The organism is Pseudoalteromonas sp. SR45-1 (genome assembly GCF_014163655.1).
GTDB classification, from domain to species: domain Bacteria; phylum Pseudomonadota; class Gammaproteobacteria; order Enterobacterales; family Alteromonadaceae; genus Pseudoalteromonas; species Pseudoalteromonas distincta.
On record NZ_JACJDR010000003.1, the window covers coordinates 173,015 to 230,685 of the forward strand.

Consider the following 57,671-nt stretch of genomic DNA (forward strand, 5'->3'; position numbering starts at 1 on the left):
AGCAGTCGTTATATACCATTAACGAAGAACTTGATGAGCTGTTAACTGATTTATCGGGCTTTTTTGTAAGTAAATTAATGTGGTTTTTATTACCAGAGCAAAAGGGCGTAGCAGTTACATTTAAAAGCCCAATTCAATTTGATGATAAGAGCATAACGTGTGAAAAGTCAGTGTGTTATTTTGCAGTTGAAGATAGCTGGGAAGATGATAGCGCAGTGCTTGGCGATATATCGAACGTTATTAAAGTAACGCCTTGGATTGTTAAGTAGCTCACATACAAAAAGCGGCATTTAGCCGCTTTTTTTGTACCAAAATCAGTACTCTTTTTTAGTCTTTGGTTTTTATTTAATAAGTGGTGCTGATGAATCGCGCTGCATTAAAGTAGGTTCAAAAAAGCGATTTATAACGAGGTTTTTATTTTGATATACGTCTTTAAGCACTAATTTAGCTGCCATTTCGCCCATTTTCCCGACCGGATTATCTATGGTCGTGAGTGTAGGGTATAGGTAGTTTGCAAAAATAACGTTATCAAATCCAACAATCGATAAATCAATTGGTAAGTTATAACCGTGCTCTCGTGCATACTTCATGGCACCGGAAGCCATTTCGTCATTGGCGCATACCAGTGCAGTAAAGCTAAGTTTTTCATCAATAAAATGTTTTAAGCCTTTACTACCGCCAGTTTCGTTAAAGTCGCCAATATAATAAAGCGTAGGATCAAATTTAACACCAGCCTCTGTGAGTGCTTGTTTGTGACCTTCAAGTCTATTAAATGCATCGGCTTTAAACTGCGGGCCTGCAATATACGCTATTTGTGTATGGCCTTGATTTAATATCGATTTAGTGGCTAGGTAACCACCTAATTGATTATCTAGGCTGATACAGTTGTCTTTTAGTTGCTCTACGTAACGGCTCATTAAATAAACGGGTGTAGAGCCTTGGCTTAATTTTATTAGGTAGTCGTCTGAGACGGCTTCAACGTGCAAAATAATGGCATCGCAGCGTCTGCTAATTAAAAACTCAATGCCTTCTTGTTCTTTGTCTTCTTCACTGTGCCCGGTGGTAATAATAACGTGTTTACCCGCAGCACGAAGCTCCGACTCAATACCTGCCATCATTTGGGCAAAGAAAGGACCATGTAACTCAGACACTAAAATACCGACACTGTTAGTACAGTTAGAGGCTAAAGATTGCGCAATTGAGTTAGGCTTGTAGCCAAGCTGCTCCATGGCATCAAGCACTTTTTGTTTGGTTTTATCGCTTACACGGGTATTTTTGTTCATCACGCGAGAAACGGTGGCTAACGATACGCCCGCAAGCTCTGAGACTTGATAAATTGTTGCCATGTTATTTGTTCACTCGCTTATCCTTAACTACTTCGGCTAAATAATACCTTAGAGTATATATCTTAACTAGCTGTTAGTTTAGATTGAATATTTTCAACAACCTGATTAGTCAGTGTATATTTTTTCATTATGTAGGCAACAAATAAAGATCCAAAAGCAGGTAACACAGTAAATGAAAGTAAAATACCGTGTTGAGTATCAAGTGTTTGTACTACATCGGCCTGATAACTGTAAAAAGATAACAACCAGCCTGCAATTGCGCCGCCTACCGCCACGCCCATTTTAATAAAAAATATGACGCCTGAATAAACTAAACCCGTAATGCGTACACCTGTTTTTTCATGCCCGTAATCTATGGTGTCGGCCATTTTTGCCCACAACAAAGGGGTTGCCATATCTAAAAAGAATTTCCATAAAATAAAGGCAGTAAATGCGAGTACTAATTGATCTTTACTAATAAAGTAACTAAAACCACAAATAGCGGCGGCAATAACTTGTAAGCTTATATAGGCTTTTATTTTACAAAAGCGCTTTGCAAGCGGTTGAGCTAAAGCACACCCTAGCATGCTTGCTGCAACGCCTAGTGTCATAAATAAGGTGATTAAATCGTCTCGACCTAAATAGTATTTTACGTAGTAAACAGCAAGCGTAAGCCTTAATACTTGACCGGTAAGTAAAAAAAACGCAGCTAAGCAAAGTGTTCGCCATTGATCGTTTTTAATTAATGCTTTAATACTTTGGGCAAAAGGAATGTTTTGCTCTTTTGGCTGTTGTATACGCTCTTTTGTGCCTAAAAAACAAAGTAAAAAAAGTACAAAGCCTAAAATGCTCATTGCAGTCATGGTGTATTGATAGCCCTTAGCAGCATCGCCTTGGCCAAAGTACTCAACCATTGGCATAGTACAACCCGCTACTATTACGCCGCCTAACATACCAAATACAAACCGGTAAGACTGAATAGTCACGCGCTCTTTTACATCTGCAGTAAGTACACCGCCCAATGCACAATAAGGAATATTGATAGCGGTGTAAGCCACCATAAGTAGTGTGTAAGTAGTAAAGGCATAAATTATTTTATCGGTGCCTTCTAAATCAGGCGTAGTAAACGCTAAAATACTAATAATGGCAAAAGGAAGTGAAAGCCAAAGTAGGTAGGGGCGAAAGTGCCCCCAGCGCGTATGTGTTTTGTCAGCAAGGTTGCCCATTAATGGGTCGGTTACGGCATCAAAAATACGTACTGCTAAAAACATAGTACCGACAACAGCGGGTGATAAACCCACTACGTCTGTGTAGTACAGCATTAAAAACATCATAACTGTTTGAAAAATGATATTACTGGCGGTGTCGCCTAAGCCATACGCTATTTTTTCTTTTACACTGACCATGATTATTTATCCCGCTTTATACTTGTTTTTAGTTATGGGTATGCTCTTATCTTTTAGAGATGAGTTCTTTATAAGCTAAGCCACTTTTTTTAATAGTGCGTTGCTGGGTTTTATAATCTACATACACAATACCAAAACGTTTTAAATAGCCTTCAGCCCATTCAAAGTTATCCATTAGACTCCAAGCAAAGTAGCCATGTATAACAACACCTTGTTCAATTGCATTATGAACCGCGTTTAAATGAGTATTATAATAACTTAAACGGTCTAAGTCGTTAACTGCACCATTATTATACGTATCGGGCATTGCTGCACCATTTTCGGTTATATAAATAGGCGGTAAGGTGTATGTTTTATTAAGCGATACGAGCAAGTCGGTGAACGATTGCGGGTAAATTTCCCACCCCATATCAGTTAGCGGGCCCGTAGGTGAAATAGGCTCATAAATGTCAGCAGGGTGCGCTTTATAAACTTGGCGGGTATAAAAGTTAATACCTAAGTAATCAATAGATTGAGAAATTAGTTCCAAATCGCCCTCAAGAATTTCAGGCTGATGGTTTAATGGTAATTGATTAATTATATCAGGATATTGGGCATCAATTATTGGTTTTATATACCACTGATTAAGATAGTCGTCTGCAAATGCAGTGGCTTTTAAGTCTTCGTCACTTTGAGTAAGGCTATAACACGGCGTAAAGTTAAGCACTATGCCATTTAATGTATTAGGCGAGTTTTGCTTTAATACGCTCATAGCGAGTCCGTGGGCTAATAATAAATGGTGCGCTGCTTTACGGCCATATTCTTTACCCACTTTACCTGGGGCATGAATACCAATTTCGTAACCTAAAAACGCACTACAAAATGGTTCATTCAATGTGGCATAAGAGTGAACGCGATCGCCAAAGGCTTTGGTAATTAAATTTACGTAATGTTCAAAAGCGTAAGCTGTTTGTCTGTTAAGCCAACCGCCTTCATCTTCAAGGTGTTGCGGTAAATCCCAGTGGTACAAAGTAACAAAGGCTTTAATATTGCGACGTTTTAGCTCATCTAAAATATCAGTATAAAACTTAACGCCTACAGGATTTAACTTTCCGTCTTGAGTCATAACGCGAGGCCATGAAATAGAAAGCCTGTAAGCATCAACACCTAGAGACTCTATTAAATCTATGTCTTGTTGCCAATTGTTGTAATGATCGCAGGCAATATGACCATGTGAATTATCAGCAATTTTACCTGCAGTACTACAAAAGGTATCCCAAATACACGGTAAGCGATGCTCATACCCGCCCTCTATCTGAAATGATGCTGTTGCTACACCATAAACAAAGTCTTTTGTTAATAGAGGTGAATTAAATGGTAATGATATTTTTGTCATTGGTTACAAACCTTTTTGAGAACTTAATTGCACGCTTAGCGCCTATTTTTACTGACTTTCAGCGGTTACAAAACATTATTAAAAATAAAAGTTGTTGAAATATGTAACATGTTCGTATTTAATTAGCCGTGAAAGCGCTTACATTTTTAGATTAATGTTAATTAATCTTCAGGTCAACTCTTTAATACTGCGCCTTAGCGGGGTTTGTATTAATTACTTACTGAAGATCAATTTATAATAATAAATTGCGGAGAGCACATGGCTAGTTCAGCACCACTGACATCACACACACAGTCGCAAAACCACCAAGATAAAAACTATGGTTTTGCACTTACATCTTTAACTTCACTATTTTTTATGTGGGGTTTTATTACCTGCTTAAATGATATTTTGATTCCGCATTTAAAAGCGGTTTTCGATTTAACTTATGTTCAAGCAATGCTTGTGCAGTTTTGCTTTTTTGGCGCTTACTTTTTAATGTCACTCCCTAGTGGATACATTGTTAAAAAGCTTGGTTATAAAAAAGGAATCGTGGTTGGGCTTTTAATTGCGGCAGTAGGGTGTATCTTATTTTACCCAGCAGCGTCTTTACATAGTTACTCTGTATTTTTATTCGCTTTATTTGTACTTGCCAGCGGCATAACGTTATTGCAAGTATCTGCTAATCCTTACGTAAGTTTGTTGGGCTCACCAAAAACTGCGTCATCTCGACTTACGCTTACCCAAGCTTTTAATGCATTAGGTACCACTGTTGCGCCATCATTTGGTGCTCTGTTAATTCTAGACTCAGCGTCAGAAGCCTTTTTAACACCGGCTCAAAATGCAGAGTCAGTTCAACTTCCTTACCTCCTTTTAGCTGCAATGCTTATTTTACTAGCCGGTATTTTTGCTTGGCTTAAATTACCAGACATTATGAGCGAGCAAAAAGCAGAAGCCGAAAAATCAGAGGCAATTGAAGGCAGTGCTTGGCAGTACCGCCATCTTGTATTAGGTGCTGTGGGTATATTTATGTATGTAGGCGCCGAAGTGGCAATTGGTAGCTTTTTAGTAAGCTTTTTAGCACAAGAAAATATAGCAGGGCTAAAAGAGAATGTTGCAGCTCATTACATCACTTATTATTTTGGTGGTGCTATGGTTGGGCGTTTTATTGGTGCTGCTGTAATGCAAAAACTACCCGCAGGTAAAGTACTTGGCTTTAACGCAACCATGGCTATTATTTTAGTCATTATTGCCATGAGCACGTCGGGTCAATTAGCAATGTGGTCAATACTATTGGTTGGTTTATTCAATTCGATTATGTTCCCAACTATTTTTAGTTTAGCGTTAAATGGACTTGGTAAGCATACCGCTCAAGGCTCTGGTATTTTGTGTTTGGCGATTGTAGGTGGTGCAATAGTGCCACTTTTACAAGGTGCGCTTGCTGATAGTGTGGGTGTTCAACTTTCGTATGTTTTACCTATTTTATGTTACATATTTATTGTTTTTTACGGCCTACGAGGCAGCAAACCAGTATTAGTGAAGGAGCCATCATAATGAAAACGACTTTTAAACTTAATGCATTAGCAATTGCAACGTTAGTAGGAAGTGTTACTGCACTAAGCGGATGTACTAACGAAAGCAATGTTGAAAAAGTAAATGTTGAAGCGCAATCAAAGCTTGAGAAAATTTGGCCAAAGCTTTCAATTGCAGTGAAAAAAGACCCTGCTATTGAAGCTCAAATTGTCACGTTTTTAGAAAATATGACGCTTGAGCAAAAAGTAGCGCAAATGATTCAACCAGAAATTCGTGATATTACCGTTGAAGACATGCGTAAATATGGTTTTGGCTCTTACCTCAATGGCGGTGGTGCTTTTCCTAATGGCGATAAGCATGCAACGCCAGAGGATTGGGTTGCACTTGCAGAAAAAATGTATCAAGCATCTATTGATGACTCAGTGGACGGCAGCAAAATTCCGACTATGTGGGGCACCGATGCAGTACATGGTCATAATAACGTAATTGGCGCGACACTTTTTCCACATAACATTGGTTTAGGCGCGGCTAATAACCCAGATTTAATAGAGCAAATAGCGTCTATTACCGCAGTAGAAGTAATGGCTACGGGGATAGATTGGGTATTTGCACCCACTGTAGCAGTAGTACGAGACGACCGTTGGGGCAGAACGTACGAAGGCTATTCTGAAGATCCAAAAATTGTTCACGATTACTCAGCAGCGATTGTAAATGGATTGCAAGGTAAAGCCGATGGCGACTTTTTAAGTGATAAGCGCGTTATTAGCACGGTTAAGCACTTTATTGGCGATGGCGGCACCGTTGATGGAGATGATCAGGGAAATAATATAGACAGCGAGCAATCGCTATTTGATATTCATGCCCAAGGTTACGTAGGTGGTTTGTCGGCGGGTAGTCAATCTGTTATGGCATCTTTTAATAGCTGGAATGGCGTTAAAAATCACGGCAATAAATACTTACTTACAGATGTATTAAAAACACGTATGGGTTTTGATGGTTTTGTAGTGGGTGATTGGAACGGCCATGGGCAAATTAAAGGCTGTACTAACGAAAGCTGCCCAGAAGCGGTAAATGCTGGCCTTGATATTTTTATGGTACCAACAGGTGCGTGGAAGCCGCTATATGAAAATACAATTGCACAAGTAAAAGCAGGTAAAATAAGTATGAGCCGCATTGATGATGCGGTTGCACGTATTTTACGCGTTAAGTTACGCGCTGGGTTATTTGATAAACCAAGTCCGGCTAAGCGTCTTTACTCGGGTAAAACAGAGCTTATTGGCGCGCAAGCTCATCGCGAAGTAGCACGTCAAGCTGTGCGCGAATCGCTTGTATTACTTAAAAATAAAAATAACCTATTACCTATTGCAGCTAATCAACGCGTACTTGTTGCAGGTGATGGTGCCAATAACATAGGCAAACAGTCGGGTGGTTGGAGTATTACGTGGCAAGGGACTAATAATAAAAATGCAGACTTCCCTGGAGCAACGTCAATTTACAAAGGGCTTGAAGAGCAAATATCTGCAGCAGGTGGAAGTGTTACTTTAAGTGCTGATGGTACGTTTGAACAACGTCCTGATGTTGCCATTGTTGTATTTGGTGAAGAACCTTACGCAGAAGGGCACGGCGATAAAGATAATCTAGAGTTTGAGCGCGGAAATAAAAAGTCATTAGCACTTTTAAGCTCGCTAAAAGAGCAAGGCATTCCTGTTGTATCTGTGTTTATTTCAGGTCGACCTATGTGGGTGAACAGCGAACTTAACGCATCTGATGCGTTTGTGGCTGCATGGCTACCTGGTACAGAAGGTGCGGGTATTGCTGATGTGTTATTAAAAGCGGCAGACGGCACCATCCAAAATAACTTTAAAGGTAAGCTATCGTTTTCTTGGCCTAAATCGGCGGTACAAACTGCGGTTAATAAAGGCGATGAAAATTACGATCCATTACTTCCTTATGGTTTTGGTTTAACGTATGGCGATAAAAATGTGCTAGCTGACGACCTTGATGAAGACTCTAAACTTGATAACTCAGGGCTTACGAGTATGGATATACTTGTTGGTGCACCTGTAGCGCCATGGCGCTTATTGTTAAAATCGGGCGATGAGCTTTTAGATGTATCGAGTAGTACGCATGAATTTGGTGCAATTAAATACCGTACTGAGGACAAAACAGTACAAGAAGACGCGCGCCAATTTAACTTCAGCGGTGCAGAAAAAGCCAGTGCTGAAATAGTAACGAGCTTTGCAGAAGATACCATTGCCTACGTTGAAGCAAACAGTGTGATTAGCTTTGATATTAAATTAAACGAAGCACTAACGAGCGATGTAGCCCTTGCTATGACTTGTTCTGGTGAGTGTGGTGCAAGCATTGATTTAGCAAACGTAGTTGATAAAACTATTGAAAATAAATGGCAGTCAGTATCAATCTATTTAGGTTGTTTTGCTGATAAGGGTGTTAATTTTGCAAGCCTAACAAGCCCATTTAGCTTACACAGCAATGGTAAAGCATCAATTTCTGTAGCTAATATTCAGTTTGTACCAAATAAAGCGGACGAGGCTACGCTGTCTTGTAAGTAGTTTATTAACTCTATTGTGTGTATACCAAAGCCCTTCTAATGAAGGGCTTTTTTTATGGATAGATGTTAGCTAGATAAAATATGGTAGTTTAAATATAGTTGTTTTTAATGCGCTTATAAGTCACTTAAAAGCAATTAACTTTTCGTGAGTAAGTTTTTTTCATCAAAGGTTACTACTTTGTCTCGGCCAGTTTCTTTAGCTAAGTAAAGGCGTTTATCGGCATAAGCGAGCAGTTCTTTTATAGTTGCATTCCCATTAATTGCATTACTTACCCCAGCGCTTACGGAAAGTTTTATATGCTGATTTTCATGATAAAAAGCTTGAGTGCTTATATTCTTTCTTAATAGCTCAGCATCACTTTTTGCTGCACCAAGGGTGTAATCAGGTAGTAAAATGGCAAATTCTTCTCCGCCAATTCTGGCACTAATACCTACATTTAAAAATTGCTCTTTAATAAAGTGAGATATCCACTTAATTGCGTGGTCGCCCGCTTCGTGACCAAACTGATCGTTTACACGTTTAAAAAAATCAATATCGAGCAAAATAACAGACACATTTTTGTCTATATTTTTAGGATCACTTAGTGCTTCTTTACTTTTTGTAAAAAAGCCACGGCGATTAAGTAATTGGCTTAAAGTATCGGTGTTAGCAAGGCTTGAAAGTGTATGCTCTGTATTAGAAGCCAGCAGGTATGGCAATATTAGTGCGCTACAAGTGGCCAAAATTAAATGACTACTTAAGATAAGTTGCAGTGGCTCTATGTAGTTTGGCGAATTAATACTAAAAATAGATATTGCCAATAGTGTTGTTTGTATGAGCATTAAAATGCTGTGAATTGAAAAACAAACTATCAGCGCTTTTTTTTGCAAAGTGGCTACAAAGTTCATCTGCTTAATAATATATGCGGAATATAGGTATAAAACCGAAATAATTAAGCTTGTCAGCATTTGCCCTGCAGGGTCTGAATATATGGGTAATAAAGCAACCCCAGTTAATCCAAGGAGACAATAAAGAGGTTTTAAGTTTAGTGCCTTACTGTGCTTATATTTATTTAACCCAATAATAATTAATAATGGACTTAGTAATATAAAAATATCAGCCAAATAGTGTGTAATAAAAGGCGCGTCTATTACTAACTTTAAACAGGCAAGTAACTCGGCAAATGCAAAGGTAATGCATGCTAGGCCAAATAATAAAAATGATGTTTGTTTTTTAAAGTTATGTACGGATAAAAAAAACAAGCCTATTAATACGTTAAGAATAAAAGAGAGACTGATCACAGTAGGCAGGTGTAGCATTTAAGATTCTCTTTTATTAAAGATAGGCGTGGTTGGTGTGGAAAACTTGCTGATTATTATGTATTAATGTTTAAAGGTCAATATGGGTAAAAAGTAGTAATTTACCCATATATCTAATTTGAAAGGGATTTTAACTGAACGAATATTAACGCCCGCTAAACCAAGCTCTCTAAAGCCGATTTTATATCAGGATGATGAAAACGATAATTGTTAACGAGTGCCTTTTTAGGGACTACAAATTGCCCCATTGTTAGTAAGTCTGACATTTCACCCATCAATAGTTTAAGTACTGGGGTTGGCATAGTGATAAATGCAGGTCGAGAGAGCGCCTCGCCTAAGCTTTTACTAAATTGAGCATTGCTTACAGGGTTGGGTGCTGTTGCGTTAACAGGGCCTGATATTTCTGGGTGTTTAATAATAAAGAGTATTAGCTGAATCATATCGTCGATGTGTATCCACGACATGCCTTGCTCGCCATTACCAATCGGGCCACCTAAACATAATTTAAAAGCAGGTAACATTTTTCCAAGTGCACCTCCTTTTTTAGCTAAAACAATACCCGTTCGCAAAAGGCATACTCTGGTTTGTTCTGATTGGGCGAGTAGTGCTGCATTTTCCCAGTCTTTACAAAGCTGGTGGCTAAATTCATCGTGTGGGCGTTCAAAAGTTTCATCAATAGGATTACTATTTTGTCGACCATAAAAACCAATTGCACTGCCAGATATAAAAGTATGCGGGGGTATACTACAGGCTTTAATAGCTTCACTAATTTGCTGTGTAATATCAATACGACTGTTTCGTATTATTTGCTTTTGTTTGTCGCTCCAGCGTTTATTTACAATCGGCTCGCCAGCGAGATTAATAACGATATCAACAGTGTTAAAGTCAACATCACTAATGTCACTTACGGCTTTAACTTTGTGGCCTAATAATACGTTTGCTTTAGTTGGATTGCGGCTAAGTACAGTAACAGTATTATGATGAAGTAAAAAAGGGCATAAGTGCTTACCAATTAATCCGGTCGCGCCAGTTATAAATATATGCATTATTCATCCTTACAATAAAATAGAAGCAAGTGATTAAAAAACATACTCGCTAGCAAACAGCTTTGCAAATTTATACGTAAAACAGGCTTTTATGATCACTTCGTAATTATTTCATTTAATTACCTTTTGCCTTACACTGGGACGATATAGTTAATAAAAGGATTAATAAATTGGCAAGTTTAACTGGAGTAAATAAAAGCTTAATAGTTTTTGCTTCCTTAGTAGTGGTCCTCGCTGGAATAAAAGCCGCGAGTGTAATTATTATTCCGTTTATTTTGGCGGCATTTATTGCCATTATTTGTAACCCGCTTATCAAGTTTTTTGCGCGCTACAAAATTCCTAAAGGCATTGCAGTTATGTTGGTCGTGCTGATTATAGTTGGCTTAGGGGTAAGCCTTGGCGGGCTTGTAGGGCAATCTATCAACGACTTTTCTCAGCAGCTTCCTGAGTATAAAACACAACTTAAAGAAGAGTTTGTATGGCTGGTCGATTTAGCATCTCAATACAACATACTGATCAATAAAGATCAGTTAATTAATATGTTCGACCCTGGCAAAATGGTTGATGTGGCCACTAATATGCTCACTGGGTTAGGTGGCGTAATGGCAAACATGTTTTTAATTATTTTAACGGTTGTTTTTATGCTGTTTGAAGGGCCAATGCTGAGCAAGAAAATACATATGGCACTTGAAGACCCTGATAGTAAAATGAAGCAAATTGACCGCTTTTTAGAATCTATTAATTCATACTTGGCAATTAAAACGCTAGTAAGTTTAGGGACGGGTATTATTGCTGCGTTTTACTTATGGATTTTAGACGTTGACTACTTTGTGCTTTGGGGCGTGTTGGCATTTATGTTCAATTACATTCCAAATATAGGTTCAATTATTGCGGCTGTACCAGCTGTATTACTTGCCCTTATTACTCAAGGCCCATTAGTGGCAGGACTTGTTGCTGCAGGATATTTAACAATAAATACGGTAATGGGTAATATTGTAGAGCCTAAATTTTTGGGTAAAGGGCTGGGTCTTTCAACGTTAGTGGTGTTTTTATCATTAATATTTTGGGGCTGGTTATTAGGTACTGTGGGTATGCTTTTATCTGTACCATTAACAATGATTGTAAAAATAGCCCTAGAAGCCAGTGCAGAAGGCAAGTGGGTTGCCACTTTATTGGGCAGTGGTGAAGACGTTACTAAAAATAACTAACATTTATAACCATCAAGGGCTGTAAAATTAAAACCCTTGATGGTTAAGTTATCAATAAATACAGGGCTATTAATTAATAAACGATTTAATAGCGTCATCCACTGCGTATATTGCGCCTTCTAAATATCCTGCTTCTTGTTTTGCAAACTCACTCGCTACAAAATGAATATTGAGGTTACTTAATTGCTCTTCCAAGTTTGAAAAATCAAATTCTGGGTGCTGTGAAGGCTGAGTTTGATCGTCTTTATTAGCTACAAATTTATCCTCTGCCCAGTCTTTAATAAAGTATCCGGTTGCCTTTTCAGCATCCTTACCATAAAAGTAGCTGAGCTGTTGGGCACAGGCTTAAATTAATTGCTCTTGAGTTACTTGGTTTCGTGATAAGTAGGGCACACCTATAAAGCCAAATAATGCGGCGTAATTACTATCCTCAGCACTGGCATCGTGAATCTCGACCATAGGGCCTACGCGGCTAAAGCTTTGCCCAGATAAGTTTTTATCACGCCAAAATGCATGTTCAAAAGTAGCTATAAACTTGGCTTGTCCTGCCATCCATGTAGGTACGCTGCTAAGGCGGTTTATGAGTGTTGGAGTCGCCCATAGTTCAGGTGTTAAATGCGTTGTAACCATACGAGGAGGAATTGCTGAAATTAATTTGCCAGTAGTAAAGTGCTTTATATTGCCTAAGTGATTAACCGTAATTAGCCAGTTATTATCACCTTTTTTAAGCTCAGTGACATTATGTTCTAATAATATTGAATCAGGATTAAGCTGCTCATATAAGGCAGTTATTAAGGTATTCATGCTGTGTTTGAGTCTAAATAGTTGCATATCTCCAGCACCTGCAATTTGTTGAGGTTGTTTGAAGTTAGGTGCTTGATATAACACATCACCTTTATGGTATTGCTCAAATATACTTAAGTTGAGTGACTTTATTAGCGCTTGAATTTTTGGTTGGTGGGGAAATATCCACGTAGGACCCAAATCAAAACTAACATCGTTATTTATTGGTGATTGCGCGGCAAAAATTCGGCCACCTAATTGCGATTTAGCTTCTAATAATAAGTACTCAATATTAAGTAGTTGTAATTTATACGCACTGTATAAACCAGCAAGTCCGCCACCTATAATAATTACTGGTTTGGTCATCTGTTTATCTATTAGTTTTTAGCAATCTACTAGTAGGTAGTTTGTTTTGGTATGAATAAATTGTCAAGTAAGCTATAGGGAGTGAGTAAAGAAACGTAACTAGTTTAGTGTGCTTAAGTTACGTCAAAATGGGTGTTTTAGTGATTCTGTAAATTGATTTATAAGCTCAATTTCACACAGTTTATAGCTAATGGTTGCGGTTGTCGCATTAGGAAGTTTTATTAAGTAACGCCATTGGCAGGCGCTCTCAAGGTACTTTTCGTTATTTTTAATGCTGCGCATGAATAACGGCAGTACTTGCGTATTGCCTGTGCTTTCTTGTGACTTAGTTAGCTCATATTTACGCTTTTGTATCCAACTGCCTTGTGCTTGTTTTGCTTTATCAATTTGGCTATCTAGGCATTGAATATATCGCTTAGCTTCATCGGTTGTTGCTTTGGCGGCTAAAGTACATGTCTCATCTGCAAAGCTGTATTGGCTTGAAGCTAATAACACAATGGCAGTTAGTTGTAATAAATGGTTACTTTTTGTCATTGTAATTAAACTCTAAAATAAATTGAGCGCCGCCTAAGTTATCAGCTTCTGTAATGGTAAGTGTACCGCGATAGGACTTAACCAAGTCAGATACAATTGCCATCCCTACGCCGTGTCCACTTTCGTATGTATCCAGACGAGTACCCCGTGTAAGTAGAGATTCACGTTTGTCCTCTGGTACGCCAGGGCCATCATCGCTAATTCCAATACACAAAGTTTTGCTTTGAATAACTTGTATTGCTACTTGTGAGCGACACGCTTTACAGGCGTTATCAATCAGGTTGCCAAGTAATTCCATTAAATCTGTTTGGTCACCTAAAAAGTAATCTTTTTCGGTTACGGTGCAGGTAAAAATAATATCTTTATCACGGTACACTTTTGCCATAGCACTGAGTATTGAATCGAGTACTGGCTTAATAGGTGTTTGTTTTTTCCAGGTGTCTGATGCACCGGTTGCAGCACGCTTTAATTGGTGCTCGATCATCACATTAATTCGGTCGAGTTGTTCTTGTGCATCGGCATCGTTTGCCAATGGACTTGATTTAAGTACCGCAAGCGGTGTTTTAAGTGCATGAGCAAGGTCGCTTAATGAGGCTCTGTAGCGCTCTTTTTGGCGTTGTTGCGACTCAAGTAGCAAATTTAGGTCTGCTTTTATTGTTTGCAGTTCTACAGGGTAGAGGCCTTTAATTTCTTGAATATCACCCGATTCAATTGCTTTTATTTCTTTATCGAGTCTTTGGAGTGGGCGAGCGCTCCAAATAAAACCAATCGCCATCAGGCCTGCAATTGCAATGCCCATTATAAACATCCAATCTACAAGGGTTTGCTTAAAGCCATCCATTAAACGAAGTAGAGCGTCATTACGTTTAACTAATATAAAGCGAGCTTGTTCTGATTGATCTATGTTATTTAAAATTACAGTCAGGCTAAGTTGCCAGTACGCGGTGTTATTATACTCCACGCGCCTGAAATCGGCAGCACCGGCTTTGGTTTCTATTTGTTGAGGTACATAGCTTAAGTTTACAGCCGATTCTGAGTTCCAAACAGGATCATCATCTCGGTAAATCATTGCGTAGGTATCTGAATTTAATCTGTTTAACTCAGGCGCTAAAATAGTGCTGGGCATAATAATACCATGCTCAGTAAAGTCGACTTCAGATATTAGCGAGTAAAGCTGTGCTTCGAGAGTTTTTTCAGTCGCATCAACAAGTGAAGCGTAATACGCTTTGCCAATTGAATAAAATAAGATAGGGAGTGCGACTAATAAAACAAAGACAAGGATAAATCCTTGCCTTATTTTTAACGATATTTGCGGTATTACCACTGGCTTTTAAGCCTGTAACCACGCCCACGTAGTGTTTCTACTGGGTTTAGTACGCCTTCAGGGTCAAGCTTTTTACGCAAACGTAGTACAAATACTTCAATTACGTTTGAATCAAGGTCGAAATCTTGGTCGTAAATGTGCTCAGTCAGTTCTGATTTAGAAATTACTTTTTGCGGATTTACCATTAAGTATTCAAGTACTTTATATTCGTAAGCTGTCAGGCTAAGTTCTTTGTCATCAACCCATACTTGTTGTGAACGTGTATGGATTTTAATTGGACCTGCAGTCATTTCTGGATTTGCTTTACCAGCACTGCGACGAATTAATGCATTACAACGGGCAATAAGCTCTTCAACATGAAATGGCTTAGTAAGGTAGTCATCGGCACCTGCATCTAAACCTTCTACTTTATCTTGCCAGCGATCGCGCGCGGTTAAGATTAAAATAGGGATTGTAATGCCTTGTGCTCGTGCTTTATTAATTAGCTCAATACCGTCTATTTTAGGTAAACCTAAATCAACTACGGCCATATCAAGCGGGTATTCTGTAATGTGGAAAAGACCTGCTTCACCATCGTGGCATAAATCCACGCTGTAACGTTCTTTTTCTAAGGCATTACGTAGGTTATCTGCTAAATGTAAATCGTCTTCTATAACTAAAATTCGCATTTTTAATCCTTTTTCACTTCGCCGGTTTTTTTATTAATATGTAAATCAACGACGTGGCCGTCAGATTTGAGTATTCGTACGGTATAAAAATCTGTTTTTTCGGTAATTTTTAAGGTCTTACCGCCAATTGTTTTCTTTGCGAGTATTACGGCTTTCTTTTTGTCCACCTCAGCATGAGATGCTTGGGTGGCGGTTGCTGCTTGACTAAAGTTAGCTAAGCTAACACAAGCAATAAAACCGAGGCTTAATAATACGCGCATAATGGAAAACTCCTAGACCAGACTCACTTAGTTTAATTAACTAAGTTACTAAAATTCAAGTAAAAACGGTAAATTCGTTTTTATCCTGATAATTTTAATTAAAAACCTGTGAACAAACCCTGAATTACAGTGCAACGCACGCTCTAGGGTTTAATACTTTTTAAGCAGGAAATACCTTTTTAAAAGGTTTAACAATTGTATTTTCATAGATGCCAGCGGCAACGTAAGGGTCTGCTGCTGCCCACTCTCGAGCTGCTTCAATTGATTCAAATTCAGCAACCACTAATGAACCGGTAAAACCTGCTTCTTGAGGATCTTCACTATCGACTGCCGGTAATGGACCGGCGGTAAGTAGACGGTTTTGTGAATCAAGCTCACTAAGGCGTGCTAAATGTGCCGGGCGTGCTGCTTTTCTAAGCTCTAAGCTGTTTTCAACGTCTGTTGAGTGAATCATGTACAACATAAGGAATCTCATAAAAATTGTTAAATTTGATTAACGCAATACTACCACAGCGTTGAAAATTGGTGAATTAAAAGCGTATTTACACAGGTTTACACTTCGATTTTATTTTTAAGCTGTAATTGCTTGAAAATCTCTGTGTAACACTGGTAGAGTCGCTGAAATATACAAAATAATAAAAAGGTTTTATGCATGAGCGAAAATAGAGAACGATTTAGTTCCCGCCTTGGATTCATAATGGCAGCGGCCGGTTCAGCTGTTGGTATTGGTAATTTAGTTGGTTTTCCGGTTTCTGCTACTAAAAATGGTGGTGGCGCATTCTTATTAATTTACGCTTTATTTGTCATATTCATTTGTTTACCAGTCATGATGGCTGAAATGGCAATGGGTCGTAACGCTCAAAAAGATCCACTTGGTTCGTACAAACTATTATCTAATAACGATAAAAAATGGAAGTTAGCTGGGTTTTTTGCGGTGCTTACACCATTTATGATTGCTGTATTTTATATGGTGATTACGGTTTGGATCTTTGGTTATTTAACGCAAACAGGCCTCGGTAATTTAGATTTACTTGCAGATCCTGGCCACTTTGGTGTTTTTATTAATAGTTACACTGTGTTTGGTTATATGGCTGTTGTGGTTATTATGGTGAACTTAATTTTGTTAGGTGGTGTTAAACAAGGCATAGAAAAAGCCGCCAAATTTTTAATGCCCGCTTTATTAGTTATGCTACTAGCTCTAGTTACTTATGTATTAACGCTTGATAACGCAATGGCCGGTGTTAAATACTATATTATTCCTGATTTTTCTAAAATGAATGCAAGTGTCTTAAATGGCGCATTAAGCCAAGCGTTTTTCTCGCTATCTTTGGGCATGGGTATCTTAATGACTTACGCATCGTATATTTCTAAAAAGGATGACATTGTCAGTAGCGCTAAAATGGTTGCTATTACTGACTCACTCGTTGCGTTTGTAGCGGGGCTAATGGTGTTGCCAGCGATATTTAGCTTTGACCCAAATACAGACCCATCAGCACTTTCTGATTCGTCCGTATCAATGATTTTTGTATACCTACCTAAAATATTATTAGCACTGCAAAATGATATTGGCTATGTAGGTGCGTCTATTGTTGCGTTCTCATTCTTTTTATTGGTATTTTTTGCAGCGATTACTTCACTTGTTTCAATAGTGGAGGTACCGACAGCAACACTAAGCGACCGTAAAGGTATTAGCCGTAAAAAAGCACTGGGCATCCTTACACTTTCAACCGGTGTACTTACTATTTTATGTACAATGTCGTTTGGTATGATTGACAGCCTTACATCTTTCACCAGTTATGGCGGCGTTAGTAAGAGCTTTTTTGATATTATTGTTGATGTATTTTACGACACAATTTTACCGCTTAATGGCTTAATGGTGTGTTTGTTTGTAATGTACCGCTGGAAAAAAGCACGCTTAACACAAGAGCTAAGCTTAGGTTCGCCTAATTATGCGGGAAGCTTGATGGAAAAGTACGTTAACTTTTCACTTTCAACGTTTATTCCTGTCATTCTAGCTGTAATATTTATAAATACAGTGGCGACTAAGTTTTTTGATTTAAAAATATTTGGTTTTTAATAGGCCTCTTTAAAAGCTTATTGAATAATATAATGCCGCTCAGTTAAGCTTAGCGGCATTTTTTATAGGCGTTTTTTACAGGTATCTGGTCTAACTATTATACCAACCTGCATAAATCTTTGATCAATTTAACGAATTAAATTGCACTATAACGTCGTTAAAAATTTTTTATTTAGAACAACTAGATACAAAAATCTTTGCCTAGTTCTAGCGTAATTTTCTTAACGTTAAATAGACCCCATATATAAGCAGATTGGTATTAAAGGGATTTAAAATGAATAAAATTATTATTGGGTTTGCTTTTGCTATTTCATCATTTGGCGCATTTGCACAAAGTACTGATGATTGGCCAGAAGGCGGTGCAATGCACACGGGCAATACTTATAATTTAGAGGGCAATAGATACAAAACTAAAATCAGTAAAATGATGGATGAGATCTACCCGCAACTAACTGATGATTACCAAGTAGATGCAGTTAAAGCGCAAATAAAAGCATGGGAGCAGTATATAGATGCTACATGTAACGTTGTTGGCATAGCAACGGGTGCCGGTGGCTCTTGGCCCTCAACGTATAGTGTTAAATGCGAAAGAAGCCTAAGTTATGATAGATACTTTGCGACTAAAAACGCGCTGAAGTGCGTTAATAGATTAAGTAAGGAAGAGTTTGTAGGGCGTAGCGAAAAGTTAAATTGTTTAATTCAAACATTAAATATAAAAATATTTTAAGGTTTGCAGCAGCGCTACAGCTAAATTATACAGTTAGCTGTAGCATTTTAGGCTTTATAGCAACTCAATACTTACTGTTGCGCCTTTTTCGATATTGCCGCTTTGCGCTGGCACTACAATTAAACAGTTAGCTTTACTAAGCGACGAAAGTACACCCGAGCCCTGTTTATTAAACGGGGCAACTACCAAGTCACCTTGTTCGCTAATTGTTGCAGTACCGCGCTGAAAGTCAGCTCTGCCAGGGCGCTTTTTAATGACGGATGTAGTAACAGCGTTAAAGCGCATTTTAGGGTTTACGTCACCAAGACCCGACAGCTTTTGCAGTGCTGGCTCTACTAACTGATTAAACGTAACAGCAGCCGACACAGGGTTACCTGGCAAGCCAAAAAAGTAACTGTTACTTAATTTACCAAAGGCAAAAGGTTTGCCTGGTTTCATGGCTATTTTCCAAAAGTGGATATTGCCAATTTCGTTGAGCACTTCTTTGGTAAAGTCGGCTTCACCAACCGATACACCGCCTGAGCTTATTACGGCATCGGCAAGTTCGTTCGCTTTTAAAAATGCATTAGTGATGAGTTCTTTGTCATCAGGGATTATTCCTAAATCAAGCACGTCTATATTTTTTTGTTGCAGCGCACTAATAATAACAGCGCGGTTGCTTTCAAAAATAGCGCCTTGCTTAAGAGGGTGACCAGGTTCTATTAGCTCATCGCCTGTAGAAAGCACGGCTATTTTTAAGGTTCTTACCACGTCTATATTGGCAATTCCTAAAGATGCCAGTAATCCCACATCAACGGCTTTTAATTTATCGCCTGCTTTTAAAATAACGTCGTCTATAGCAATATCTTCGCCAGCAAAACGCACGTTTTCATTTAGCTCAGGTTGCGCAGTAAACGTAATTTTATCGCCATCAACCGAGGCGTTTTCTTGCATTACAACGCCGTTAGCGCCAGGTGTAATGGCGGCGCCGGTCATTATTCTTACGCATTGCCCTGGGGTAAGTGTTCCTTCAAAAACTTGACCTGCAAACACGCTGCCTACTTGTGTGTAGGTTAAGCTTTTATCTGAAATACACAGCGCATAGCCATCCATTGCTGAGTTGTTATGAGCGGGTACGTTTATAGTTGACTTAACATCGCTTGCTAAAACGCGATCAACACTTTGCATTATAGAAATGGTTTCAACGTCTTTAACAGGCGTTATTGTGCCAAGTATATTTTGTATTGCAGTTTCAATTGGTAATAAACCGGGTGCATTGCAAACATCGTTCATATATATTGCTTACTTAAATCATTTTATTTTGAAACAATACTTATAATGTCAAAGCTTTACAATACATGGTTGGGTTATTTTTTGTGTGTGATATGCATGCTTTCGTGCAGCGTAAACGCAAAAGAAACGCTGCATGTAGCCGTAGCGAGTAATTTTAAAACTGTATTGGAAACCCTACTAAAAAAATCCCCATTACCTAATGTTGACGTGAAAATATCAGCCGCTTCTAGCGGTGTTTTATATTCGCAAATAGTGCATGGCGCGCCATTTGATGTGTTTTTATCGGCCGACGATTTTCGCCCGCAATCGCTTATTAAAGAAGGTTATGCCGAGCAAAGTAGTTTGATCACTTACGCGTTAGGCGAACTTGCTTTGTGGCAACCCAAAGCTGAAAAAGTAAATGATAAAGTAGCCATTGCTAATCCGCGTTTTTCACCATACGGACGTGCCTCAGAGCACTACGCGAATAACCATTTTAAAAAACCAATAAATTATGTGTACGGGAATAATATTACGCATGCGTTTCAGTTTGTGCAAAGTGGTAATGTAGGAGTAGGGCTGGTGGCTGTTTCATCCCTAAAGGCGGCTTACCGTAACACGCAAGATCAAAAATATTTAGATTATACCGTGCTGCCTACCAATCAATATCCCGATATAATTCAACAAGGCGTTATTATTAGCTCGACTAAAAAACATGCTAGCGCTAAGCAACTTATGCAATTTTTAATGGCAGAAGCTACGCAGCAGCAGTTAATTGAATTAGGTTACAGAATAAAGGACAACAATGCTTCAAAGTGATTTAACCGCGCTGTGGTTAACTATAAAACTTGCCTTTATAACCGCAGTACTTCTTCTTATTTTTTGTATTCCTCTGGCTTACAAGCTCGCTAGCTATAACGGTAAATTTAAACCATTTTTAGAGGCATTAATTGCAATGCCTTTAGTGCTACCGCCTACGTTGTTAGGGTTTTATTTACTTGTTTTGTTTTCGCCTGATCACGCTTTTGGGCAGTTTTGGTTTTGGCTAACGGGTACGCAGCTTGCGTTTAGTTTTCAGGGCGTGGTTATTGGCTCGCTGTTTTATTCGCTGCCTTTTGTAATGCAGCCGCTTGTGGCTGGGTTTAAGCATATTAATCAAACCTATAACGAAGCTGCCATTGCGCTTGGATTAAGCCCATTTAAACGCTTTGTGCATTTAATTATTCCGCTTTTAAAACCCAGTATTGGTAGCGCATTTGCTTTAGGCTTTGCGCATACATTGGGTGAATTTGGTTTGGTATTAATGATTGGCGGTAATATTCAGGGGCAAACACAGGTGGTGTCTATTGCGCTTTATGACCATGTTGAATCGTTAAATTATACGGCGGCGCATCAGCTTTCACTTATTTTACTGGCTATTTCGTTTGCCTGTTTAGTGCTGTTATTTAAGTTTAATAAAAGCATTGTAGGGGTTAAGCAATAACATGATTAAGTTAAGCCTTTTTAAAGCACTCAATAATTTTGATTTAGATATAAACCTTGAGCTTGAGTCGTTTAATGTATTGGGTGTTTACGGTCCTTCAGGCTCCGGTAAGTCAACATTACTGCGTTGTATTAGTGGTTTAGAGCCTGCAAAAAGTGTTCATATTAATAATCAGCCAGTGCATGAGTTGCCAAGTGATAAACGCGGTATAACGCTTCAGTTGCAATCGTGCCCGTTGTTTCCTCATTTAGATGTGGCAGGTAATTTAGCGTTTACACAAAAACACTGCGGGAATAAGCAAACCAGCTTAACGCTTCAATACGTTGTTAAAACACTTGAATTACAAGACTTACTAAATCGTGATGTACAAAGCTTATCGGGCGGCGAGCGCCAGCGTGTAGTATTTGCGCGCACTTTGCTTGCCGGTCAAAAATTTATAATGCTCGATGAGCCTTTTAGTGCGCTTGATTGGTCATTGCGTTTTAAAACGCTCACTAAACTCAATGAGTTAGCCGTTAAGTTTAATATTAAATTTATAATAGTAAGTCACTCATTAAAAGAGCTGCTATTTTGCTGCGATATCCTTATTCAGCTTGATAAAGGTAAGGTGATAAACCAAGGTGCAAGTGCACACGTTGCAAAAGCTATTTATGCAAACGATAGGCAAACACCGCTGAGCTTAATTAATTACGATGTGGTCAAATTTGATGAAGACTACGGGCTATATCAACTGCAATTACAGCAAAGTGAGCAGCCGCTTTTTGTGCTCCCTGCACTTGTCGATAACAGTAATAAGCTAATTATAGAAAGTGAGCAGATGTCGTTTAGTGCGTTAAAGCCTGAGCAAACAACGCACAGTAATGTTTTAAGGTCGGTATTAACTCAGGCTGAGCTTATTAATAATAAGTGGCAGTTAACGCTTAATGTAGATGGGCAAACTTTGTATTGCTTGGTTTCAAGACGAGTGTGGGACAAAAACAACTTTAAAGTTGGCGATGTGCTTTATACAACAATCAGTAATCTAGAATAACTAAATGCTGCACACCGCACATTGACTGTTTTTAGCTATTTTAAAACGATTAAACTCCATGCTTAAACCATCCACCAGCAATAAGTGTTTGTCTAAGCCACTTGGCAAACCAGCAAGCATTTTTAGTGCTTCAGTAGCCTGAATACTGCCTATTAGCCCCACAATAGGAGAGAGCACACCGGATTCAGAGCAGCTTTGTGTTTGTTCACTAAAAAATTGCGATAAACAACCATAACAGTGGCTGTTTCCATCCATATTAAAACACGCGACTTGTCCTTCCATTCGTATTGCAGAGCCTGACACTAGCGGAACTTTAGCTTTAAAACAGGCGCTATTAAGTGCATTACGCGTTGCTAGGTTATCTGAGCAATCAATTACTATATCAATGTTATTAAATAGCTGCTCTGTAGAGGTATTTGCATCAAAAAATGCCTCAATAGTATTTATGTTTATTTCACTATTAAGCGCGTTAAGCTGTTTTTTTGCAACACTGCATTTTGAGCTACCAATGTCGCTTTCTTTATACAGTATTTGCCTTTGCAGGTTGGTCACGTCTATTTCATCGTTATCAATTAAGGTAAGCGTGCCAACGCCAGATGCCGCTAAGTATTGACCTACCGCGCAACCAAGCCCACCCACACCAATAATTAAAGCATGCGATTGCCATAGTTTCTCTTGTCCGTCTATATCAAGCTGCGGCAGCATAATATGCCGAGAATAGCGTAGTTGCTGTTGGTAAGTTAACGGTGCTTTTTGCATTTTTAAACATCTCATACTTTTTTTGAACAATACCAATTTGTTAAATCCTAGAGCAAGTAGTAACGCTTTTTATTTGCACTGTAACAGCCCTTACCCCCTCACTCATATAGTGCAACTATAACGCATTAAAATAATAAATACATATAACCAGCTGAAATATATAGTTTTTAATTAGTGGCTCAGTAATTGCTATGTTTGGTTAACTAAAATTTAACAAAGTTTGAGCTACTACTCATATAAAAGAGTGGGGCATTTATAAAACAATAATACGTTTACGAGGAAATAAACATGCAACCGAGTTCTGGATTTAACTTAATATCCTTTAAAGGAAAAATGAAAGTATTACATCTGAGTTGGATGGTCTTTTTTGTGTCATTTTTTGTATGGTTTAACCATGCTCCTTTATTAGGTGCAATTGCGGGCTCGCTTGGTATTACCATGGCACAAGTTAAAACATTACTAATTTTAAATGTAGCGTTAACTATTCCTGCCCGTGTTGTGGTGGGTATGCTGACCGATAAATTTGGTCCCCGGATTGTTTATGCCGCGCTACTTATTACCTGTAGTATTCCGTGTTTTATGTTTGCTATGGCAACCACATTTGAACAAGCCGCTATAGCGCGTTTTGCGCTAGGCTTTATTGGTGCTGGCTTTGTTGTGGGCATTCGTATGGTGAGTGAATGGTTTCCTGCTAACGAGCTGGGCATAGCAGAAGGTATTTATGGCGGCTGGGGTAACTTTGGTTCAGCAGCAGCGGCTATGTTATTGCCAATTATTGCACTTATGTTTGGTGGCGAAGATGGTTGGCGTTACGCAGTAGGTTTAACGGGTGTATTAAGCGTTATATTTGGTATTATTTGGTACTTAAATGTAACCGATACACCAAAAGGCGGTACATACTTTAAGCCTAAAAAAGTAGGCGCAATGGAAGTAACCAGTAAAGGCGACTTTGTATTACTTCTTATTATGAAAATCCCTATGTATGGTGCACTAGCATTACTTACTTGGAAGCTTTCACCAACCGGTGCTAACCTAATTTCGGCTAACTTTGTACTTGCCGTGTATGCTTTTTTAGTTCTGCTTTATATTTACGAAGTGTATAAAACCTTTGACGTAAATGGTCATATTTTTAAAGAGCCTGTACCTGAGTCTCATCGTTATGAATTTAAGCAAGTGGCTGTTTTAAATATTTTATATTTTACAACTTTTGGTTCTGAGCTTGCAGTTGTATCTATGTTACCGCTATTTTTTATGGATGTGTTTGCGCTTGATATGGTGTACGCGGGTATTTTAGCCTCAGCTTATGCATTTATGAACTTAGCATCTCGCCCAGGTGGCGGTTGGATTTCAGATAAATTAGGTCGCCGTATTACCCTTATTGTACTTACAACGGGTCTTGCTGTTGGTTATTTTGTAATGGGCTTGGTTGATGCATCTTGGCCTTTATGGCTTGCAGTTGTTGCGGCTATGGCGTGTTCGTTCTTTGTGCAAGCTGGTGAAGGCGCTGTATTTGCCGCAGTACCGCTAATTAAGCGTCGTTTAACTGGGCAAATAGCTGGAATGACAGGTGCTTACGGTAATGTAGGTGCAGTAGTGTACTTAACGGCATTGTCACTTGTTGATTATCAAACTTTCTTTTTCATTATTGCGGGTAGTGCATTACTTGGTCTAGCTGCACTGTTTTTTATGAGAGAACCAGATGGCCATATTACCGAAGTAAATGAAGACGGCACCGTTGAACTTATTTCAGTGACTTAAGGCATTATTGACTATGTTTGATGAAACACTCCACGCTAAATCGCTAAAAAATGAACTCAACGTTTCATTTGGCGGGCACAGTGCTAAAGGGTTAAAAGCAGAAAACCAAGATGCGTTTGCAGCTCTCAATACCAAAGCGCAAGAAAAAGAGTCTAAAGGCGTTATTGCCTGCTTAGCCGATGGGTGTTCATCAGCAAAAAATGCTAAACAAGCGTCTCAACTTTCGGTTACTCATTTTATAAATGAGTATTTAAATACCCCCGAAAGTTGGGCGGTTAAAAAGTCAGTGTCGAAGGTGTTAGCAAGTTTAAATCAGTGGCTTTATTCGCAATCGGTTAATTACAATCACTTAGGTCAGCGTCAAGCCGATTGGATGACGACTTTTACAGCACTTATTTTAAAGTCGGCAACGGGTTATATATTCCACTTAGGTGATACGCGTATTACTCGCTTGCGAGGAAATAAAATAGAGGCAATAACACGGGATCACAAAGTAAACGATACGCTAACGCGTGCTCTTGGCGCGCAACTTCATCAAGAAATAGATGTATACGAGGTTGACCTAAAAGCAGACGATATTTATATATTAACCTGCGATGGCGTACACGATGTGCTCCCAAGTAGTGATATAGCTAAATTAATTAACGAGTACACTAATTTAGAAAATGCAGCTAAAGCAATTACCGAACTTGCATTAGCACGAGGCAGTGACGACAACGTAAGTTGTTTACTGGTAAAAGTAGAAAATATTGCCGAGCAAAAGTTAGATGAACTTTACCATTCGCTAACACGACGAAAAATTCCACCTGCGCTTAATGTTGGGCAAAAAATTGATGATTACACGGTTATTCGTAAATTACATGCCAGTAGTCGCTCGCACATTTATTTAGTGCAACAAGCGCCCGATATACCGCCAGTGGTTTTAAAAGCACCTTCGGTTAATTTTGAAGACGATGTGCACTACCTTCAAGGCTTTATAAGAGAAGGCTGGGTAGGGCAACGCATAAACCATTTAAACGTGATGAAAGTGCTAAGTACGCAATCGCAGAGTCGTTTTTTGTATCATATTTGTGAGTACATGGACGGGCAAACACTCAGTGATTGGAAGCACGACGTGCCGCACCCAGAAATAACCCAAGTACGCAGTATTATTGAACAAATAGTACATGCACTAAGGGCGTTTCAGCGACTCGATATGGTACATCGTGATTTAAAACTCGATAATGTAATGATAGATGCGCACGGTAAAGTAACGCTAATAGATTACGGCACAGTAAGTGTTGCGGCCATGGACGAGTCGGTTAAACAAATTGCGGATGATTGCCCGCAAGGCACTGCCGACTACACCGCACCCGAAACACTTATTACTATGCACGCCGATTTTAAAAGTGATTTGTTTTCACTTGGCGTGATTGCATATGAGTTATTGTGCTCAAAATTGCCTTATAAACCACTGCCACTTAACCACGTAGCGCCAAAAGATTACAGCCATTGGCATTACACAAGTATTCGTAAATACAGAGCCGATATTCCGTTTTGGTTAGATCAAGCCCTTATGAAGGCGCTTGCCCCTAAACCTGAGCTCAGATACCAAGCTTTTTCTGAGTTTATAAACGATATCAACAAACCTAATCCTTATTTAGAAAGTACCGCTAATAAAAGTTCAATAATGAAACGCGATCCAGTTATGGTGTGGAAATGTATTTCGCTGTGTTTATTTATTGCTTTGGTATGTGTATTAATAATTAAAACTTAGAGAACCAAAATGCTTAATTACAAGAACAACTTACCTATTATTTTTATACTGGGTTGCTTCACTGCGCCTTTAATAAGCCAAGCTGCGCAAACTGATCTTGATTTTAGACTGCGCTTTGAAAGCGTTGATCAAGAAAATGCTCTAAAAGATGCAAGCGGCTTAACACTTAGAACCCGCTTAACGCATCAAACAGACGAGGTGAATGGTTTTTCAGCACTTATTGAAGTAGAAGACACTCGCAGCCTATTGGGCGTAGATGATTACAACAATACAGTGGGGAAAAACACTAATTATTCTGTTATTGCAGACCCAGAAAACACTGAGATAGACCAAGGCTTTGTTAAATATGCCCGCGATGGTCTATCGCTAAAAGTAGGGCGCCAAATAATAGCTCTTGATGGGCAGCGTTTTGTTGGGCACGTAGGTTGGCGCCAAGACAGACAAACCTTTGATGCCGCGACCATTAATTACGCATTTAATAACATAAATTTACAGTACAGTTATTTAAATAAGCGTAACCGCATATTTGCTGACGATAAAGACATTAAATCGTCCGATCATTTAATTAATGCAAGCTTTAAAACAGACTACGGTAAAGTGGTTTTATACAGTTACTTATTAAGTGACGATGCACTACAAGACGACAGTTTAGATACTTATGGCGTTTCTTTTAACGGTAATAAAACCCTAAACGACATAAAATTTTATTACAAAGCGGAGTATGCAACGCAGTCTGCTTCAACAAGCGTGAGTGATTTTGATGCCGATTACTATGCACTTGAAGGCGCTGTCGATTTAAATGGGTTGGGCATAAAAACAGTAACATTAAAAGTTGGCATAGAGTCACTTGGCTCTGATAATGGCGATTACGGGTTTGCAACACCGCTTGCCACGTTACATAAATTTAATGGTTGGACAGATACGTTTTTAAATACACCCACACAAGGTTTGAACGACACTTACATAAGCTTAAACGGTAAAGCGTTTGAAGGAAAATGGCTGGTGGCTTATCACAGTTTTGATGCTAATGAGCAATCAAATGGGGTTGACGATTTAGGCAGTGAACTAAACGTACAATACGTTAAACCTATTAATAAACAATACGCAGTAGGTGTTAAGTATGCTGATTACTCAGCGGGCGATACTGCTGCTAATAAAGTCGATACTCAAAAATTGTGGGTATGGATGAGCGCTAAATTTTAACCCTCTCTATCTTCTAATATTCACTTGTAATTTATAGCGACACACGATGGTGCAATTGCACCATCTTGTGGGACTTTATGCTTTTCACCTCTGCACCAATGTAGGCAACTTGCTGATTTTAAATGCTTATATATTTGGCTTACATATTGCTACAACAAACCTATAACAAATTATTCGATTTCAATTTTAGTCAATTACTAAAATAGGTATCACTTTAAGGTGGGTGAATGTTAAGCAAGCAGCGTGTTGTAGTGGTAGGAAACGGAATGGTCGGGCACCATTTTGTGCAGCAGCTAGTTTCTCAAAATCAAGCTGATGAGCAATTTGAAATTACGGTACTTAGCGGTGAAGACCGTTTAGCGTATGACCGTGTACAACTATCCTCTTTTTTTAAAGGCAAAACCGCAGACGACCTCGCACTTACATGTAATAAAACCTATGACGATTGGCAAGTACGCTTTCATACTCATTCTAAAGTGGTTGATATAAATCGTGATACGCAAACTGTAACGACCGCTAAAGGGGAATTGTTTGAATACGACAAACTTGTGCTTGCTACAGGTTCATTCCCATTTGTACCGCCTATACCGGGTAAAGATCGCGAGCATTGCCTTGTTTATCGCACCATTAACGATTTACACGCAATAAAAAATTCAGCCCACGGCAGCAAAGTAGGCGTGGTAATTGGTGGCGGTTTACTGGGGCTTGAAGCTGCAAACGCATTAAAGCAATTGGGTTTACATACTCACGTAATAGAATTTGCACCGCAACTTATGGGTGTACAAGTTGATGCTGGTGGCGGTCGGTTACTAAAAAACAAAATTACGGATTTGGGCGTTACTGTACATACAGCGGTAGCAACTGAGGAAATAGTAGAAGGCGAAAGTTGCCGTTATAAAATGTGTTTTAAAGGTGGCAAAACCCTTGAAACAGACATGATTGTATTTTCGGCGGGTATTCGCCCTTATGATAATTTAGCCCGCGAGTTTAATTTAGAGTTAGGCGAGCGCGGCGGTATTGTAATTAATAACCACTGCCAAACGAGTGATAAAAACATATACGCTATTGGTGAATGTGCACTGTGGAATAATTTTATTTTTGGCTTAGTGGCACCCGGTTACGCCATGGCTAAAATAGCAGTTGGGCATATTTTACAAGATACGCAGCAAGGTACTTTGCAAAGTACTGGCTTAGACAATAAAGCCGATGAATTTAATGGTGCCGATATGAGCACCAAGCTTAAATTAATGGGTGTTGAAGTAGGCTCTATTGGCGATGCACATGCACGCAGCGAAGGCGCAATAAGCTATTACTTTGAAGACCAAGCCAATGGTATTTATAAAAAAATAGTCACTAACTCACAAAGTAATAAGCTGATTGGCGCGGTACTTGTTGGCGATACCAGCGATTACGACAATTTGCTGCAATATCATTTAAACGACATTCAACTTACCACCGCTCCCGAAGCGCTCATTATGCCCCTTGCCGGCGACATAGCAGAGCTAAGCGCCGATGACTTGCCTGATGACGCCATTATTTGCGCTTGTCATAAAGTAACTAAACACACCATTGAACAAACAGTCGCTAAAGGCTGCATAGATTTGGCAAGTGTGCAGCAAAGCACCAAAGCCAGTACAGGCTGTGGAGGGTGTGAAAAGCTCGTTCAAAATGTAATAAACAGCGCGCTCGCTAAGGCAAGTAACACTATTAACGTAGTTACCCTTAATGAGCCTGTAAAACAGCCTGCATAAATTAAAGCACACTAAAAGAGAGCAGTATGACAACCGCAAACACGTCACCAACTATAAATAAAACCAGTTTAAAACAAACAACATGTGCTTACTGTGGTGTAGGGTGCGGTGTTGATATTTCACTTTTTAATAATGTGCCAACCAAGCTTGAAGGCATGCGAGAGCATCCCGCAAACTTTGGTCGTTTATGTGTAAAAGGCACCCATTTGCTCGACACAACGGGCAGTGATAATCGCTTAACGTCGCCCCTTATTAATAACCAAGCCGTTACGTGGGATGAAGCCACCGACAATGTTGCCAATAAATTTAACGACATAATACAAAAGCACGGACCCGATGCTGTGGCTTTTTATGTATCGGGGCAGTTACTTACTGAGGATTACTACATCGCGAATAAATTAATGAAAGGCTACATAGGCTCAGGCAATATTGATACAAATTCGCGCCTGTGTATGTCATCTGCTGTGGCAGGTTACAAACGCGCTTTTGGTGAAGACGTAGTGCCGTGTACCTACGAGGATTTAGAGCAAACTGAGCTGCTTATTTTAATTGGCTCTAATGCCGCATGGACTCACCCGGTTTTGTATCAGCGAATGGAGCGTGCAAAGCAGCTTAACCCAAATATGAAAGTGGTGGTTATTGATCCGCGCAAAACCGACACCGCTGAGCTTGCCGACACATTTTTGAATATAAAACCAGGCAGTGACGCTGCGCTTTATAACGGTTTGCTTAATTATTTAAATGAGCATAACCACCTCGATACGCAATTTATTGATCAGCACACAAACGGCTTTGAAAGCGCACTGCAGGAGGCACAAAAGTGGAGCTGCCAGGCAGTTAGCGACTTTTGCGATATAGCAATTGAGCAAGTCACTGAGTTTTACGCGCTATTTGCTAACAGCCCAAGTGCGATTAGCTTTTATTCAATGGGTATAAATCAGTCAAGTTCGGGTGTAGATAAATGCAACGCCATTATTAATGCGCATTTAGCCTCAGGTAAATTACTTAAGCCAGGCAGTGGTCCGTTTTCAATTACTGGGCAACCCAATGCGATGGGCGGGCGCGAAGTAGGTGGTTTGGCTAATCAGTTAGCGGCGCATTTAGATATTGAAAACGAAGCACATCAATCACTTGTGCAACGTTTTTGGCTTGCGCCAACTATTGCTAAAAAAGCAGGCAGCAATGCCATCGATATGTTTGATGAAATAGCCGCAGGCAAAATAAAAGCAGTGTGGATAATGGCAACAAACCCAATGGTAAGTTTGCCTAATAACGCCGCTATTAAAAAGGCATTAGAGACCTGCGAGCTGGTGGTTGTATCTGACTGTATTGCAAAAAGTGATACGTTAAAATTTGCCGATGTTGCTTTTCCATCAACCGGATGGGGCGAAAAAAACGGCACAGTAACCAACTCAGAGCGCAGAATATCAAGGCAGCGCCCGTTAGTAGCGCCTTATTCGGGAGCTAAAAACGATTGGCAAATTATGTGTGAAGTCGCTAAAAAAATGGGCTTTGAAGGGTTTGATTTCACAGATCCAAGTGGCATTTTTGAAGAATGGGCACAATTAACCGACTTTGAAAATAACGACAGCCGATTATTAAACCTCTCTGGTTTAGTTGGGCTCACAAAAAGCCAGTACGATAACTTAAAACCCATAATGTGGCCTGTTGTTAAAAACGAGCCTTATAAAAATGGTCAGGTTTTTACAAATAACCAATTTAGCACCGCTGATAAAAAAGCGCGTTTTATACCTATAACGCCGCAATTACCGGTGCAAAAAACATCAAATGATTATCCGTTTGTAATGAACTCAGGGCGTATACGCGACCAATGGCATACCATGAGCCGCACGGGTAAAAGCACTGCGCTTTCATCGCATATTACACGCCCTTATATTGAAATTAATCCGCTTGATGCCAGTAAATTAGCAATTAAACAAAACGATTTAATAAGTGCAATTGCCCTAACTGGGCAGGTTACCGCGCATGCAAAAGTAACCGATGCCGTGCGCAAAGGTGAATGCTTTATGCCTATTCATTGGAATAAGCAATTTGCGTCATCAGCAACAGTAAGTGGGTTGTATCAATCGGTAGTTGACCCTCTATCTGGTCAGGCTGAGTGCAAACACGGTGCTGTTAATATAGTTAAAGCACCCTTTGTGCAATATATGCAGCTGTTTACTAAAAACGAACTTGTTATAAACAGTGATTTTTGGCTCAAAGTTAATGCTAGTAATTGCTTTAATTACCAATTGGCGCTTAATGAGCCACAAAGTGATTTACTGTATTACTGCCAAACCTTAACCGGTTTGCAAGGTCAGTGGTCGGCTATGAATACGGCAAAAGCCATGCATGTGCAGTGTATTCAAAACGATCAATTAGCGTTTGTTGGTGTTATATCTAATGAGCAAAAAGAAATATCACTTGAGTGGATAAACCATTTATTTGCAGAGCCATCACTGACTTTTACACAGTTACAGTCTTTGCTTTATGCAACCCCCGATGAAGAATTTACCCAAGGTGCACAGGTGTGTAGCTGCTTTAAAATAAGAGAGTTGCCAATTATAAACGCCATTAAAAACGGTGCAAACACGGTAGAGCAATTAGGGTCAGAACTTAAATGTGGAACGAACTGCGGTTCGTGTAAAACGCAATTAAGCCAATTAATAAAACAACATTACAAAGCAGGTTCTAGCAGCATTGATGTTGTGGTTGAAATGTAAACAAACAAGGAAGCATATGCTTAATGATCAATTTGGTCGGCAGTTTAACTATTTGCGCCTCTCAATAACTGATGTATGTAATTTTAGTTGTAGTTATTGTTTACCAAACGGGTATCAGTGCGATACGCCGCGTAATTTTTTAAATAAAAACGAAATTAGCACGCTAGTAAATGCGTTTGCAGAGCTAGGTACTAAAAAAGTACGCATTACAGGTGGCGAACCGTGCTTGCGAAACGACGTAACCGATATTATAAAACTCTGTAAAAACACACCTGGCATAGAAAAAGTAGCCATTACTACCAACGGGTTTAATTTATTAAAGAAAATTGATGAATTTGCTGAGGCAGGGCTTGATGCGCTTAATGTCAGTATTGATAGCTTAAATCCGAGTATGTTTAAACTCATAACAGGGCACGACAAACTTAACCTTATTTTAAAAGGGATTGAACGCGCGGTAGATCTGGGCATAAAAGATATAAAAATAAATGCAGTGCTTGCCAAGCAGTTTAATAAAAACCAATTGAAGGATTTTTTAGCGTGGGTAAAACACCACAAAGTTACAGTGCGCTTTATAGAATTAATGGAAACCGGTGACGGCGCAACATTTTTTGAAGAAAACCACTTAAGTGGGCAAACGGTTAAAGCCCAATTACTCGACCAAGGTTGGTTACAAGTCGTTAGGGGGAAATTAAATGGACCCGCTGAGGAGTTTTGTCATCCTGATTACGATGGTCGTATTGGTTTAATAATGCCGTACAGTAAAGACTTTTGTAAAAGTTGTAATCGCTTAAGGGTGTCGGCGCTGGGTAAATTACACTTATGTTTATTTGCAGAGCAAGGTATAGATTTACGCGAACTACTCAACGAGGACGATACTGCAGCGACCGTAAAGGCAATTCGAGCCGCTATGGGCAATAAAGAAATAAGCCATGAGCTGGATAAACGCTTAACAGGTGCGACAACTCACTTAGCCATGTTAGGCGGCTAATATGGAAGCTAATATAAAATCTAATATGAAAGTTAAGCGAGATTTTACAGGCGTTGTGCTTGCTGGTGGTAAGTCATCAAGAATGGGCACAGACAAAGCCGATTTAGTTTTAAAAAATAAAACGCTATTACACAATGCGTGTGATTTATTAAAAGACGCAGGCGCTAAAAACATACTTATAAGTCGCAACGTTACAAATCCAGTCAAGTCATTGAACCATTATTCACCGAGCGATTATCCCTCAGAAAAGTACGTTAAAGATATATACCCAAATAGTGGACCCCTTGGCGGAATTTATTCCACATTAATAGCCACTGAGCACGACTTACTTATTACTGCGGTAGATATGCCTCTACTTACGAGTAGTTTGTTAAGCATAATTGTGCTGGCTTCTCAGTCAAATAACGTACAAAGTGTGAGCAATCAATTAAATCAGTCACAAATACATGCTTGGCACTTTGAAAATGAACCACTACCGCTGTATATTCGTAATACAAGCAGTGTAAAAAATCATTTAAAACACATACTCACAAACGCTAACAGTCATAAATCAATAAAACAGTTTACCCAAAGCATTGGTGTGCAAACGCTTTTATGTAATAAAGCGCACGCATTAATAAACACCAATACACCGGCGCAATTTAAAGCTGTAAATGAGCATTTTGACCAAAGCATTAATCAATTAAGAAGAACATTATGAGTCACACAACTGAGTCACAAATAGCATTAAACATTGCCGTAATGACGGTAAGCGATACACGCGATGCGATTACCGATACTTCTGGTCATTACTTAATTAAAGCGCTAACTGAAGCTGGTCATCACTTAGCTGATAAAGACATAGTTAAAGATGACGTTTACCAAATGCGTGCAGTGGCATCGCAGTGGATAGCCGATGACACCATTCATGCTATTTTAGTGACTGGCGGTACAGGTTTTACTGAGCGCGATTCAACACCAGAGGCATTTGCGCCGCTGTTTGATAAAAGCGTAGACGGTTTTGGTGAGCTATTTAGGCACATATCGTACGGCGAAATTGGTAACTCTACTATTCAATCTCGTGCATTGGCAGGACTTGCTAATAACACCGTTATTTTTTGTATGCCAGGCTCTACAGGCGCATGTAAAACTGCGTGGACAGGCATAATAAAAGATCAACTTAACTCAATGCATAAACCGTGTAACTTTGTACCGCACATTACCATTGGTAAAAAGTGTGAATCGCGTGAGCAATAGTATGTTGAGTCACGTTGACGAAAACGGCCAAGCGAATATGGTTGATGTATCGCTCAAAGGCGTAACCTTGCGCGATGCCTCAGCTGAAGCATTTATTAGCATGAGCAAGCTTGCCTTTGAACAAGTAATGCTTAATCAAAACAAAAAGGGTGATGTGTTAGGCGTGGCACGCATTGCAGGTATTCAAGGCGCTAAAAAATGCGCTGATTTAATTCCGCTTTGTCATCCGCTTGCACTTAGTAAAGTCGCTGTTGATTTTGAACTTGATGAAGCAAACAGCCAAATTAAAATAACCAGCTACTGCAAACTTGCAGGTAAAACGGGGGTTGAAATGGAAGCGTTAACAGCGGTATCTGTGGCTAGCCTTACTTTGTTTGATATGTGTAAAGCAGCCGACCCACTAATGGAAATTAGCGGCATGCGCGTTACTCAAAAAGCAGGGGGCAAAAATGGTAGTTGGCAACGCGATTAATCCAAACGATGCAATATCTAGCGCCGGGAAAGTAGAGTTATTGTTTTTTGGGCAACTAAAAGAGCGGTTAAAGTGCAGTAAATTAAGTCTTGAGATTACGCAGCCGCTTACTATTTCAGAGCTTAAATTAAAATTAGTGAGTCAATACCCGCACTGGCAACCGTGGCTGGAAGAGCGTGAGCTACTTGCAGCGCTTAACCAAACTATGTCATCAAGCGACGAAATAGTGAAAGCAGGGGATGAGCTTGCCTTTTTCCCGCCGGTTACAGGTGGCTAATGAGCATACATATTCAAGTACAAACCGATGATTTTAATGTAGGTGACGAGCACAATACGCTTTGTAGTAATAATAAAAACGATGGCGCTGTTGTCACCTTTACAGGTTTGGTAAGAGAGTTCAGCAGTGGCGATAATGTTATTGCACTTGAGCTTGAACACTACCCTGGTATGACCGAGCAACTGCTTCAATCTATTGCAGAGCAAGCTCAAACTCGCTGGCAACTGGCGCGAATATGCATTATTCACCGCGTTGGTTACTTAGCACTTGGCGAGCAAATTGTATTTGTAGGCGTAACGTCCCGCCATCGCCAAGCCGCGTTCGAAGGCGCACAATTTATAATGGATTATTTAAAAAACCACGCCACGTTTTGGAAAAAAGAGCACTTTAAAGACTCATCAAACTGGGTTGAGTTTAAACAAAGCGACAAACAAGCGCTGGGCAAGTGGCAAAAGTAGTTATAAATGTAATCTGTGAATAAAGATGCGTTCAAAATTTATCTCAAAAAGAGAGTCATTAGAGTCCGCTGCACTTTGGGTAGCGGCTCTATTAATTTTAGCTATTATGTTAGAGCTCATAACAGGCTGGTCTATAGGTGGAAAAAGCACTGCTGGTCACTCTATAAATATTGAGCCAGAACAGTTTTGGTTTGAAATAAAATTGCACTGCAGCTTAGTGTTATGGTTTATTTTTAGATCTTTTTTTACTTTTCCATTTTTTAGGGCGCAGTACAATAGCTTGCTTAGCTTCAGAGAATAACACAAAATCATATCAAATATTCTTTTTTATATACTTACTCCCATTTTTGTAGTGTTTTTAATTTTAACTTTATTATTTATTAGCGACTTATAAATATTGTTCAGTTTCTTATTAAGAACGAGTGATTAAATTTATACGCTCTTACTATTAGCCATTTTTTACAGCCGTTCTATATTTACTTTTTGCCTTAGTTGGAACGTTAAGCCTTACTCATTTTACAGTGAAGTGTTTTAGGGGCATTTACATATCGTGATTATTTTATTGTCGCTTATAGCACCCAAAATTCTAAATTTAAAACTAATAGAATATAGTCTTTGAAAAGATCAACACGCCCTAATGTTTTCTGTCTCTTTAGCAGTTATTTTAATAGTTTACTGAGTAAAACAGTAAACTATCTTACTCAATTAATTACTTCTTATGTTAGTAAATCAGGCATTAAATTGAGCCTGTTATGAATGGCATGATGGATGAAAGATAACTTAGTTCGCACCGCTTGAGTAAGTACAAATGGGTAGGCATCGGCAAGTCCCATGCTGCGATTTAGTGAATTTAGAATGATCGAAAATTCCATCCAAGTATCTAAAATAGCATCAATCGATGTTTGTGAATTAAAGTAATAAGCACTTTGTGGCAATCGAAGCTCGTCTGCTTCATCTAATTCAAACTCATTACCCGTTGTTGAGCCTGTAATTGAAAAGTTTTTGGCTGTTTCTAAAGTATCGATAATATGCATGTAATGCGCCCATGTTTCTGCCCAGTCTTCATAAGGGTGCATAGTAGCGTATTCACTAATAAAGGTTTCATGCCAGTTAGCTGGCGCGCCTTGCTTGTAATGAGTATCGAGCGCTTGCTGGTAATCTAATTCGTCATCACCAAAATATTGCTTACATAAAGCATGTTTTTTTGATGAATTTGCGATTAGTTGATCAAAATAATAATGACCGAGTTCATGGCGAAAATGGCCAAGTAAAGTACGGTAACGCTCGCCCATTGCTATTTTAGCTTGAGAGCGTGCTACGTCGTCTGCTTCAGCTAGGTTTATAGTGATATGCCCGCAATCGTGTCCTGTAAATACAACGTCTTGACCTATAATAGGGCTTACAAAGTGATCGCTTACGTTACGGTCTGCTATAAAATCGAAGCTTAATCCGCTTTCAGGTTCTTGAATCGTGGTATTTAAAGGGAGTGATAATGATTTTAATGTATACAAAGCGCGACGTTTTGCTGTCTCCATTTTTTTCCATAATGGAATATGTTCAACAATACTTAAATCAGGCACCGTTTCATTAAAGCGGCACGAAAAACACAGCACTTCGTCTTTATCGGCAACAGGTATAAATGTGTCTAAATTAACCATACCATTGCATACGTGATACTGAGCGTTGTTATCACATTTTTTATAAAAAACTTCAGGCGCTTCTGCTTTGTAAAATAACCCCGATTGCTCATCAATTTCATAGGGTTCAACTTGGTCGAACTCATCATCAATACCCACGGTTCTGCCGCAAGCCAAACAATGGCTGCTTTCAAAAAATAAAATAAGTTGATCTGTGCAATTACATTTAAATGTTTTCATATGTTACCGAATAAAAAAGAGACCGTATAAACCACTTTTACTTAGCGCTATGCTATTGGAGGATAGTGGTTAAATCCTTTTTAAAAGTTCAGACTTTTTAATATTAAATTCATCATCACTCAACGCATTAGAGTCGCGAAGTTGTGCTAACTTTTCAATAATTTGAAGTGTTTCGTCTACCGAGTATTGCCCCACAGTATTATTAGCCGGTGCTTCAACTTGGTTTGGTGTTGACGATGCAAAATTCGGCTGCGTTACTTGCTGAGTAAAATCTTTTTGTGGTTCTGGAGGCGTTGGCGTTTGCCCTGAAATTAATGGCAGGGTATTTACATTAATTGTCCCCCACTGACTGTTAAATGTAAGAGAGGTATTATTGCCTTGCTGTTGGCTTACACCACCAATATTATGATCTAACGTGTCGTATACGCTCACTTGCCCATTTAATTCAACGGCTAAGCGATTAGGGAATATAGCGTAACGAATATCATTTTGTGCACCACTGCTAAACGGGCTGCCTAGATTACCTGGCCACCACTGATTGCTACCAGGCGTTCCTGCAGGAATAACCGGAAATATTTGGTTATTGCTCAATATATTAGCAAGTTCGTTGCACAAGTTATCAACGGTTGATTTTAAGCCGTTGTTAAACATGTCGCCAACCATTGTCATTCCGCCGCGCATCCATTGACCAGAACCACCAAGCTCTGGGCAATTAAACTGTGCCATTGAGCAACCGCCGTTATTAACGCTAACTAACATGTGTATTACTGCATCGTGACTGAGGTTATAACGAGATGCTATACCATTAACTAAATTTTCACCGACATCTGTTAGCTTTTGCATAAGAGAATATCCTATTAGGTAGATTGGGTTGATTTAAAAAATCTTAAATACGCTAGGGCGTGTTGATTTTTGGGATTGAAATTTGTTCAATCTAGGGGCGATTTAATCGCGGCGCGAGGTTTGTAACCTAGTGGGCTAAGTAAAAACCGAGCAACAAAGAGTCAATCGTCCCTAGAAAGAACCCAGGGGCAGCGCATGTTTGGCATTTATGCTGCGTTATCGCCTATGTATGGGGAACAACCACACATCATAGACTCTGCCTTGCTTAAATACCAAACATACTGCTGCAAATTCAACCACCAAAGAACAACACGCCCTAGTGCTGCATTACCTTTAGCTTTGATGATAATGAAAAATTAACAGGTTAGTGAGATGTGCTGGTCTTTCAAATTGGACGAGTTCTGTTTTGTCTGAAATGAAAACACACCACTGCAAAGCTAATCTTTAAAGTAAGCATCTATGTATTAAAAGTTGCTTGTTTTATCTCATAGAGATTGTTAGTTTTGCTGTAACGTAAGCGGTTAAAAATCGATCTAGTATAGCACCGTTACTTACTTTAACAGCAGCTTTATCGTGAACTATTTCTTACTATTTAATAATTACTTTGAGTGATTTTTAAACTCTAAATAAATCCTTTTAATTATATCAGTTTAGCGGTATAAGTAACGCAGTGAGTATTTTAAAAAATCTAAATATATTTGTTTTATTTCAATATTTTAAATTAACAGGATTTAATTATAAGTTATTTTGAAGCACTATTTTGGTGCGTTTTCTGCACCATTAATAATCTAAAATCGATGGTCTAAATCACACTAAGTTTACTATTTATTGAATAGGTGTGTTTTTCCTATTAATTAGGTCAAAACCTTTATGCATAACGTTGCTTTGTGCAAGAGCCGCGAGTGGATGAACAGTACTACTTAAGCAAGTCTTTTGGTATAAAAATTGCACAAGTGAATTAGTCCAAATAATATTTTCAGCGTTATATTGTGGCCATACATTATTAAAGGGGAATTAATAGATGACAATTACAGTTGGGATTTCGCACCATACTCAGTATAAATACGACCGGTCAGTTAATATGGGGCCGCATATATTCCGATTACGTCCAGCGCCACATAGCCGTACAAAAATTAAAAGTTATTCTTTAAAAATAGTTCCAGAAGATCATTATATAAATTGGCAACAAGACCCTTTTGGTAATTACCAAGCGAGGGTGGTGTTTAACAAGCCAACTACCGAATTTAGTTTTACAGTTGATTTGGTCGCCGAACTAACGGTTATTAATCCTTTTGATTTCTTTTTAGAAGATTACGCCGAAAACTTCCCGTTTGTTTACGATGCTATTTCAAAGTCAGAACTCTCTCCTTATTTAAAAAAACGCAAAGCCAGTCCAAAATTTAAAGAGTTAATTAAATCTTTAAACCCTAAAGAGCCGCTTAGAAGCGTTGATTTTTTAGTCGCTGTTAATCAAGCTATTTATGAGTTAGTTGGTTATGGCATTCGTTTAGAACCTGGCGTACAAACACCGAACGAAACAATAAGTAAAAAAACAGGTTCGTGTCGTGATTCTGCTTGGTTGTTAGTACAACTGTTTCGTCATTTAGGGTTGGCATCTCGATTTGTATCGGGCTACTTAGTACAGCTAACATCAGATCAAAAATCATTAGATGGTCCAAGTGGTCCAGAAGAAGATTTTACCGATTTGCATGCATGGACCGAGGTGTATATTCCGGGTGCAGGTTGGATAGGGCTTGATCCTACCTCGGGTTTATTTGCTGGTGAAGGTCATATTCCATTGGCGTGTACGCCAGAGCCAAGCTCGGCAGCGCCGGTAACCGGCGGTATAGATGACTGTAAATCTGAGTTTAGCTTTTATAATAAAGTAACGCGTGTACACGAAGACCCACGTGTTACTAAGCCGTATTCTGAGGCGCAGTGGGCGGCAATTAACCGTTTAGGTCAGCACGTTGACAATGTTTACAATGAAGAAAACATACATTTAACCATGGGCGGCGAACCTACGTTTATTTCTATTGACGATATGGAACATCCTCAGTGGAATACTGATGCCGATGGTAAAGAAAAAAGAATATTAGCTCAAAATTTATTTGTAGAAATGAATAAAGTATACACAAAAGGTGGCTTTACTCATTACGGACAAGGTAAATGGTATCCGGGTGAGCCATTACCACGTTGGCAATACGCATGTTATTGGCGCAAAGACGGCGAGCCTTTATGGCAAGATGCCGCACTATTAGCCGATCCTAATAAAGATTATAAATTTGATCATACCGATACTAAAAAGTTTGCTGATAAACTGTGTGACTCACTTGGTCTTGAAACCAAGGCACTTACTACGGCTTATGAAGATATTTTATATCACATGTGGCAAGAAGCCTCATTACCTACCGAAATAAAGCCAGATCAACCAGAACTTCTCCATGCAATGAGCCGAAAAGGCTTTTTAGCTAAAATGGATAAAGGCATAGAAAAGCCTGTTGGCTATGTTCTACCTTTAAAATGGAACGATAGTAAAAACTGTTGGCAGTCGTGTACGTGGGAGTTTAAACGGGGTCATTGTTTTTTATTACCGGGTGAATCACCACTTGGTTATCGTCTACCTTTAGACAGCCTTGAGTGGAGCGGCAATATTATTGACCGCGACCCGTTTGATATTCCAGAAAATTTTACCAAAGCTAAAAAGCTTAAAAAGGGCTTTATTGGTAAAGAAATGGTTAAAACTGCGCTTGTAATGGAAGTGAGAGAGGGGCGTTTATATATATTTATGCCACCAACAAGTCATTTTGAACATTACATGGGTTTAATAAGTAGTATAGAGAGTGTGGCTAAAGAACTTAAAATGCCGCTTGTTATTGAAGGCTATAGCCCACCTAAAGATAGCCGCGTAGAAAAATACGCTGTAACGCCAGATCCAGGTGTTATTGAAGTAAATATTCATCCTTCAACATCGTGGGATCAATTAGTCAGTCGAACCACAACGTTATACGGTTTAGCAAAAGAATGCCGATTAGGTACCGATAAGTTTATGGCAGATGGTCGCCATACTGGTACTGGTGGTGGTAACCACGTAACGCTTGGTGGCGAAACACCTGAGCAAAGCCCATTTTTACGCAGACCCGATATTTTAAGAAGCTTTATTACCTATTGGCAGCATCATCCTGGTTTGTCGTATTTGTTTTCGGGGCTTTTTATTGGTCCTACAAGCCAAGCACCGCGAGTGGATGAAGCCCGTGATGAAGTTTTATACGAGCTAGAAATTGCTTTCTCACATATGCCCGAAGGTGAGGTGCCTGAGCCTTGGTTAGTTGATAGGTTACTGCGTAATTTATTGGTGGATTTAACGGGTAATACACACAGAGCAGAATTTTGTATTGATAAGCTCTATTCACCCGACTCAGCCACAGGTCGTTTAGGGATTGTAGAATTTAGAGGCTTTGAAATGCCTCCACATTCACAAATGAGTTTAGTGCAAATGCTACTGTTACGTACTTTACTTGCTTGGTTTTGGAAAAAACCTTACCACAAGCCATTAATACGTTGGGGTACTGAGTTACACGATAAGTTTTTATTACCACAATATGTAGAAAACGATTTAGCTGAAGTAAGCCGCGATTTACAACAGGCAGGTTTTCAATTTCAGTTAAGTTGGTTAAATCCATTTTTTGAATTTAGATTTCCGGTGTGTGGTACGCGAGAACTTGATAACGTTACACTTGAGCTTAGAACCGCAATCGAGCCATGGCATGTACTGGGCGAAGAGGCGAGTGCGTCGGGTACGGCGCGCTATGTAGATTCGTCATTAGAAAGAGTACAGATAAAAGTACAAGGAACAATGAGCGACCGCTATGTTGTAACGTGTAATGGTCGAAGAGTGCCGCTTAAACCGGTTAAAGGTAAAGCAAAAGATGAAATGGTCGCGGGTATACGATACAGAGCTTGGCAACCACCTACAGCGCTTCACCCAACTATTGGCGTACATGCACCATTAGTTTTTGATTTAATCGATACGTGGGAAGGACGTTCAGTTGGAGGCTTTGTATATCATGTGAGCCATGCTGGTGGGCGTAATCCTGAAACGCTACCGGTTAATGCATTTGAAGCAGAAGGGCGCAGAGTCGCAAGATTTTGGGAGCATGGGCATACACCATCTTTACTTGCATCAGCAGAACCAAGCTGGAGCCCATCGGCGGTTACGCATAGTTTTCAGTCGGCGCAAAGCGCAAGTGAATACGTGGTACCTGATGAAGAAAGTAGTAATCCTGATTATCCAAATACCTTGGATTTACGCCGGCAGCCTAACTTTAAATAATAATTGATAGTTGTGTCATTCCACTTTGAAATTATTTAAAGTGGAATGACTAAATATTTTTAAAGCATCATTATGAACACGGCTATTTACTATAAATTGGAGCAATTTCAGCTTGTATATTAACAATAACGCGATGCCGGAATTGCCTGAGTGGTTGTCTTTATACCTTGATAAATCACATGGACATGATGAACTAGCAAACCACAGTGGTTTAAACCCAGAACATTGGGATACTTTATTTAAGCGTTTAGCTAGCCTAACAGCAGATGATGTTAGTAGCCGCGCTACAGAAATTAGCCAATTACTACAAAATGGCAATATTAAAAATGAAAGTAATAAGCAATGGCACTTCGACCCGTTGCCTTTTATGTTATCAAAAGCTGATTGGACCTTGCTCGAAGAGGGAATAAAACAAAGAACCCTTCTATTAAATAAAATTCAGCAAGATATTTACGGTGACCAAACATTATTAGTTGATGGCCATATTCCTGCAAAGCAGCTTTTTCAAGACCCTAATTACTTACGCGAAGGTTTTAGTTTACCTAGTAACGAATTAACACTTTTTTTTACAGCATTAGATGTTTACCGCACGCCAACAGGCGAATTTAAAGTATTAAGCGATCATTGCCAGTGCCCGCTGGGCTTAGGGCTATTAATTAAAAGCCGTATTATTGCAAGGCGTGTAATGGCTGAAGAATTTGCAGAATGTAATGTTCAGCAAATTAAAGAGTTTTTAAACCTATTCCAAGAGGGTATTAATGAATATACCCACTATATGGATGACCCACGCATTGTAATTCTCACCCAAGGAATTGATGACCCTAACTACAACGAGCATGCATTCCTATCTACCTACTTTGGCTACACATTAGTACAAAGCGCCGACTTAACCGTACGTGGTGGTGACGTTTGTTTAAAATCGTTACAAGGCTTGGGTAAAATTAATGTCATTTTACGCTGGGTTTCTGATCGTTGTATTGACTCTTTAGAGCAAACTGAATATTCACTTCATGGTATTCCGGGCTTATTACAATCGGTACGACAAGGGTCGGTTAAGGTTTTAAACCCGTTTGGTAGCGGTGTGCTCTCGTCACCTTCAATAAAGTGCAACTTAGAAAAGTTATCGCAGCAAATTTTAAAACAACCGCTGTTATTAGGTGAGCCAAATTATTTAAGTGTAAAAGAAGCGCAAGCCGTTGATTGGAATAACCTCGAACTACTATCTGCTATAGACCCTACACTCAAGTTAGATGGAGTGTTAGACGAGCAAGAAATAAAGCTACTTATTAGCAAAGAACCCGATAATTACTTTTTCCAAGAAAAACCTTCTTTTAGCAGTGCACCATTTTGGCATGACGGGCAATTAATCTCCAAGCCAGTGGTGTTTAGGTGTTATGCATTAACCACTGAAAATGGCGTAGAAGTACTTCCTTCAGCACTGTGTTTTTCGAACGAAAAAAGTAACAACCCAAGAGTATCTGGTTGGATCAAAGATACATGGATAAATACAGCCGATAGAGTTGATTTAGGCGAGCATAATCCACCGGTGCCAATTAGAAAAAGAATGGATGTAACGCTACTCGAAGGGGTTATTTCGAGCCGTACGGCTGAGCACCTTTTTTGGTTGGGCCGATACTTAGAACGCTGCGAAAACACCATACGTATATTGCGTATTTTTATAGACAAGTACACCGAATTTTCTGTTTACCCAGATTCAATACGAAAAAGTATAGTTGCACGGCTTTCTAATGCCATTAGGTCGCAATATATTGTTTATCCCTATATAGAACCTGATTTAAAACTAGATGGAATTGATGTAAATCTGTCTAAAGAAACTGCCTTTCAACTCCTTGCAGACGAGCAATGCGCTGGCAGTATTATTAATACATTAAAGTACATTGCTAATGCGTCGGTGCAAATTCAAGAATTACTATCTCATGATAGCCGCCGAATAATTGATGATATTAATGAGCAAATTAAAGTATTTAAAAATGTAAATATTAATATCCCAACGCGTGCAATGCAAAGCAGCCTAGATAGAGTTATAGGCTCAATTATGGCTTTTAATGGCTCGATTACAGATTGTATGCCAAATAGTAACGGCTGGTTTTTACTCGAAATGGGCAGAAGAGTAGAGCGGAGCTTACAAATAACATCACTAAGTGCGGCTTTATTAACCAAAGAGTTAGACGAGCCCGAAGAGCTTGGCTTACTTGAAGCAGTGCTAAGTTGCCAAGTTAGTTTAGTTACGCATAAGCGCCGATACAGAATGTATCAAACCATTGGTACAGGACTTGAGCTATTACTTTTAGATGCTGAATACCCACGTTCTTTATTATTTCAGTTAGAGGAAATTAATAAGTTGTGTAAGCATTTACCCACAAAACGCAGACAAGGTGTAATTGCGGCACACGAAAAAGCAATTTTACTATCTAAAACAAGTTGTTATGTAACTGAGAAAGATTACCTACAAAAAAGTGAAAATAGACAACGTAACCAGTTAATCGAATTTAACCATAATACGCGTATGAACTTAGATACATTTTGTGATGTATTATTACTACAGTATTTTTCTCATACCCAAACGGCAAATAAATTGAACTGGACTAATATTGAGCAAGCTCAATCGTGAAATATAAAATAAAGCACTCGACTACATACAACTATTCAGACTTTGTTAGTTTGTGTCAAAACCAAGCGCGATTAACGCCAAAAACGAATCGCGGGCAAATATGCCACAGTAGTCGTATAGAAATTGAACCTACTCCGACTTACTTACAAACATTTACTGATTATTTTAATAATCAGGTAACAGCGTTTGAAATAGCAATACAGCATAAAAAACTTAAAGTAACGATGATCAGCGAGGTAGAACTGTTAGTCGGCGCTAATAGCAATTTAGAGAGTGTTGATATTACTTGGCGAAAAGTACGTGATTTATTGGTTAAACCAAATACGGCAGAATTATTAAAAACGTCTGAATTTGTACTACCTTCACAACTTATTCCAATAGATAAAGGAATTAAGGAATACGCATTAATTTCGTTTGATGCACACAAAAATATAATTTCTGCATGCAAAGATTTAATGGCACGGATTTTTCATGAATTTCATTATGATCCTGGTTTTACAACAATTAGTACGCCTTTGAGCACTGTTTTTGCACAAAAAAGGGGCGTTTGCCAAGACTTTGCACACTTTGCGCTTGCATGCTTACGCAGCGTGGGGTTAGCAGGTCGATACGTAAGTGGGTACATAGAAACCATGCCGCCAGAAGGCGAAGAAAAGCTAGAAGGTGCAGATGCAACTCATGCATGGTTTGCGGTATTTGTGCCAAACTTTGGTTGGGTTGATTTTGATCCAACAAATAATGTTTTACCACGCGATCAGCATATTACTCTAGCCGTAGGGCGAGACTTTTCTGACGTAACTCCTTTAAAAGGAGTGGTATTTGGTGGCGGTAGTCAATTGCTTGATGTAGCGGTTGATATGATTCGAATGGAATAGCAGTTTAACTACGTCACATATGATGATGGATAAGGTGAAAGAGTGTATGAAAATTGATTGGAAAGCGTACCAAACAAAAGGTTTCTTTGATGAATTAATTGATGCACAAGGAAATGTTAGATCGCATGGAACACAATTAGCACAATTTTTTGCTAATTTATCAGCAGAAGAATTAGTAAAAGCCAGAGCGGTTGCTGATTTAGCAATTAAAGAAATGGGTATTACTTTCACGGTTTACAACGAAGGTAATATGATTGATAGAGCCTGGCCGTTTGATATTATACCGCGTACCATTGGCAAAAAAGAATGGCAAAGCGTAGAGGTTGGTTTAAAGCAACGTGTTGAAGCGCTTAACCTTTTTATAGATGATTTATACCACGATCAAAAAATAATAAAAGATGGTGTTTTTCCAAAAGGGTTACTAGAAAAATCAGTTAACTTTCGCCAGCAATGTGTGGGAATAAATCCGCCAAATAAAATATGGGCGCATATCTGTGGCTCAGATTTAGTACGCGATGGTAGCGGTACAATGTATGTTCTTGAGGATAACCTGCGTGTTCCTTCAGGTGTATCTTATATGCTTGAAAATCGCTCTGTAATGAAGCGTGTATTCCCTGAATTATTTGAGCAAGTGTCTATTTTACCTGTTGATGATTACCCCTCACAATTATTTGATATGCTAGCGGCAATGTCGCCTCGTCCACAAGATAAACCAGAAGTTGTGGTACTTACGCCTGGGGTATTTAACTCAGCTTACTTTGAACATTGTTATCTTGCCCAAGAAATGGGTTGCGAACTGGTAGAAGGACGGGACTTAGTTGTTGAAAAAGATGATTGTGTATACATGAGAACAATCACAGGGCTACAACGAGTTGATGTTATTTATCGCCGTATTGATGATTTATTTTTAGACCCAGAAGTCTTTTTACCTGACTCACAACTGGGCGTTCCTGGTTTAATGCGTGCTTGGTCTAAAGGCAACGTTGCTTTGGTTAATGCACCAGGTGCAGGTGTTGCTGATGACAAAGTAGTTTACGCCTATGTACCTGAGATGATTAAGTACTACTTAGGTGAAGAAGCTAAACTTGCAAATGTACCAACATTTAAATGTTTGGACCCGAAAGAATGCGACCATGTGATTAAAAACATTGATAAGCTTGTTGTAAAACCAGCTAATGAATCTGGCGGATATGGATTATTAATTGGTCCTAAATCGACGAAAAAAGAACAAGAAGCGTGTATTGCTCAAATTAAAGCGGACCCACGAAATTGGGTAGCTCAACCAACATTAGATTTATCAACAGTACCAACATTTGATGGTAATAAACCAGATGGTCGACATACCGATTTAAGACCGTTTATTTTATCATCAGGTGAAGATACGCAAGTTACCACCGGTGGATTAACGCGTGTTGCTATGGTTAAAGGCTCTTTGGTGGTTAATTCATCACAAGGTGGTGGCAGTAAAGATACTTGGATTGTTGACGAAGAGGCTAAATAATATGTTATCAAGAGTAGGCGAAACTTTATATTGGGTATCTCGATACATTGAGCGCGCGGAGAATGTGGCTCGTTTAATCAACGTTAACAATTTACTGATGATGGACTTACCCAAAGGCGTATGTACCGGCTGGGAGCCATTAATTGATATTATTGGTGTACGCAAAGCGTATTCAGAAAACCATACTGATTTTTCTGAGCAAAAAGCATTAAGGTATTTACTTGTTGGTAGTGATAATAGCTCGTCAATTTTAAACTCTATCACTTCTGCCAGAGAAAGCGCGCGTACAATTCGTGATGTAATACCTCGAGATGTATGGGAAGAAATAAACTCTCTGTATTATTATGTAAAAGACAATCAAAAAGAAGGGATAACAAAGCGCGGGCGTTTTGAGTATTTAAAAAAGATTATAGATTCAGCCCATCAAATATTTGGGGCGTTAGATGCCACAATTAATCATGATCAGGGCTATGTTTTTATCCGTTTTGGTTCGATTATAGAGCGCGCAGACATGACATCGCGAATTTTAGATATTCGCTCTGCTACGTTAATTACTAATGAAGAAGAAGTGAAGCCGTTTGATAATATTCAGTGGATCAGTTTATTGCGCTCATTAAGTGCTTATCAAATGTATCGCCAAGAAATGGGCGTTAGAGTACAGCGTGCAGATGTAATAGAATTTGTAATGCACAGCAAAGTATTCCCACGATCTATTTTATTTTGTATGAATGAATTAAAAGCATTGGTTTTACCTTTACCAAACTCAACAGAAATTATTAAATCAATTGATGATGCAATTGTTGAGTTAGAAAATAAAGACGTGCGAGTACTTAAAAACGGTCTGTTGCATGACTTTATCGATGAAATACAAATAGACTTAGCTGGAATACATAACGGACTGGCCGAAACGTATTTTTTAAAACAAGCAGAATAATAAAAACTGTATATTGTGAGATGACTGCTTAGTCTTAAGCGGTCATTTTTTTGCTTAAATTTATTTATAATAATTTTAAAACCTGCATAATTAATCTTTACTTCCTCATCCGTTGGTATCGCAATGAAAATCATCTCGACTAATATCTCTAAAATTAAAACTCTTATTCATAATGGTAAAGAGGTGAAAACGGGAATATTCAAAACGCCAACTAACGAACCTGTTGTTATTGAAAAGCTAAATATTATAGGGGATGAGCAAGCTGATTTAGTTAATCACGGCGGGGTTGATAAAGCGGTTTACGCGTTTTCGCACAATCATTATGATTATTGGAAACAAACCCTCGAGAATGATGATTTGGCAGTAGGTGCCTTTGGCGAAAACTTCACGATTTCTGACCTTGATGAAGCGAATATACACATAGGTGACCATATTCGAATTGGTACTGCATTACTTGAAGTAAGCCAGCCTCGTGTGCCTTGTTTTAAATTAGCTATCGCCCTTAATAATAAAAACAGCCTTAAACTGTTTACGCAGCATTACTGCACTGGCGTGTATTTTAGGGTACTAGAGCAGGGCGTTGCAAAAACGGGTGATAGTGTTGTTATCGAGAAGAAAGCCTCGCACGACATATCAGTAAAAAAACTGTTCCAGGCTTTTTTTGATAAAAAATATCCAGATTATGAAAGTGTATTATTAGCAGCACTCGAATTGCCGGAGCTTGCTCTTGAGTGGCAAACTAAAATTAAAAAGAAGCTTTGTATTAAAAATGAACTAAGTTAAGCGTAAATTGTTATTTATAGAGGAGCTAGTAAAAAAGATAAAACCTGCTATACCTAATGTGATAAATACTATAATTATTATAGTGTTATTAAAAAACTGTTGGGTTAGTAGCTAAAATAGGTGTCGTATATGAATATCTCCAGAAAACTGATGCTTATTGTGATTTTAACAGCTGCAGAGGTAAGTATTACTGTTTACTCAGCTTTTGAAATAGCTAAAGGGGCCAAGTTTCACCAACTTAATTTTCTTCACTTAAAATATACTCATCAACTTACTAAGTCAGTTAAAAAAATAGAAAATGATCTCCCCATAGATATAAATACCATTGAGTCAGATATATTGTTAATTAGGCAGCAACCAATTGACTGTATTGAAGAAATAAATCCATTAAATTATGCTGTTATGAAATTTATTAACACAGAGCAAACTTTAACAATTTGTGAAAAAGATATAGAAATTGCGGATAAAACACTACTGTCAGTTACTCAGTATGAAAAAGGTGAACTCAGTAGAGCTGATTTTTTACTAAACCTTAATGTTGCACTTGTCAGCTTTAACAAACACTCTGAGATGTTTGAAGAACCAATCAGAAAAACAGTATCGTTTATACTAATGACGTTAATTCCACTTGTTATCGTCATATCTTTTTTTAATATTATTTTTATAAGTTACCTTTCTCGTACTATATCCAGCTCTATTCGAAATCTTACCCTGCTCTTATCAAGTAAACCCGAAAGCAATATTAACCTAGATGATGAGCTTGATATAAAAACGTCGGGTGAATTAAAAGCACTCGTTATCGCGGCCAGGCAGCGGATTAAAAATGATCTTTTAAATATTGAAAACAGTATTGAACTCAAAGAGATTATAAATAGCCAAACAGCCTCCCTGCAGCAAGCAAATGACGAACTTGCACAGTTTGCTTATCGAGCTTCTCATGACCTGAAATCACCGTTGTCAGGGGCTAAATCCCTAGCGCATTTTGTTATTGAAGATATAAAAGCAGGAGATACTGAAGAGGCAAGTCGAAATGCATTGGTTATCTATCAACAAATGGAAAAGTTAGAGACACTTGTTGTTGATATTTTACTATTAGCTAAAGCTGAAATTGGTAGTGAAGATAGAGATGTAATTGATTTTAATCAGTTGATTATTGATATGAAAGAGCGACTCACTTGGCTTATGAAAGACAACCCTTGTAAGCTCGAGACAACAATTAATCTATCAGTACCTATAAAGTCAGAAAAAGCGCGTTTTGCTCAAATTATTGAAAACTTAATTTCAAACGGGTTGAAGTATTACGACAGAAATAAAGACTCCCCTTATGTCCGCTGTGATATTTTCAATGAGCAAGAGACGTTTTTTATTACTGTTACAGATAACGGAATGGGAATACCACAAAAGCATCAAGGTGAAGTGTTTGATATGTTTAAGCGATTTCATGCACAGACGAGTACGGGCTCTGGTTTAGGGATGGCGTTGGTTAAAAAACATATTGAGTACTTAAACGGTGAAATATCACTGCAAAGCTCTGATAAAGGCACAACATTTAAAATAGTAATACCATTGGATAAGCTAATATGACAAAAATTAAACCCCCTATATTAATTGTCGATGACAACGAAGTTGACCGGTATATTCTTAAAAGGCTAATAAAAGAAGCCAAGTTAGACCTTACAATTTTTGAAAAAAAAGATGGTCAAGAAGCATTAGAATTTTTAGAAAATTATGAATCTAATAGAATAAAGTACCCTGATGGATTTCCTCCAATTCTTATATTTTTAGACATTAATATGCCAAAAGTTAATGGCATTCAATTTTTAGAGAAGTTCTCTAAACTCAGAAAAATGATAGAGATAAGCTCGTGTGTAGTTATGATGTTTAGCTCATCTGAAAGAGAAGAAGAAAAAAAGATTATAATGTCACACGACTTTGTAAAAGGTTACCTTGTAAAAGGAAGTTTTCAGGCAGCAGAGTTAAAAGAAAAAGTCATGGCTGTTATTGGTCAGCATTTAGATAAATACAGCTGATGTGCATGTATTTTAAGTTTTAACCTATTAGGCTGTGCCAATTGAAGAGCCTTTAGTTTGAGTATGTGGCTCAAACCAAAGGTTTTTAGCTTAAAGTTATATAGGTGTCTGATTTAAGCTTCAATTTTACAGAGGCTCAAAATAACCTATTTATTTAAGGATGATTTTTTACAATAGTCATCGAGTATCAAGTTAATCTCGTTTGCAGGCATAGGTTTTGAAAATAGAAAACCTTGCAAGTAGTCTATGTTTAGTTCTTTACATAGCTGATGTTGGGCTTTCGTTTCGATTCCTTCAGCTACCACAAAAAAATCTAATTTTTTTAGCATTAAAGATAAACTCTCGATTATTTTTAATCGCTTATTATTTTCTCCATCCAACGACTGCATGCTTTTGTCTAATTTTACTATATCAATAGGGTAAGATATTAGATGAGATATGGATGAGTACCCCATACCAAAATCGTCCAAAGCAATCCTAAATCCCTTGTTAGACAAAGAAGTTAATATCTCAATCACTTCTTTACTATTTTCCATAAAAGCTGTTTCTGTTATTTCAAGAATAATACTGTTGGTTTTTAAGTTGTATGTTTTGACTGTCTCTAATAAATAGCTCTCTAAAATCTCTTTTTGTAGCTGAATAGGTGAAATATTAATAGATAGTGTTAAGGGAGTTTCATAGCTTTGCTGCCATAAAGATAACTGCTCTAAAGCGCTCGCAATTATCCATTTTCCAAGAGGGGCTATTAATCGGCACTCTTCAGCAATAGGAATAAATTCATCAGGAGTATAATGAATGGTTGTACCTGGCCAACGGATAAGGGCTTCGACACCTGTCATTATTTGTGTTTTTGAACAATAAACAGGTTGATAAAATAGCCTAAAGTTTTTTTCCTCTATATGCTCTTTTATACTATTTTGAATATCTACTCGGCGACTAAATTCGTACTGATATTGCTCTTTGTAAAAGCTAATTCTACTTTTACCACTTTGCTTTGAGCGATACATTGCAATGTCAGCACATTTTAGCAGTTCATGAGATTCAGTCGCATCGTTTGGGTATAAAGCACTTCCTATACTAACACTGCAATTTAAAGTTCTACCTTCATGCAAAAAGGGTTTAGACACTTCAGCTAGTATTCTATTTGCTATCATACCTATTTGATTAATATTGCAAATTCCACCTATTATAACTGCAAATTCATCGCCTCCTAAGCGTGCAAATCCTTCATTTTGTCTCAGGCAACTATGAATTCTTTCTACTGTTTGTATTAAAATTTCGTCGCCGACACTATGGCCAAGCGTATCATTAATATTTTTAAAGTTATCTAAATCTAAAGCAAGTAACGCCACGCAGTTTTTAGCACGTTTATTGTTAGCTATCATTACTTTTAGTATTTCTTCAAAATGATATCGATTAGACAAACCAGTAAGCTGATCCCGTTCTGCCATATGCTTTACAGCAAGATAACTGTTGTGCATACGTTGTTCTGCCTCGAAGCGTTTTTTGGCATATATAAGTGCTTTATTTAAACTATCCCTCGTTATATCACCTTTTGGTAAAAAGTCTTGAGCGCCTGCTTCTATACACTCAATAGCCAAAGCTGAGTTCTCTGAGGAGCTAATCATGATAATTGCGGTGTTACCGAGTTTAGGCTTTGCACGCATTTCAATTAGCATTTCAATGCCATCTTCTTTAGGCATATTATAATCGAGTAGTATTATATCAAAGTGCGTGTCTTCAATGGCTTTCAAGCCCTCGGGTACGCACGTTACTTCGGTAATGTCATGATGATGAGAGCCATCAGAAATAAGCATTTTTTTAATTAATTTGCGATCAACTAAGTCATCATCAACAATTAAAATATTCATAAGTTCCTTCTAAGAGCAGCATCTACATGATGCTCGTTTATAATTGATAATTTCATAGTTAAACTTTGGGCCAAAAAATAGTGAATGTACTGCCAAGCTTTCCATCGGAGGCTACTTCAATTTTGCCCCCATAATTAATAATGAGCTTATTGGCAATACAGAGTCCGATGCCGCTCCCTTCAACATCATCTCGAGATTGCAATGTCTGAAATAACTTAAATATGAGTGAAAAATATTTAGGGTTAATTCCTGGACCATTATCTTTTATTTCAATAATGTAATATTGATTAGAGGGGATAAGTGAAATGTCGATAACCGAGTGCTCTTTATTGTTATGTTTTATTGCATTACTAATAAGATTTTGAAAAACAGTTTTAAAAGGGATCAGTGGTATATCGAGTACTTCGTTATTGGCGTGTATATCAACAGTGACAGCTTGTGGAACTTCTAAAATTTTTTCTATATCTTGGTAAAGACTTTCTAAAGATATGTTTGCCAGAGTTGAATCACAGCTATTTATTCTCGAGTAGCTTAGTAAATCTTCTAGGAGTACTTGCATTCTATTAGCTCTGCTGAACACAAGCTGAAAATTTTCTAGGTGCTCTTGAGGGAGTAAATCTTTGCAATCATCATAAACCCATTCTAATAAACGTTTTATAGCATTTAATGGTGACTTTAGATCGTGAGAAGCAATACTGGTAAATTCATCAAGTTCATCGCTCATTTTTTGTAATTTTTTAATTAAGCGATCTTTTTCAGTTTCGTCTTTTTTGTTTTGCTCGCAAATTGTTGAGTTAAACTTAGCACTGTTTATTTTATCTAATAAGTTTTTACGTTGGACTAACTGATTTACAAAGTTTTTTTGTAAACTATTTAAAATTGATTTTTCTTTTTCTGTAAGTAGTGAATCACTTGCTCGCTCGAATATCAACCATCCAAACTTAAGGTTTGAGGGCAATATAATAGGCGATATAACTCTAAATATTTTAAGGTCATGCTCAATAATCGATTCATTAAAAATATCATCAGCTAGTTGCTCTTTAGCTACTGCTATTTCTGAACCTGATTTATATAGCTCAACGACACCTGAAGGCTGATTAGCAACAATAGAAAATGAGCTCGCATCAAAAATGTTTAAAATTAGCTCAGCAATGTTTTTCATGTTTGTTTGAATGTCATTATCAAGAGAAGTTGTTAATTGCTGCTCATCTATTAATGATACACCTTCTATATAACTCTCTACATTGGGCATTCAAACTCCTACAACAGTATTAAATATGCCTCATTAAAATGAGATGCAACAAATGATTAACTTATTGTAGTTGATTATTTTGAATGCGTTGAATAATTTGCATTATAAATAGACTTCAAATTAGGGTTTTACCTTATTATAGTCAGCAGGTTATGAATCAATTTTAAAATAAGGCAAAACTCAATCTGGGTGTGAAATTTGTAACTTAATAAATAACTATTATTTAGGGTAGTGGTATTACTAAAGATCAACATGCCCAAGTAAAAAGAGCATATTTAATCGCTCATTTGTACAATTGTTTGCGCTACGCTAAATAAGGTTTTATGCGTATCCATTGCTTGTTTTTGTAGCTGTTTATGGGCTTGCTCTTCGGTGAGCTTTAACTGCTCAATAAGTATGTACTTGGCTTGGTGAATTACCTTTTGCTCACTAATAACTTTTTTAGCGTCAAGTAACGCTTGGTTTATTTGTTTTATATGCTGGCTTTGCTCGATAATTAAATCATACATAGTTTTATTACTGTTGAGCTTATCGGCCGCTATATTTTGGTTTACTTCTGGCTCTGGTTGCTTAATGGCTAATTGGCCAAAAGTAGGGGCTATGTGTTGCTCTGCCATATTGTTAAGTACTTGCTTATTTGTATTTAAACTACGTTGAGCACAGGCTATTTGCATTGCTGCAGTATCAATTAATTGATCTGCTATATTTTGTTCAATTTTGTGCATTATATCTATGCGCGTAGTGGTTACTTCGTACCATACTTCGCTTAGTTGCGAGAGCGGTTGAGCATTCTCGTCATCGAGTTTTTGCAGTAAACTTCTAAGTTGCTCTACCTGATTATTAACCTGATGTGTTGTTAGTGTGGCAAAGCATTTTAAAAGGTGCGCATCGGCGTACTCATTAAAAAAGTCAAAGCTGTGGTTTTGCTCTTGTTCAAAATGCGCGAGTTGTTGTTTTTGCTCAGTGGTAAATTTACTCGCTGCAAATGCTTGTGCACCACAGGCGCGCTCTTGTCCTGCGTACTCTTTACCTTGCATAAAATTGAAAAATGCGACTAACAAACGCGTTATTTTAGGATCGCTTGCGCCATCTGCTGCCTCTAAAATAATATTGAGTAAACTAGCAATTAACTGAGTGAATGACTGCGTAGCATGCACTGCACTAATGTTTTGTTGTGCTATTTGATTGCGTAGTTCGGGCAATGCGTCAAGTGTTTGCAGGCTATAGGTAATTAAATTAAATAACCGAGTATGACCAGTATCGGCGTTGTCGTTTATAAATGTTTGTTTAAGAGAATCATAAAATGCAGTTTGTGCGCTGCTGCTTAAAGGGATTTGTTCTTGTAATTGGGTTTTAAATCGCTCGCGATTTGAGGCCAAAAATATATTACTCATTGCACGTTCTTTTTGTAACTGATGTACAAAATCGCCTAATTTAGTAAGCGAGGCACAACTGTTTTGTAATTGCTTTAGCGCGTGTATTTCTTGATACTTAGCCGCTAATAAAAACTGTTTTGTGAGAGGATTGCTTGTCGCCATTGGTATTATTCCACACTTTTTTGTTTTTAAAGTGCAACCACTGTTCCAATCATTAATAAATTTCATCATTGAATTTAAAATCAAGCTAATACAATTGCTTAAAGTGTTATTTTTGTTTTTCACTTTGTTTCTATAATTTAACTTACCATTACTTTTAACTTATTTGGTGCATTTAAGTATGTTATTGCACACAACTTGAACCCAAATTAAAAACAAAAAAAGCGCCTACTCCTGGGGAGGTAGTAAGCGCGAAAAGTGCATTATTCATTTTACGTCATGCGTTAACATTTACACTGTTTAGTAACTCAGGACTAATAGCCATTTTATGATTTATTACTTCGCCAATCATAATTAGGGTAGGGCCTTGAAGGTTGTGTTTAGCATGCTCATTTACAATCAGTTCAAGCGTACTAGTAATTACCTTTTGCTTAGCGGTAGTGGCATTCTCTATTAGTGCAATGGGTGTATTACTTGGCCAGCCCACTGATTGCAAACCGCAGCTTAGCGTTTGTAAGCGCGAAAGCCCCATATAAACCACTAAAGTGGGGTTGTTGTTTGCAGGCATAAACGCGTAATTTTGCCAATGAGGTTGCTTGTTAGGATCGGCAAACTGCGCTGTTAAAAATGTAACACTACGCGCTACATCGCGTGCAGTGAGCGGAATACCCGTATAAGCGGACGTAGCACAAGCCGTTGTCACACCCGGAACAATAGCAAAATTAATATTATGCTCACTAAGCGCATCGGCTTCTTCGTTAATACGTGCAAATATACTCGGATCGCCGCCTTTTAAACGCACTACGTTTAAGCCTTGTTGTGCGTATTTAACCAGTAGTTCGCAAATGTTAGCTTGGGTCATCGAATGTTTACCCGCACGTTTACCTACAAATACTCGCTGTGCTTTTTTAGGAAGCGTTTTTAATAAATCATCGCTTACTAACCAATCGTATAAAACAACATCGGCGGTATTAATTAAACGCTGCGCTTTTACTGTAATTAGCTCTGCGTCTCCTGGGCCCGCACCAATTATATAAACGTTGCCGCTTTTGACGCTGCGACTATTTGAGCTTGTTAGCTTAGTAACAAGCTTATTTAGCCACACGTTTTCAATACCCGAAAAATAAGACAGTACACTCATACTATTCCCCTAAGCCACTGCTGTTGTAACTTTTGGTTCAGCGCTTATAAATACACTGCCGTCTTCAATTTTTGCATTAAAAACCGGTAGGTGTATTGCTTCTGCTTCTAAACATTCGCCTGTTTCTAGGCAAAAGTGTTGCTTATATAAAGGCGATGCGACAACTAATTTATTGTCGACTGAGCCAATAATGCCACGCGACAATACATTGGCTTTGCCAATCGGGTCGTAGTTGCTAATGGCAAACACAGCCGTTGGATTTTGTGGAATGTAAAAAATAGCCACTTGCTGATTATTAACTAATGCGCATACGCCGCTATTAGCCACTAGGTTGTCGATTGTTCCAATATTATGCCAAGACATCAGCTTGCTCCTGTTCAACTTCCATTACTGGAATACGGTTTTGTGTATTACGTTGCTCACGTTTTTCGGCTTCT

General features: G+C 38.5%; 48 protein-coding genes and 1 pseudogene (2 of these 49 running past the window's edge). 28 read left to right on the plus strand and 21 right to left on the minus strand.

Going from position 1 to position 57,671, the window contains the following annotated elements:
* Window positions 1–269: the 3' end of a DUF2987 domain-containing protein gene (locus H5089_RS04950; RefSeq protein ID WP_259396044.1), read on the plus strand. It extends 400 nt beyond the left edge of the window; 269 of the gene's 669 nt are visible here — the last part of the coding sequence; the start codon falls outside the window, past its left edge; the stop codon is at window positions 267–269.
* A gap of 72 nt (window positions 270–341) precedes the next feature.
* Here the strand turns inward: H5089_RS04950 and H5089_RS04955 are convergent, their stop codons facing one another.
* The 3 genes from H5089_RS04955 to H5089_RS04965 form a co-directional block, all read right to left on the minus strand.
* Complete coding sequence (locus H5089_RS04955) at window positions 342–1,346, minus strand: LacI family DNA-binding transcriptional regulator (RefSeq protein WP_182197719.1); 1,005 nt, start codon at window positions 1,344–1,346, stop codon at window positions 342–344.
* Between the two features lie 62 nt (window positions 1,347–1,408).
* On the minus strand, window positions 1,409–2,731 hold the full coding sequence (locus tag H5089_RS04960; protein ID WP_182711620.1) for a glycoside-pentoside-hexuronide (GPH):cation symporter: 1,323 nt from the start codon (window positions 2,729–2,731) through the stop codon (window positions 1,409–1,411).
* Between the two features lie 46 nt (window positions 2,732–2,777).
* Complete coding sequence (locus H5089_RS04965) at window positions 2,778–4,106, minus strand: GH1 family beta-glucosidase (RefSeq protein WP_182711621.1); 1,329 nt, start codon at window positions 4,104–4,106, stop codon at window positions 2,778–2,780.
* Between the two features lie 258 nt (window positions 4,107–4,364).
* Between H5089_RS04965 and H5089_RS04970 the strand changes: the two genes are divergently transcribed.
* Together H5089_RS04970 and H5089_RS04975 are read left to right on the plus strand one after the other, a co-directional pair.
* Window positions 4,365–5,639: a sugar MFS transporter gene (locus H5089_RS04970; RefSeq protein WP_182696455.1), complete on the plus strand. Its 1,275-nt coding sequence runs from the start codon at window positions 4,365–4,367 to the stop codon at window positions 5,637–5,639.
* Window positions 5,639–8,191 carry an exo 1,3/1,4-beta-D-glucan glucohydrolase gene (locus H5089_RS04975; RefSeq protein WP_182711622.1) on the plus strand — a complete coding sequence of 851 codons (2,553 nt, stop codon included), beginning with the start codon at window positions 5,639–5,641 and terminating at the stop codon, window positions 8,189–8,191. Before H5089_RS04970 ends, H5089_RS04975 begins: the two co-directional genes overlap by 1 nt.
* A gap of 134 nt (window positions 8,192–8,325) precedes the next feature.
* Here H5089_RS04975 and H5089_RS04980 read toward each other — a convergent pair whose 3' ends face one another.
* Both H5089_RS04980 and H5089_RS04985 read right to left on the minus strand, forming a co-directional pair.
* Window positions 8,326–9,489, minus strand: a complete 1,164-nt coding sequence (locus H5089_RS04980) for a GGDEF domain-containing protein (protein ID WP_182692543.1) — start codon at window positions 9,487–9,489, stop codon at window positions 8,326–8,328.
* 155 nt (window positions 9,490–9,644) lie between these two features.
* A complete protein-coding gene (locus H5089_RS04985; protein ID WP_182711623.1) occupies window positions 9,645–10,535 on the minus strand; it encodes a TIGR01777 family oxidoreductase in 891 nt (296 codons plus the stop codon).
* A 170-nt stretch (window positions 10,536–10,705) separates the two neighbouring features.
* On the opposite strand from H5089_RS04985, the gene H5089_RS04990 reads away from it, so the two are divergent.
* Window positions 10,706–11,743, plus strand: a complete 1,038-nt coding sequence (locus tag H5089_RS04990; RefSeq protein WP_024595420.1) for an AI-2E family transporter — start codon at window positions 10,706–10,708, stop codon at window positions 11,741–11,743.
* Between the two features lie 69 nt (window positions 11,744–11,812).
* Here H5089_RS04990 and H5089_RS04995 read toward each other — a convergent pair.
* The 6 genes and pseudogenes from H5089_RS04995 to H5089_RS05020 all read right to left on the minus strand — a co-directional run bounded on the left by H5089_RS04995 (window position 11,813) and on the right by H5089_RS05020 (window position 16,141).
* A pseudogene (locus H5089_RS04995) lies at window positions 11,813–12,892 on the minus strand (flavin monoamine oxidase family protein).
* 123 nt (window positions 12,893–13,015) lie between these two features.
* Window positions 13,016–13,426, minus strand: a complete 411-nt coding sequence (locus tag H5089_RS05000; protein WP_182711624.1) for a hypothetical protein — start codon at window positions 13,424–13,426, stop codon at window positions 13,016–13,018.
* On the minus strand, window positions 13,413–14,750 hold the full coding sequence (locus H5089_RS05005) for an ATP-binding protein (protein WP_182711625.1): 1,338 nt from the start codon (window positions 14,748–14,750) through the stop codon (window positions 13,413–13,415). Before H5089_RS05005 ends, H5089_RS05000 begins: the two co-directional genes overlap by 14 nt.
* On the minus strand, window positions 14,744–15,418 hold the full coding sequence (locus H5089_RS05010) for a response regulator transcription factor (protein ID WP_007375447.1): 675 nt from the start codon (window positions 15,416–15,418) through the stop codon (window positions 14,744–14,746). The genes H5089_RS05005 and H5089_RS05010 overlap by 7 nt, the downstream gene beginning before the upstream one ends.
* A gap of 2 nt (window positions 15,419–15,420) precedes the next feature.
* Complete coding sequence (locus H5089_RS05015; RefSeq protein WP_024594903.1) at window positions 15,421–15,678, minus strand: PepSY domain-containing protein; 258 nt, start codon at window positions 15,676–15,678, stop codon at window positions 15,421–15,423.
* Between the two features lie 160 nt (window positions 15,679–15,838).
* Window positions 15,839–16,141 carry a YciI family protein gene (locus H5089_RS05020; RefSeq protein WP_024599115.1) on the minus strand — a complete coding sequence of 101 codons (303 nt, stop codon included), beginning with the start codon at window positions 16,139–16,141 and terminating at the stop codon, window positions 15,839–15,841.
* A gap of 189 nt (window positions 16,142–16,330) precedes the next feature.
* Here H5089_RS05020 and H5089_RS05025 point away from each other — a divergent pair, with 189 nt between their 5' ends.
* Together H5089_RS05025 and H5089_RS05030 are read left to right on the plus strand one after the other, a co-directional pair.
* Window positions 16,331–17,755 carry a sodium-dependent transporter gene (locus H5089_RS05025; protein WP_024606454.1) on the plus strand — a complete coding sequence of 475 codons (1,425 nt, stop codon included), beginning with the start codon at window positions 16,331–16,333 and terminating at the stop codon, window positions 17,753–17,755.
* Window positions 17,756–18,029: 274 nt separating this feature from the next.
* Window positions 18,030–18,482, plus strand: a complete 453-nt coding sequence (locus H5089_RS05030) for a hypothetical protein (protein WP_024599117.1) — start codon at window positions 18,030–18,032, stop codon at window positions 18,480–18,482.
* Window positions 18,483–18,536: 54 nt separating this feature from the next.
* Here the strand turns inward: H5089_RS05030 and glp are convergent, their stop codons facing one another.
* Window positions 18,537–19,754, minus strand: coding sequence for a gephyrin-like molybdotransferase Glp (glp, locus tag H5089_RS05035; RefSeq protein ID WP_182711626.1), 1,218 nt, complete (start codon window positions 19,752–19,754; stop codon window positions 18,537–18,539).
* Window positions 19,755–19,850: 96 nt separating this feature from the next.
* On the opposite strand from glp, the gene modA reads away from it, so the two are divergent.
* Genes modA through H5089_RS05050 form a run of 3 tightly spaced genes read left to right on the plus strand, consistent with a single transcriptional unit; the run spans window position 19,851 to window position 22,246 of the window.
* On the plus strand, window positions 19,851–20,552 hold the full coding sequence (gene modA / locus H5089_RS05040) for a molybdate ABC transporter substrate-binding protein (RefSeq protein ID WP_259395917.1): 702 nt from the start codon (window positions 19,851–19,853) through the stop codon (window positions 20,550–20,552).
* Window positions 20,539–21,216, plus strand: coding sequence for a molybdate ABC transporter permease subunit (modB, locus tag H5089_RS05045; RefSeq protein ID WP_182711627.1), 678 nt, complete (start codon window positions 20,539–20,541; stop codon window positions 21,214–21,216). Before modA ends, modB begins: the two co-directional genes overlap by 14 nt.
* A 1-nt stretch (window position 21,217) precedes the next feature.
* Complete coding sequence (locus H5089_RS05050; RefSeq protein ID WP_182711628.1) at window positions 21,218–22,246, plus strand: ATP-binding cassette domain-containing protein; 1,029 nt, start codon at window positions 21,218–21,220, stop codon at window positions 22,244–22,246.
* On the opposite strand, the gene H5089_RS05055 is transcribed toward H5089_RS05050, so the two are convergent.
* Window positions 22,247–23,005, minus strand: a complete 759-nt coding sequence (locus H5089_RS05055) for a molybdopterin-synthase adenylyltransferase MoeB (RefSeq protein WP_182711629.1) — start codon at window positions 23,003–23,005, stop codon at window positions 22,247–22,249.
* Window positions 23,006–23,293: 288 nt separating this feature from the next.
* On the opposite strand from H5089_RS05055, the gene H5089_RS05060 reads away from it, so the two are divergent.
* The 11 genes from H5089_RS05060 to moaE all read left to right on the plus strand — a co-directional run bounded on the left by H5089_RS05060 (window position 23,294) and on the right by moaE (window position 35,627).
* Window positions 23,294–24,763, plus strand: a complete 1,470-nt coding sequence (locus H5089_RS05060; RefSeq protein ID WP_024595623.1) for a NarK family nitrate/nitrite MFS transporter — start codon at window positions 23,294–23,296, stop codon at window positions 24,761–24,763.
* Window positions 24,764–24,776: 13 nt separating this feature from the next.
* The gene (locus H5089_RS05065; RefSeq protein ID WP_024595624.1) at window positions 24,777–26,519 is read left to right on the plus strand and encodes a bifunctional protein-serine/threonine kinase/phosphatase; all 1,743 of its coding nucleotides are present in this window, start codon (window positions 24,777–24,779) and stop codon (window positions 26,517–26,519) included.
* 9 nt (window positions 26,520–26,528) lie between these two features.
* On the plus strand, window positions 26,529–27,722 hold the full coding sequence (locus H5089_RS05070) for an alginate export family protein (protein WP_182711630.1): 1,194 nt from the start codon (window positions 26,529–26,531) through the stop codon (window positions 27,720–27,722).
* Window positions 27,723–27,949: 227 nt separating this feature from the next.
* Entirely contained in the window at window positions 27,950–29,473 is a 1,524-nt protein-coding gene (locus H5089_RS05075; protein WP_182711631.1) for an FAD-dependent oxidoreductase, read from the plus strand.
* Between the two features lie 26 nt (window positions 29,474–29,499).
* On the plus strand, window positions 29,500–32,196 hold the full coding sequence (locus H5089_RS05080; RefSeq protein ID WP_182711632.1) for a nitrate reductase: 2,697 nt from the start codon (window positions 29,500–29,502) through the stop codon (window positions 32,194–32,196).
* A 16-nt stretch (window positions 32,197–32,212) separates the two neighbouring features.
* On the plus strand, window positions 32,213–33,184 hold the full coding sequence (moaA, locus tag H5089_RS05085; RefSeq protein ID WP_024603705.1) for a GTP 3',8-cyclase MoaA: 972 nt from the start codon (window positions 32,213–32,215) through the stop codon (window positions 33,182–33,184).
* Between the two features lie 25 nt (window positions 33,185–33,209).
* Window positions 33,210–33,884, plus strand: coding sequence for a molybdenum cofactor guanylyltransferase (locus H5089_RS05090; protein WP_404936378.1), 675 nt, complete (start codon window positions 33,210–33,212; stop codon window positions 33,882–33,884).
* Window positions 33,881–34,420: a molybdenum cofactor biosynthesis protein B gene (gene moaB / locus H5089_RS05095; RefSeq protein ID WP_182695790.1), complete on the plus strand. Its 540-nt coding sequence runs from the start codon at window positions 33,881–33,883 to the stop codon at window positions 34,418–34,420. The genes H5089_RS05090 and moaB overlap by 4 nt, the downstream gene beginning before the upstream one ends.
* Before the next feature lies 1 nt (window position 34,421).
* Window positions 34,422–34,892, plus strand: coding sequence for a cyclic pyranopterin monophosphate synthase MoaC (moaC, locus tag H5089_RS05100; RefSeq protein WP_182711634.1), 471 nt, complete (start codon window positions 34,422–34,424; stop codon window positions 34,890–34,892).
* Window positions 34,870–35,169: a MoaD/ThiS family protein gene (locus H5089_RS05105; protein WP_182695789.1), complete on the plus strand. Its 300-nt coding sequence runs from the start codon at window positions 34,870–34,872 to the stop codon at window positions 35,167–35,169. Before moaC ends, H5089_RS05105 begins: the two co-directional genes overlap by 23 nt.
* Window positions 35,169–35,627: a molybdopterin synthase catalytic subunit MoaE gene (gene moaE, locus H5089_RS05110; protein WP_182711635.1), complete on the plus strand. Its 459-nt coding sequence runs from the start codon at window positions 35,169–35,171 to the stop codon at window positions 35,625–35,627. The genes H5089_RS05105 and moaE overlap by 1 nt, the downstream gene beginning before the upstream one ends.
* 716 nt (window positions 35,628–36,343) lie before the next feature.
* Here the strand turns inward: moaE and H5089_RS05115 are convergent.
* Window positions 36,344–37,504, minus strand: a complete 1,161-nt coding sequence (locus H5089_RS05115) for a putative zinc-binding metallopeptidase (protein ID WP_182711636.1) — start codon at window positions 37,502–37,504, stop codon at window positions 36,344–36,346.
* 69 nt (window positions 37,505–37,573) lie between these two features.
* Window positions 37,574–38,347, minus strand: a complete 774-nt coding sequence (locus H5089_RS05120) for an SHOCT domain-containing protein (protein ID WP_182711637.1) — start codon at window positions 38,345–38,347, stop codon at window positions 37,574–37,576.
* 1,021 nt (window positions 38,348–39,368) lie between these two features.
* Here H5089_RS05120 and H5089_RS05125 point away from each other — a divergent pair.
* The 8 genes from H5089_RS05125 to H5089_RS05160 all read left to right on the plus strand — a co-directional run bounded on the left by H5089_RS05125 (window position 39,369) and on the right by H5089_RS05160 (window position 51,435).
* On the plus strand, window positions 39,369–42,680 hold the full coding sequence (locus tag H5089_RS05125) for a DUF2126 domain-containing protein (RefSeq protein ID WP_182711638.1): 3,312 nt from the start codon (window positions 39,369–39,371) through the stop codon (window positions 42,678–42,680).
* Window positions 42,681–42,792: 112 nt separating this feature from the next.
* Window positions 42,793–45,312 (plus strand): circularly permuted type 2 ATP-grasp protein, encoded by a 2,520-nt coding sequence (locus tag H5089_RS05130; protein WP_182711639.1) that lies wholly within the window; start codon window positions 42,793–42,795, stop codon window positions 45,310–45,312.
* Window positions 45,309–46,187 carry a transglutaminase family protein gene (locus H5089_RS05135; protein WP_182695782.1) on the plus strand — a complete coding sequence of 293 codons (879 nt, stop codon included), beginning with the start codon at window positions 45,309–45,311 and terminating at the stop codon, window positions 46,185–46,187. Before H5089_RS05130 ends, H5089_RS05135 begins: the two co-directional genes overlap by 4 nt.
* Before the next feature lie 46 nt (window positions 46,188–46,233).
* The gene (locus H5089_RS05140) at window positions 46,234–47,688 is read left to right on the plus strand and encodes a circularly permuted type 2 ATP-grasp protein (protein ID WP_182711640.1); all 1,455 of its coding nucleotides are present in this window, start codon (window positions 46,234–46,236) and stop codon (window positions 47,686–47,688) included.
* 1 nt (window position 47,689) lies between these two features.
* Window positions 47,690–48,622, plus strand: coding sequence for an alpha-E domain-containing protein (locus tag H5089_RS05145; RefSeq protein WP_101216455.1), 933 nt, complete (start codon window positions 47,690–47,692; stop codon window positions 48,620–48,622).
* 123 nt (window positions 48,623–48,745) lie between these two features.
* Entirely contained in the window at window positions 48,746–49,405 is a 660-nt protein-coding gene (locus tag H5089_RS05150; RefSeq protein ID WP_024604871.1) for an MOSC domain-containing protein, read from the plus strand.
* 129 nt (window positions 49,406–49,534) lie between these two features.
* The gene (locus tag H5089_RS05155; protein WP_182711641.1) at window positions 49,535–50,989 is read left to right on the plus strand and encodes an ATP-binding protein; all 1,455 of its coding nucleotides are present in this window, start codon (window positions 49,535–49,537) and stop codon (window positions 50,987–50,989) included.
* On the plus strand, window positions 50,986–51,435 hold the full coding sequence (locus H5089_RS05160) for a response regulator (RefSeq protein WP_024596059.1): 450 nt from the start codon (window positions 50,986–50,988) through the stop codon (window positions 51,433–51,435). The genes H5089_RS05155 and H5089_RS05160 overlap by 4 nt, the downstream gene beginning before the upstream one ends.
* Before the next feature lie 146 nt (window positions 51,436–51,581).
* On the opposite strand, the gene H5089_RS05165 is transcribed toward H5089_RS05160, so the two are convergent.
* From H5089_RS05165 to nirB, 6 genes are all read right to left on the minus strand, one after another.
* Window positions 51,582–53,306: a GGDEF domain-containing response regulator gene (locus H5089_RS05165; RefSeq protein ID WP_182711642.1), complete on the minus strand. Its 1,725-nt coding sequence runs from the start codon at window positions 53,304–53,306 to the stop codon at window positions 51,582–51,584.
* Window positions 53,307–53,364: 58 nt separating this feature from the next.
* Window positions 53,365–54,558, minus strand: a complete 1,194-nt coding sequence (locus H5089_RS05170; protein ID WP_182711643.1) for an ATP-binding protein — start codon at window positions 54,556–54,558, stop codon at window positions 53,365–53,367.
* A gap of 275 nt (window positions 54,559–54,833) precedes the next feature.
* Window positions 54,834–56,096 carry a nitrate- and nitrite sensing domain-containing protein gene (locus tag H5089_RS05175; RefSeq protein WP_024606321.1) on the minus strand — a complete coding sequence of 421 codons (1,263 nt, stop codon included), beginning with the start codon at window positions 56,094–56,096 and terminating at the stop codon, window positions 54,834–54,836.
* A 274-nt stretch (window positions 56,097–56,370) separates the two neighbouring features.
* Window positions 56,371–57,234, minus strand: coding sequence for a uroporphyrinogen-III C-methyltransferase (cobA, locus tag H5089_RS05180; protein WP_182711644.1), 864 nt, complete (start codon window positions 57,232–57,234; stop codon window positions 56,371–56,373).
* Between the two features lie 9 nt (window positions 57,235–57,243).
* On the minus strand, window positions 57,244–57,597 hold the full coding sequence (gene nirD, locus H5089_RS05185) for a nitrite reductase small subunit NirD (RefSeq protein ID WP_182693842.1): 354 nt from the start codon (window positions 57,595–57,597) through the stop codon (window positions 57,244–57,246).
* Window positions 57,584–57,671 carry the end of a nitrite reductase large subunit NirB gene (nirB, locus tag H5089_RS05190; protein ID WP_182711645.1) on the minus strand. 2,486 nt of this gene lie beyond the right edge of the window, so 88 of the gene's 2,574 nt are visible here — the last part of the coding sequence; the start codon falls outside the window, past its right edge; it ends in the stop codon at window positions 57,584–57,586. Before nirB ends, nirD begins: the two co-directional genes overlap by 14 nt.

Excerpts from the sequence above, each read along its gene's own strand:
- H5089_RS04955 (WP_182197719.1), bottom strand. The coding sequence starts at position 1,346 with ATGGCAACAATTTATCAAGTCTCAGAGCTTGCGGGCGTATCGTTAGCC.
- H5089_RS04960 (WP_182711620.1), bottom strand. The coding sequence starts at position 2,731 with ATGGTCAGTGTAAAAGAAAAAATAGCGTATGGCTTAGGCGACACCGCC.
- H5089_RS04965 (WP_182711621.1), bottom strand. The coding sequence starts at position 4,106 with ATGACAAAAATATCATTACCATTTAATTCACCTCTATTAACAAAAGAC.
- H5089_RS04970 (WP_182696455.1), top strand. The coding sequence starts at position 4,365 with ATGGCTAGTTCAGCACCACTGACATCACACACACAGTCGCAAAACCAC.
- H5089_RS04975 (WP_182711622.1), top strand. The coding sequence starts at position 5,639 with ATGAAAACGACTTTTAAACTTAATGCATTAGCAATTGCAACGTTAGTA.
- H5089_RS04980 (WP_182692543.1), bottom strand. The coding sequence starts at position 9,489 with ATGCTACACCTGCCTACTGTGATCAGTCTCTCTTTTATTCTTAACGTA.
- H5089_RS04985 (WP_182711623.1), bottom strand. The coding sequence starts at position 10,535 with ATGCATATATTTATAACTGGCGCGACCGGATTAATTGGTAAGCACTTA.
- H5089_RS05000 (WP_182711624.1), bottom strand. The coding sequence starts at position 13,426 with ATGACAAAAAGTAACCATTTATTACAACTAACTGCCATTGTGTTATTA.
- H5089_RS05010 (WP_007375447.1), bottom strand. The coding sequence starts at position 15,418 with ATGCGAATTTTAGTTATAGAAGACGATTTACATTTAGCAGATAACCTA.
- H5089_RS05015 (WP_024594903.1), bottom strand. The coding sequence starts at position 15,678 with ATGCGCGTATTATTAAGCCTCGGTTTTATTGCTTGTGTTAGCTTAGCT.
- H5089_RS05020 (WP_024599115.1), bottom strand. The coding sequence starts at position 16,141 with ATGTTGTACATGATTCACTCAACAGACGTTGAAAACAGCTTAGAGCTT.
- H5089_RS05025 (WP_024606454.1), top strand. The coding sequence starts at position 16,331 with ATGAGCGAAAATAGAGAACGATTTAGTTCCCGCCTTGGATTCATAATG.
- H5089_RS05030 (WP_024599117.1), top strand. The coding sequence starts at position 18,030 with ATGAATAAAATTATTATTGGGTTTGCTTTTGCTATTTCATCATTTGGC.
- glp (WP_182711626.1), bottom strand. The coding sequence starts at position 19,754 with ATGAACGATGTTTGCAATGCACCCGGTTTATTACCAATTGAAACTGCA.
- modA (WP_259395917.1), top strand. The coding sequence starts at position 19,851 with ATGCTTTCGTGCAGCGTAAACGCAAAAGAAACGCTGCATGTAGCCGTA.
- modB (WP_182711627.1), top strand. The coding sequence starts at position 20,539 with ATGCTTCAAAGTGATTTAACCGCGCTGTGGTTAACTATAAAACTTGCC.
- H5089_RS05050 (WP_182711628.1), top strand. The coding sequence starts at position 21,218 with ATGATTAAGTTAAGCCTTTTTAAAGCACTCAATAATTTTGATTTAGAT.
- H5089_RS05055 (WP_182711629.1), bottom strand. The coding sequence starts at position 23,005 with ATGCAAAAAGCACCGTTAACTTACCAACAGCAACTACGCTATTCTCGG.
- H5089_RS05060 (WP_024595623.1), top strand. The coding sequence starts at position 23,294 with ATGCAACCGAGTTCTGGATTTAACTTAATATCCTTTAAAGGAAAAATG.
- H5089_RS05065 (WP_024595624.1), top strand. The coding sequence starts at position 24,777 with ATGTTTGATGAAACACTCCACGCTAAATCGCTAAAAAATGAACTCAAC.
- H5089_RS05070 (WP_182711630.1), top strand. The coding sequence starts at position 26,529 with ATGCTTAATTACAAGAACAACTTACCTATTATTTTTATACTGGGTTGC.
- H5089_RS05075 (WP_182711631.1), top strand. The coding sequence starts at position 27,950 with ATGTTAAGCAAGCAGCGTGTTGTAGTGGTAGGAAACGGAATGGTCGGG.
- H5089_RS05080 (WP_182711632.1), top strand. The coding sequence starts at position 29,500 with ATGACAACCGCAAACACGTCACCAACTATAAATAAAACCAGTTTAAAA.
- moaA (WP_024603705.1), top strand. The coding sequence starts at position 32,213 with ATGCTTAATGATCAATTTGGTCGGCAGTTTAACTATTTGCGCCTCTCA.
- H5089_RS05090 (WP_404936378.1), top strand. The coding sequence starts at position 33,210 with ATGAAAGTTAAGCGAGATTTTACAGGCGTTGTGCTTGCTGGTGGTAAG.
- moaB (WP_182695790.1), top strand. The coding sequence starts at position 33,881 with ATGAGTCACACAACTGAGTCACAAATAGCATTAAACATTGCCGTAATG.
- moaC (WP_182711634.1), top strand. The coding sequence starts at position 34,422 with ATGTTGAGTCACGTTGACGAAAACGGCCAAGCGAATATGGTTGATGTA.
- H5089_RS05105 (WP_182695789.1), top strand. The coding sequence starts at position 34,870 with ATGGTAGTTGGCAACGCGATTAATCCAAACGATGCAATATCTAGCGCC.
- moaE (WP_182711635.1), top strand. The coding sequence starts at position 35,169 with ATGAGCATACATATTCAAGTACAAACCGATGATTTTAATGTAGGTGAC.
- H5089_RS05115 (WP_182711636.1), bottom strand. The coding sequence starts at position 37,504 with ATGAAAACATTTAAATGTAATTGCACAGATCAACTTATTTTATTTTTT.
- H5089_RS05120 (WP_182711637.1), bottom strand. The coding sequence starts at position 38,347 with ATGCAAAAGCTAACAGATGTCGGTGAAAATTTAGTTAATGGTATAGCA.
- H5089_RS05125 (WP_182711638.1), top strand. The coding sequence starts at position 39,369 with ATGACAATTACAGTTGGGATTTCGCACCATACTCAGTATAAATACGAC.
- H5089_RS05140 (WP_182711640.1), top strand. The coding sequence starts at position 46,234 with ATGAAAATTGATTGGAAAGCGTACCAAACAAAAGGTTTCTTTGATGAA.
- H5089_RS05145 (WP_101216455.1), top strand. The coding sequence starts at position 47,690 with ATGTTATCAAGAGTAGGCGAAACTTTATATTGGGTATCTCGATACATT.
- H5089_RS05150 (WP_024604871.1), top strand. The coding sequence starts at position 48,746 with ATGAAAATCATCTCGACTAATATCTCTAAAATTAAAACTCTTATTCAT.
- H5089_RS05155 (WP_182711641.1), top strand. The coding sequence starts at position 49,535 with ATGAATATCTCCAGAAAACTGATGCTTATTGTGATTTTAACAGCTGCA.
- H5089_RS05160 (WP_024596059.1), top strand. The coding sequence starts at position 50,986 with ATGACAAAAATTAAACCCCCTATATTAATTGTCGATGACAACGAAGTT.
- H5089_RS05165 (WP_182711642.1), bottom strand. The coding sequence starts at position 53,306 with ATGAATATTTTAATTGTTGATGATGACTTAGTTGATCGCAAATTAATT.
- H5089_RS05170 (WP_182711643.1), bottom strand. The coding sequence starts at position 54,558 with ATGCCCAATGTAGAGAGTTATATAGAAGGTGTATCATTAATAGATGAG.
- H5089_RS05175 (WP_024606321.1), bottom strand. The coding sequence starts at position 56,096 with ATGGCGACAAGCAATCCTCTCACAAAACAGTTTTTATTAGCGGCTAAG.
- cobA (WP_182711644.1), bottom strand. The coding sequence starts at position 57,234 with ATGAGTGTACTGTCTTATTTTTCGGGTATTGAAAACGTGTGGCTAAAT.
- nirD (WP_182693842.1), bottom strand. The coding sequence starts at position 57,597 with ATGTCTTGGCATAATATTGGAACAATCGACAACCTAGTGGCTAATAGC.